Source organism: Agromyces sp. NPDC058110 (genome assembly GCF_042884735.1).
GTDB lineage: Bacteria > Actinomycetota > Actinomycetes > Actinomycetales > Microbacteriaceae > Agromyces.
The window spans coordinates 1-54,934 of sequence record NZ_JBHVTI010000005.1; the positions used below are offsets into that span (position 1 = coordinate 1).

At 72.3% G+C, this 54,934-nt stretch carries 54 protein-coding genes; 25 read left to right on the forward strand and 29 right to left on the reverse strand.

Annotation, left to right across the window (positions count from 1 at the left end; translation table 11 throughout):
* Positions 1–188 precede the first annotated feature (188 nt).
* Both ACFVS8_RS12800 and fdhD read right to left on the reverse strand, forming a co-directional pair.
* The gene (locus ACFVS8_RS12800; protein WP_387062626.1) at positions 189–2,492 is read right to left on the reverse strand and encodes an FdhF/YdeP family oxidoreductase; all 2,304 of its coding nucleotides are present in this window, start codon (positions 2,490–2,492) and stop codon (positions 189–191) included.
* Between the two features lies 1 nt (position 2,493).
* Positions 2,494–3,411, reverse strand: coding sequence for a formate dehydrogenase accessory sulfurtransferase FdhD (fdhD, locus tag ACFVS8_RS12805; protein WP_387062629.1), 918 nt, complete (start codon positions 3,409–3,411; stop codon positions 2,494–2,496).
* A 114-nt stretch (positions 3,412–3,525) separates the two neighbouring features.
* On the opposite strand from fdhD, the gene ACFVS8_RS12810 reads away from it, so the two are divergent.
* From ACFVS8_RS12810 to ACFVS8_RS12820, 3 genes are all read left to right on the forward strand, one after another.
* Complete coding sequence (locus ACFVS8_RS12810) at positions 3,526–4,521, forward strand: NAD-dependent epimerase/dehydratase family protein (RefSeq protein ID WP_387062632.1); 996 nt, start codon at positions 3,526–3,528, stop codon at positions 4,519–4,521.
* 74 nt (positions 4,522–4,595) lie between these two features.
* Positions 4,596–5,555: an arginase family protein gene (locus ACFVS8_RS12815; protein WP_387062635.1), complete on the forward strand. Its 960-nt coding sequence runs from the start codon at positions 4,596–4,598 to the stop codon at positions 5,553–5,555.
* Positions 5,556–5,617: 62 nt separating this feature from the next.
* Positions 5,618–6,109, forward strand: a complete 492-nt coding sequence (locus tag ACFVS8_RS12820) for a SixA phosphatase family protein (protein ID WP_387062637.1) — start codon at positions 5,618–5,620, stop codon at positions 6,107–6,109.
* A 29-nt stretch (positions 6,110–6,138) separates the two neighbouring features.
* Here ACFVS8_RS12820 and ACFVS8_RS12825 read toward each other — a convergent pair whose 3' ends face one another.
* Genes ACFVS8_RS12825 through ACFVS8_RS12840 form a run of 4 tightly spaced genes read right to left on the reverse strand, consistent with a single transcriptional unit; the run spans position 6,139 to position 8,991 of the window.
* Positions 6,139–6,924, reverse strand: coding sequence for an ABC transporter ATP-binding protein (locus tag ACFVS8_RS12825; RefSeq protein ID WP_387062640.1), 786 nt, complete (start codon positions 6,922–6,924; stop codon positions 6,139–6,141).
* Entirely contained in the window at positions 6,921–7,739 is an 819-nt protein-coding gene (locus tag ACFVS8_RS12830; RefSeq protein WP_387062642.1) for an ABC transporter permease, read from the reverse strand. Before ACFVS8_RS12830 ends, ACFVS8_RS12825 begins: the two co-directional genes overlap by 4 nt.
* Positions 7,739–8,578: a molybdate ABC transporter substrate-binding protein gene (modA, locus tag ACFVS8_RS12835; RefSeq protein ID WP_387062645.1), complete on the reverse strand. Its 840-nt coding sequence runs from the start codon at positions 8,576–8,578 to the stop codon at positions 7,739–7,741. The genes ACFVS8_RS12830 and modA overlap by 1 nt, the downstream gene beginning before the upstream one ends.
* Positions 8,575–8,991: a molybdopterin-binding protein gene (locus tag ACFVS8_RS12840; RefSeq protein ID WP_387062648.1), complete on the reverse strand. Its 417-nt coding sequence runs from the start codon at positions 8,989–8,991 to the stop codon at positions 8,575–8,577. The genes modA and ACFVS8_RS12840 overlap by 4 nt, the downstream gene beginning before the upstream one ends.
* Positions 8,992–9,190: 199 nt before the next feature.
* Here ACFVS8_RS12840 and glp (ACFVS8_RS12845) point away from each other — a divergent pair, with 199 nt between their 5' ends.
* Positions 9,191–10,402 (forward strand): gephyrin-like molybdotransferase Glp, encoded by a 1,212-nt coding sequence (gene glp / locus ACFVS8_RS12845; RefSeq protein WP_387062650.1) that lies wholly within the window; start codon positions 9,191–9,193, stop codon positions 10,400–10,402.
* A gap of 117 nt (positions 10,403–10,519) precedes the next feature.
* Here the strand turns inward: glp (ACFVS8_RS12845) and ACFVS8_RS12850 are convergent, their stop codons facing one another.
* The gene (locus ACFVS8_RS12850) at positions 10,520–11,173 is read right to left on the reverse strand and encodes a TetR/AcrR family transcriptional regulator (RefSeq protein ID WP_387062653.1); all 654 of its coding nucleotides are present in this window, start codon (positions 11,171–11,173) and stop codon (positions 10,520–10,522) included.
* A 134-nt stretch (positions 11,174–11,307) separates the two neighbouring features.
* Between ACFVS8_RS12850 and ACFVS8_RS12855 the strand changes: the two genes are divergently transcribed.
* The 4 genes from ACFVS8_RS12855 (at position 11,308) to ACFVS8_RS12870 (ending at position 17,819) form a co-directional block, all read left to right on the forward strand.
* On the forward strand, positions 11,308–14,172 hold the full coding sequence (locus tag ACFVS8_RS12855) for an MMPL family transporter (protein WP_387062656.1): 2,865 nt from the start codon (positions 11,308–11,310) through the stop codon (positions 14,170–14,172).
* Entirely contained in the window at positions 14,169–16,163 is a 1,995-nt protein-coding gene (locus tag ACFVS8_RS12860) for a YhgE/Pip domain-containing protein (RefSeq protein WP_387062659.1), read from the forward strand. Before ACFVS8_RS12855 ends, ACFVS8_RS12860 begins: the two co-directional genes overlap by 4 nt.
* A gap of 104 nt (positions 16,164–16,267) precedes the next feature.
* Entirely contained in the window at positions 16,268–17,377 is a 1,110-nt protein-coding gene (gene moaCB / locus ACFVS8_RS12865) for a bifunctional molybdenum cofactor biosynthesis protein MoaC/MoaB (protein ID WP_387062662.1), read from the forward strand.
* Positions 17,370–17,819, forward strand: coding sequence for a molybdenum cofactor biosynthesis protein MoaE (locus ACFVS8_RS12870; protein WP_387062665.1), 450 nt, complete (start codon positions 17,370–17,372; stop codon positions 17,817–17,819). The genes moaCB and ACFVS8_RS12870 overlap by 8 nt, the downstream gene beginning before the upstream one ends.
* Before the next feature lie 26 nt (positions 17,820–17,845).
* On the opposite strand, the gene ACFVS8_RS12875 is transcribed toward ACFVS8_RS12870, so the two are convergent.
* The 4 genes from ACFVS8_RS12875 to glp (ACFVS8_RS12890) form a co-directional block, all read right to left on the reverse strand.
* The gene (locus ACFVS8_RS12875; RefSeq protein ID WP_387062668.1) at positions 17,846–18,301 is read right to left on the reverse strand and encodes a hypothetical protein; all 456 of its coding nucleotides are present in this window, start codon (positions 18,299–18,301) and stop codon (positions 17,846–17,848) included.
* Positions 18,302–18,657: 356 nt separating this feature from the next.
* Positions 18,658–18,924, reverse strand: coding sequence for a DUF6457 domain-containing protein (locus ACFVS8_RS12880; RefSeq protein ID WP_387062670.1), 267 nt, complete (start codon positions 18,922–18,924; stop codon positions 18,658–18,660).
* Positions 18,921–19,751, reverse strand: coding sequence for a molybdenum cofactor guanylyltransferase (locus ACFVS8_RS12885; RefSeq protein ID WP_387062673.1), 831 nt, complete (start codon positions 19,749–19,751; stop codon positions 18,921–18,923). The genes ACFVS8_RS12880 and ACFVS8_RS12885 overlap by 4 nt, the downstream gene beginning before the upstream one ends.
* The gene (gene glp, locus ACFVS8_RS12890; protein ID WP_387062676.1) at positions 19,748–21,091 is read right to left on the reverse strand and encodes a gephyrin-like molybdotransferase Glp; all 1,344 of its coding nucleotides are present in this window, start codon (positions 21,089–21,091) and stop codon (positions 19,748–19,750) included. The genes ACFVS8_RS12885 and glp (ACFVS8_RS12890) overlap by 4 nt, the downstream gene beginning before the upstream one ends.
* Positions 21,092–21,179: 88 nt before the next feature.
* On the opposite strand from glp (ACFVS8_RS12890), the gene ACFVS8_RS12895 reads away from it, so the two are divergent.
* From ACFVS8_RS12895 to ACFVS8_RS12905, 3 genes are read left to right on the forward strand one after another with little or no spacing between them, the layout of a single operon-like run.
* Complete coding sequence (locus ACFVS8_RS12895; RefSeq protein WP_387062678.1) at positions 21,180–21,770, forward strand: sulfite oxidase-like oxidoreductase; 591 nt, start codon at positions 21,180–21,182, stop codon at positions 21,768–21,770.
* Positions 21,746–22,654 (forward strand): FAD-binding oxidoreductase, encoded by a 909-nt coding sequence (locus ACFVS8_RS12900; protein ID WP_387062681.1) that lies wholly within the window; start codon positions 21,746–21,748, stop codon positions 22,652–22,654. The genes ACFVS8_RS12895 and ACFVS8_RS12900 overlap by 25 nt, the downstream gene beginning before the upstream one ends.
* Positions 22,654–22,911, forward strand: a complete 258-nt coding sequence (locus tag ACFVS8_RS12905; protein WP_387062683.1) for a DUF6510 family protein — start codon at positions 22,654–22,656, stop codon at positions 22,909–22,911. Before ACFVS8_RS12900 ends, ACFVS8_RS12905 begins: the two co-directional genes overlap by 1 nt.
* A gap of 6 nt (positions 22,912–22,917) precedes the next feature.
* Here the strand turns inward: ACFVS8_RS12905 and hutI are convergent, their stop codons facing one another.
* The 4 genes from hutI to hutH all read right to left on the reverse strand — a co-directional run bounded on the left by hutI (position 22,918) and on the right by hutH (position 29,515).
* A complete protein-coding gene (gene hutI, locus ACFVS8_RS12910) occupies positions 22,918–24,240 on the reverse strand; it encodes an imidazolonepropionase (protein WP_387062686.1) in 1,323 nt (440 codons plus the stop codon).
* Positions 24,237–25,931, reverse strand: coding sequence for a urocanate hydratase (gene hutU, locus ACFVS8_RS12915; RefSeq protein WP_387062688.1), 1,695 nt, complete (start codon positions 25,929–25,931; stop codon positions 24,237–24,239). The genes hutI and hutU overlap by 4 nt, the downstream gene beginning before the upstream one ends.
* Positions 25,932–26,072: 141 nt before the next feature.
* Complete coding sequence (locus ACFVS8_RS12920; protein ID WP_387062691.1) at positions 26,073–27,542, reverse strand: M23 family metallopeptidase; 1,470 nt, start codon at positions 27,540–27,542, stop codon at positions 26,073–26,075.
* 263 nt (positions 27,543–27,805) lie between these two features.
* Positions 27,806–29,515, reverse strand: a complete 1,710-nt coding sequence (hutH, locus tag ACFVS8_RS12925) for a histidine ammonia-lyase (protein ID WP_387062694.1) — start codon at positions 29,513–29,515, stop codon at positions 27,806–27,808.
* Between the two features lie 181 nt (positions 29,516–29,696).
* Here hutH and ACFVS8_RS12930 point away from each other — a divergent pair, with 181 nt between their 5' ends.
* Both ACFVS8_RS12930 and ACFVS8_RS12935 read left to right on the forward strand, forming a co-directional pair.
* Positions 29,697–30,467, forward strand: coding sequence for an IclR family transcriptional regulator (locus tag ACFVS8_RS12930; RefSeq protein ID WP_387062697.1), 771 nt, complete (start codon positions 29,697–29,699; stop codon positions 30,465–30,467).
* A 192-nt stretch (positions 30,468–30,659) separates the two neighbouring features.
* Positions 30,660–30,932: a hypothetical protein gene (locus tag ACFVS8_RS12935; protein WP_387062700.1), complete on the forward strand. Its 273-nt coding sequence runs from the start codon at positions 30,660–30,662 to the stop codon at positions 30,930–30,932.
* Between the two features lie 92 nt (positions 30,933–31,024).
* On the opposite strand, the gene ACFVS8_RS12940 is transcribed toward ACFVS8_RS12935, so the two are convergent.
* Positions 31,025–31,396 carry an HNH endonuclease gene (locus ACFVS8_RS12940; protein WP_387062703.1) on the reverse strand — a complete coding sequence of 124 codons (372 nt, stop codon included), beginning with the start codon at positions 31,394–31,396 and terminating at the stop codon, positions 31,025–31,027.
* A gap of 169 nt (positions 31,397–31,565) precedes the next feature.
* Between ACFVS8_RS12940 and ACFVS8_RS12945 the strand changes: the two genes are divergently transcribed.
* On the forward strand, positions 31,566–32,264 hold the full coding sequence (locus ACFVS8_RS12945) for a DedA family protein (RefSeq protein WP_387062706.1): 699 nt from the start codon (positions 31,566–31,568) through the stop codon (positions 32,262–32,264).
* A gap of 33 nt (positions 32,265–32,297) precedes the next feature.
* On the opposite strand, the gene ACFVS8_RS12950 is transcribed toward ACFVS8_RS12945, so the two are convergent.
* Positions 32,298–32,915, reverse strand: coding sequence for an antibiotic biosynthesis monooxygenase (locus ACFVS8_RS12950; RefSeq protein ID WP_387062709.1), 618 nt, complete (start codon positions 32,913–32,915; stop codon positions 32,298–32,300).
* A gap of 151 nt (positions 32,916–33,066) precedes the next feature.
* On the opposite strand from ACFVS8_RS12950, the gene ACFVS8_RS12955 reads away from it, so the two are divergent.
* Entirely contained in the window at positions 33,067–33,495 is a 429-nt protein-coding gene (locus ACFVS8_RS12955; RefSeq protein ID WP_387062712.1) for a cupin domain-containing protein, read from the forward strand.
* A 23-nt stretch (positions 33,496–33,518) separates the two neighbouring features.
* Here the strand turns inward: ACFVS8_RS12955 and ACFVS8_RS12960 are convergent, their stop codons facing one another.
* The 4 genes from ACFVS8_RS12960 to ACFVS8_RS12975 all read right to left on the reverse strand — a co-directional run bounded on the left by ACFVS8_RS12960 (position 33,519) and on the right by ACFVS8_RS12975 (position 37,557).
* Positions 33,519–34,202, reverse strand: a complete 684-nt coding sequence (locus tag ACFVS8_RS12960) for a response regulator (RefSeq protein WP_387062715.1) — start codon at positions 34,200–34,202, stop codon at positions 33,519–33,521.
* The gene (locus ACFVS8_RS12965) at positions 34,199–35,446 is read right to left on the reverse strand and encodes a sensor histidine kinase (protein ID WP_387062719.1); all 1,248 of its coding nucleotides are present in this window, start codon (positions 35,444–35,446) and stop codon (positions 34,199–34,201) included. The genes ACFVS8_RS12960 and ACFVS8_RS12965 overlap by 4 nt, the downstream gene beginning before the upstream one ends.
* 87 nt (positions 35,447–35,533) lie before the next feature.
* Entirely contained in the window at positions 35,534–36,841 is a 1,308-nt protein-coding gene (locus ACFVS8_RS12970; protein ID WP_387062722.1) for an ABC transporter permease, read from the reverse strand.
* Positions 36,838–37,557, reverse strand: a complete 720-nt coding sequence (locus tag ACFVS8_RS12975; RefSeq protein WP_387062724.1) for an ABC transporter ATP-binding protein — start codon at positions 37,555–37,557, stop codon at positions 36,838–36,840. The genes ACFVS8_RS12970 and ACFVS8_RS12975 overlap by 4 nt, the downstream gene beginning before the upstream one ends.
* Before the next feature lie 338 nt (positions 37,558–37,895).
* Here ACFVS8_RS12975 and ACFVS8_RS12980 point away from each other — a divergent pair, with 338 nt between their 5' ends.
* On the forward strand, positions 37,896–38,240 hold the full coding sequence (locus ACFVS8_RS12980; RefSeq protein WP_387062726.1) for a hypothetical protein: 345 nt from the start codon (positions 37,896–37,898) through the stop codon (positions 38,238–38,240).
* On the opposite strand, the gene ACFVS8_RS12985 is transcribed toward ACFVS8_RS12980, so the two are convergent.
* From ACFVS8_RS12985 to sigK, 4 genes are all read right to left on the reverse strand, one after another.
* A protein-coding gene (locus ACFVS8_RS12985) for an IS5 family transposase (RefSeq protein ID WP_387062729.1) occupies positions 38,237–39,134 on the reverse strand; the annotation gives its coding sequence in 2 pieces (ribosomal slippage) (positions 38,237–38,776 and positions 38,778–39,134; 897 coding nt in all). The two genes, ACFVS8_RS12980 and ACFVS8_RS12985, sit on opposite strands and share 4 nt — an antisense overlap.
* A gap of 44 nt (positions 39,135–39,178) precedes the next feature.
* A complete protein-coding gene (locus tag ACFVS8_RS12990; protein WP_387062731.1) occupies positions 39,179–40,807 on the reverse strand; it encodes an MFS transporter in 1,629 nt (542 codons plus the stop codon).
* 186 nt (positions 40,808–40,993) lie between these two features.
* Positions 40,994–41,797 carry an anti-sigma factor domain-containing protein gene (locus tag ACFVS8_RS12995; RefSeq protein ID WP_387062734.1) on the reverse strand — a complete coding sequence of 268 codons (804 nt, stop codon included), beginning with the start codon at positions 41,795–41,797 and terminating at the stop codon, positions 40,994–40,996.
* Positions 41,794–42,384 (reverse strand): ECF RNA polymerase sigma factor SigK, encoded by a 591-nt coding sequence (sigK, locus tag ACFVS8_RS13000; RefSeq protein ID WP_387062737.1) that lies wholly within the window; start codon positions 42,382–42,384, stop codon positions 41,794–41,796. The genes ACFVS8_RS12995 and sigK overlap by 4 nt, the downstream gene beginning before the upstream one ends.
* A gap of 271 nt (positions 42,385–42,655) precedes the next feature.
* Here sigK and ACFVS8_RS13005 point away from each other — a divergent pair, with 271 nt between their 5' ends.
* Both ACFVS8_RS13005 and ACFVS8_RS13010 read left to right on the forward strand, forming a co-directional pair.
* A complete protein-coding gene (locus ACFVS8_RS13005; RefSeq protein ID WP_387062740.1) occupies positions 42,656–43,339 on the forward strand; it encodes a DUF3105 domain-containing protein in 684 nt (227 codons plus the stop codon).
* The gene (locus tag ACFVS8_RS13010) at positions 43,336–43,992 is read left to right on the forward strand and encodes a DUF305 domain-containing protein (protein WP_387062743.1); all 657 of its coding nucleotides are present in this window, start codon (positions 43,336–43,338) and stop codon (positions 43,990–43,992) included. The genes ACFVS8_RS13005 and ACFVS8_RS13010 overlap by 4 nt, the downstream gene beginning before the upstream one ends.
* 70 nt (positions 43,993–44,062) lie before the next feature.
* Here ACFVS8_RS13010 and ACFVS8_RS13015 read toward each other — a convergent pair whose 3' ends face one another.
* From ACFVS8_RS13015 to ACFVS8_RS13030, 4 genes are all read right to left on the reverse strand, one after another.
* Complete coding sequence (locus ACFVS8_RS13015) at positions 44,063–44,692, reverse strand: response regulator (RefSeq protein WP_387062746.1); 630 nt, start codon at positions 44,690–44,692, stop codon at positions 44,063–44,065.
* A complete protein-coding gene (locus ACFVS8_RS13020; RefSeq protein ID WP_387062748.1) occupies positions 44,685–45,941 on the reverse strand; it encodes a histidine kinase in 1,257 nt (418 codons plus the stop codon). The genes ACFVS8_RS13015 and ACFVS8_RS13020 overlap by 8 nt, the downstream gene beginning before the upstream one ends.
* Complete coding sequence (locus ACFVS8_RS13025; RefSeq protein ID WP_387062751.1) at positions 45,938–46,642, reverse strand: ABC transporter permease; 705 nt, start codon at positions 46,640–46,642, stop codon at positions 45,938–45,940. Before ACFVS8_RS13025 ends, ACFVS8_RS13020 begins: the two co-directional genes overlap by 4 nt.
* Positions 46,643–46,714: 72 nt before the next feature.
* Positions 46,715–47,632 (reverse strand): ABC transporter ATP-binding protein, encoded by a 918-nt coding sequence (locus ACFVS8_RS13030; protein WP_387062754.1) that lies wholly within the window; start codon positions 47,630–47,632, stop codon positions 46,715–46,717.
* Between the two features lie 227 nt (positions 47,633–47,859).
* Between ACFVS8_RS13030 and ACFVS8_RS13035 the strand changes: the two genes are divergently transcribed.
* From ACFVS8_RS13035 to ACFVS8_RS13065, 7 genes are all read left to right on the forward strand, one after another.
* Positions 47,860–48,537: a fasciclin domain-containing protein gene (locus tag ACFVS8_RS13035; protein WP_387062757.1), complete on the forward strand. Its 678-nt coding sequence runs from the start codon at positions 47,860–47,862 to the stop codon at positions 48,535–48,537.
* 98 nt (positions 48,538–48,635) lie between these two features.
* Positions 48,636–49,052 (forward strand): DUF4383 domain-containing protein, encoded by a 417-nt coding sequence (locus ACFVS8_RS13040; RefSeq protein ID WP_387062760.1) that lies wholly within the window; start codon positions 48,636–48,638, stop codon positions 49,050–49,052.
* Between the two features lie 10 nt (positions 49,053–49,062).
* A complete protein-coding gene (locus tag ACFVS8_RS13045) occupies positions 49,063–49,668 on the forward strand; it encodes a hypothetical protein (RefSeq protein ID WP_387062763.1) in 606 nt (201 codons plus the stop codon).
* Between the two features lie 334 nt (positions 49,669–50,002).
* On the forward strand, positions 50,003–51,328 hold the full coding sequence (locus ACFVS8_RS13050) for an extracellular solute-binding protein (protein ID WP_387062765.1): 1,326 nt from the start codon (positions 50,003–50,005) through the stop codon (positions 51,326–51,328).
* A 44-nt stretch (positions 51,329–51,372) separates the two neighbouring features.
* Positions 51,373–52,353, forward strand: coding sequence for a carbohydrate ABC transporter permease (locus ACFVS8_RS13055; protein WP_387062768.1), 981 nt, complete (start codon positions 51,373–51,375; stop codon positions 52,351–52,353).
* A complete protein-coding gene (locus tag ACFVS8_RS13060; RefSeq protein WP_387062771.1) occupies positions 52,350–53,258 on the forward strand; it encodes a carbohydrate ABC transporter permease in 909 nt (302 codons plus the stop codon). The genes ACFVS8_RS13055 and ACFVS8_RS13060 overlap by 4 nt, the downstream gene beginning before the upstream one ends.
* A 5-nt stretch (positions 53,259–53,263) precedes the next feature.
* Complete coding sequence (locus ACFVS8_RS13065) at positions 53,264–54,925, forward strand: beta-N-acetylhexosaminidase (RefSeq protein ID WP_387062774.1); 1,662 nt, start codon at positions 53,264–53,266, stop codon at positions 54,923–54,925.
* Positions 54,926–54,934: the final 9 nt, after the last annotated feature.

Consider the following 54,934-nt stretch of genomic DNA (forward strand, 5'->3'; position numbering starts at 1 on the left):
GGACCCTGTGGGAGAGTAGGACACCGCCGGACAACCATTCCCGAAGAGCCGCCCACCACGTGGGCGGCTCTTCGCATTTAACACACCAACCGCACGATGAACGTGCCGGTCGCGATCGACCAGAAGGGCCGCCCCGCAGGGGCGGCCCTTCTGTCGTTGACGTCGGCCCGTCTGTCGTGAACGGCGGCTCACGCCCGCTCCGTGGGCCGCTCCAGTCGCACGATCACGGCTTTCGAGACGGGAGTGTTCGACTCCTCCGCCGCACTCTCGAGCGGGATCAGCACGTTCGCCTCGGGATAGTAGGCGGCGGCGCAGCCGCGTGCGGTCGGGTACGCCACGACGCGCTGGTTCGCCAGCGTCCGATCGGGCTGTCCGGGCCACTCGCTCACGACATCGACCCGATCGCCGTCGTCGAGTCCGAGTTCCGCGAGGTCGTCGGGGTGCACGAACACCACGTCGCGCCCCTTCCTGATGCCGCGGTACCGGTCGTTCAACCCGTAGATGGTGGTGTTGAACTGGTCGTGCGACCTGAGGGTCTGCAGGATCAGCCGCCCCGCCGGCCGCTCGAGGTGCTCGAGCTCGTTGACGGTCAGCATCGCCCTGCCGGTGGGAGTGTCGAAGCGGCGCTCGTCGCGCGGGCCGTTCGGGAGGACGAAGCCGCCTTCGCGCCGGACGTCGGTGTTGTAGTCGGAGAATCCGGGCACCACGCGCGAGATGCGGTCGCGGATGAGGTCGTAGTCGCCTGCGAACGCCGACCAGGGAATGCCGTACCGGTCGCCGAGGGTCGCGGAGGCGAGCGCGCAGACGATCGCCACCTCGGACCGCAGTCCTTCGGCGACGGGCGGGATCGCTCCGTGACTCGCGTGCACCGCGCAGACGCTGTCCTCGACGGAGACGAACTGCGGTCCGGTCGCCTGCAGGTCGACCTCGGTGCGTCCGAGGGTGGGCAGGATGAGCGCCTCCTCCCCCGTGACCACGTGCGACCGGTTGAGCTTGGTCGAGACCTGCACGGTCAGCTTCGCCCCGCGCATGGCGGCTTCGGCTGCGGCGGTATCGGAGATCGCGCCGACGAAGTTGCCGCCGAGCGCCACGAACACGTCGAGGTCGCCGTCGCGGAGGCCGTGCACCGTCTGCAGCGCGTCGTACCCGTGCTTGCGGGGCGCGCTGAAGCCGAACTCCCGGTCGAGTCCCGCGAGGAACGGCTCGGGCATGCGCTCCCAGATGCCCATCGTGCGGTCGCCCTGCACATTGCTGTGCCCGCGGATCGGCGAAGCTCCTGCGCCGGGCTTGCCGATGTTGCCCCTGAGCAGCAGCAGGTTGACGATCTCCTTGATCGTCGCCACGGCCTTCCTGTGCTGGGTGAGGCCCATCGCCCAGGTGATGATGACCCGGTCGGCGGCGAGGTAGTCGGCGGCCAGTGCATCGATCTCGCCGACGTCGAGGCCCGTGGCCGCGGCGACATCCGCTTCATCGAGGTGCGCGAGATGCGCGCGCAACGCGTCGAGGCCGCTCGTGCGGTCGGCGAGGAAGGCGTGGTCGAGCACCGTGCCCGGTGCGGCGTCTTCGGCGTCGAGCACCCGCTTCGACAGGGCCTGGAGCAGGGCCATGTCGCCGCCCGAGCGGATCTGCAGGAACCGGTCGGCGATGACCGTGCCCTTGCCGAGCAGGCCGCGCACCTTCTGCGGGTTCTTGTAGCGGACGAGGCCGGCCTCTGGCAGCACGTTGACCGAGACGACGCGCCCGCCGTTGCGCTTGGTCTCCTCGAGTGCTGTGAGCATGCGCGGATGGTTGGTGCCGGGGTTCTGGCCCATGACGATCACGAGATCGGCCTTGCCGAAGTCGTCGTAGGCGACGGTCGACTTGCCGATGCCGATCGTCGCGTTCAACGCAGTGCCGGTCGACTCGTGGCACATGTTCGAGCAGTCGGGCAGGTTGTTCGTGCCGAGCGCGCGCACGAAGAGCTGGTACAGGAAGGCGGCCTCGTTCGATGCGCGGCCGCTCGTGTAGAACGCCGCCCGATCGGGCGAGTCCAGGGCGTTCAGGCGACGCGCCACGAGCGCGAAGGCGTCGTCCCACGAGATCGGCTCGTAGTGGTCGGAGCCCGCGGGCTTGTGCACCGGCTCCGTCAGGCGGCCCTGCTGGCCGAGCCAGTACTCGCTCCGGTCGAGCAGCGACGTGAGCGAGTGCTCCGCCCAGAAGGAGCGCGGCACCGTGATCGGCGTCGCCTCCCAGGTGGTGGCCTTCATGCCGTTCTCGCAGAACTCGAGCGTGTTGCGATGACCTGGGTCGGGCCAGGCGCAGCTCATGCAGTCGAAGCCGTCCTTCTGGTTGATCGCGAGGGCGAGACGCGCCGTGCGGGACAGGCCCATGTGCGCGAGTGCGGGTTCCATGGAGTGCAGGATGCCGGGGGCGCCGACCGCCCACGTCTTGTTGTGCCCGACCTCGAGGTCGGGATAGGGGCCGTCGGCGGCCGTGGCGCGGGGGTCGGCCATGTCAGCCCGCCGTCGCGGGTCGGGAGGCCTGTGCGGCGAGGTGCTCGGCTCCGTGCGCAGCGGGGCGGGCGGCTGCTCGCTCGGCCTCGATCGGCTGCTCGACGATCCGCTCGGCGCCCGCGTAGACGACCATCGAGTCGCCGCGCATGAAGCCGACGAGGGTGATGCCGGCGTGCTTCGCGTGCTCGACGGCGAGCGACGACGGCGCCGACACCGCGGCGAGCATCGGGATGCCGGCCATCGAGGCCTTCTGGGTGAGCTCGAAGCTCGCCCGGCCCGACACCTGCAGCACCATCCCGCGCAGGGGGAGCAGCCCCTCGCGGGCGGCCCAGCCGATGACCTTGTCGACGGCGTTGTGCCGCCCCACGTCTTCGCGGAGCACGAGCATCTCGCCGGTGCGGCCGTCGAAGAGCGCTGCCGCGTGCAGGCCGCCGGTCTTCTCGAAGACCTCCTGCCCGGCGCGGAGTCGATCCGGGAACCGCACGAGCAGCTCGGCGGGCACGCGGAGGTCGGCATCGGCGACCGGATGCGACGTGCGCGTGTGCACGGCGTCGATGCTCGCCTTGCCGCAGACGCCGCACGAGCTGGAGACGTACGTCGCGCGCTGCGCCGCGGCATCCGGAACCTGGACGCCGGGCGCGAGGGTGAGGTCGAGCACGTTGTAGGTGTTCTCGCCGTCGTCGCCGGCGCAGTGGATCGCCGCGGTCACCTGGTCGCCGCGGGACACGACGCCCTCGGAGACGAGGAAGCCGACCGCGAGGTCGATGTCATGACCGGGAGTGCGCATCGTGACGGCCAGCGGCGCCCGCCCGACGCGGATCTCGAGCGGTTCCTCGACCGCGAGGAGGTCGTCGCGACGGCTCGTGCGGCCGCCGACCGTGATTCTGGTGACCCGCGTCCGCGCGGTGATCCTGCCCATGCTCCCTGCCTATCACGGACTGCCGGGCGCGCGATGGGATCGCGCTGGATTCCCGAGGTTCGCGGAGCGTGAACACGGGTGCCGCCGGCATGCGGCCTGTGGTGGGATGACGGCATGGACCTGCTCGTTCTCGGCGGCACGCAATGGCTCGGACGCACGCTCTCGGCGGAGGCGGTCGCACGCGGCCACCGGGTGACGTGCCTGGCGCGCGGGGAGGCCGGCGGCGTCGCCGAAGGAGCCGCCCTCGTGCGGGCGGACCGCTCCGAACCGGGCGCCTACGCGGAGGTGGCCGGGCGATCGTGGGACGCGATGATCGACGTGACCCGTCAGCCCGGTTACGCCCGTCGGGCGGCGGCCGACCTCGCCGGTTCGGTCGGGCACGCGACCTTCATCTCGTCGTGCAACGTCTATGCCGCCCAGGATGAACCGGGCGCCGACGAACGCGCCGCACTGCTGGCGCCCCTCGACGCCGACGAGTCGACGCCCGAGACCTACGGCGAGGCGAAGTCCGCGATCGAGCAGGCGTACCGCGAGGCGTTCGACGGGCGGTTCCTCGCCGTGCGGCCGGGCCTCATCGCCGGACCGGGCGATGCCTCGGGGCGCAGCGGCTACTGGGTCGCGCGGGCCGCACAGGCGGCGCGCGACGGCGGGCCGGTGCTCGTGCCCGACGTGCTCGACGACGCCGCGCAGGCCGTGCACGTCGACGACCTCGTGCGGTTCGTCGTGGACGCCGTGGAGCGCAGGGCCACCGGCGAGTTCAACGTGGTCGGCGATCGCGGAACGTTCGGCGACTGGCTCGCGGCGGCGACCGCCGTGGCCGGGTACGACGGAGAGGTCGTCGCGGCCTCGCCAGAGTGGCTCGCCGAGCAGGGGGTCGCCGAGTGGTCGGGGCCCGAATCGCTGCCGCTCTGGATCCGCGACCCCGAATGGCGGGCGTTCCAGGATCGATCCAACGCGGCCGCGAAACGTGCCGGGCTCACGGTCAGGCCGCTCGAGCAGCTGCTCCGGCAGACCCTCGAATGGGAGCGGGCGCAGGGGCTCGATCGCGAGCGCAGGGCCGGACTGTCGGCCGCGCGCGAGCGCGAGCTGCTCGCACAGCTGCGGGGGTGAGGCGTCCGGGATCGCAGACGCGAACCTCGGCGGGGGCGGCGCAGGCTCCCCGGCACGATCGGTAGCGTGCTGCCATGTCCACGCTCTCGCACGATCCGAGCTGGCCGCGGGCCGGCGGTTGGCCCGCCCTCGACGAGACGGATGCCGCGGCATCCGTCGATCTCGCACTGCTCGGCGTACCGGCGTGGCGCACCTCGTTGTCAACCACGAACGCCCACGCGACGCCGGCCGCGATCCGCGACGCGTTGCGACGGTACAGCCCGGCGGTGATGCCGGACCGGGCCGCTGACGGCGTCGTGCGCGACCTCGGCGGAGCGGGCGAGGGGGGACTCGTGATCGTCGACGCCGGCGATGTCGAGGAGCCCGACGGGCCGGAGGGCGAGGCGCGCACGCGCGCCGCGGTGGGCTCGGCACTGGAGCGCGCGCGCAGCCTCATGGCGCTCGGCGGCGACAATTCGGTGACGGTCGCGACCGCGCTCGGAGCTTGGGGCGACGACCTCGGTCGAGCCGGGCTCGTCACGATCGACGCGCACTACGACCTGCGCGACGGCGTCTCGAACGGCTCGCCGGTGCGTCGTCTCGTCGAGGCCGGGCTCCACCCCGCGCGCATCGTGCAGATCGGCATCGCCGACTTCGCCAACTCCGCGGAGTACGCCCGCCGGGCGCAGGACCTCGGCATCACGGTGATCCATCGCGACGAGCTGCACCACCGCTCGCCGGCCGACGTCATGGCGGAGGCGCTCGCCGTCGCCGGAGCGGCGGGCGGCCCCGTGCACCTCGACGTCGACGTCGACGTGTGCGATCGGGCGGTCGCGCCGGCCTGCCCGGCCTCGGTGCCCGGCGGCATCGCCGCGTGGGAGCTGCGCGCGCTCGTGCGGGCGGCGGCCTCCGACGACCGCGTGCGCAGCGCCGACCTCGTCGAGATCGACGCGACGACGGATGCCGCCGACCAGCGCACCGTGCGGCTCGCGGCGCTCTGCGTGCTCGAGTTCGCGGCCGGGCTCGCGATGCGGGGGCGGCCCGCGGCGGAGTGAGCTGCGTGCCCGCTGCCGGTGCTGCCGGTGCGGCGGCGGGCACGCGGTGGCAGACTCGGCGCATGAAGACGCTCATGCTCGTGCGCCACGCCAAGTCCGACTGGGGACAGCCGGGACTCTCCGACCACGATCGGCCGCTCAACGAGCGAGGGCTGCGCGACGCCCCGGCGATGGGCGCGCGGTTGCGCGATCGAGGCTCGATCCCCGACGCGATCGTCTCGAGCACGGCGCTGCGGGCGCGCACCACGGCGGGCCTCATGGCCGAGGCCCTCGGCGTGGGCGAGGCATCCGTCGAATTCGACGAACGCCTGTACGGATCGTCGCCGCAGACGATCCTGCGCGTGGTCGGCGATCTCGCCTCCGACGTGCAGCGCGCCATGATCGTGGCGCACAACCCCGGCATGGCCGACCTCGCCTTCGACCTCACCGGCTCGATCGGCGAGATGCCGACGTGCGCGGTGCTCGAGCTCGACTTCGACATCGAGGAATGGGCCGAGGTCGAGTTCGAGCCGCCGACGGAGACGCGGTTCGACACGCCTCGGTCGGCCGACTAGGCGGTTCGACGGCCGGGACGGGCCGATGGTCAGCCGTCGGATGCCGCGAGCATGCGCCGGACGTACGGCGTCGCCGGGTCGGCGCGGATCGCGTCGAGCGTGCCCCGCTGGGTGACCCGCCCGGACTCGAGCACGAGCACGGAGTCCGCGAGCGCGGCGGCATCGGCCGGGCTGTGCGTGACGAGCACGGTCGCGCCGCCGAACTCGCGCACGTGGGTGGCGAGCTCGGCGCGCATGTCGGCACGCACCTCGACGTCGAGCGCCGACATCGGCTCGTCGAGCAGGAGCACGTCGGGCTCGGCCGCCAGCGCGCGCGCGAGGGCCGCGCGCTGGCGCTGCCCGCCCGAGAGCTCGGCCGGCAGGCGATCGGCGAGCGCGACGAGGTCGTAGCGCTCGAGCCACGGCTGGGCCGCCGCACGCGCGGCCGACCGCGATCCGCGCATGCGCGCCGCGAAGGCGACGTTGTCGCGCACGTTCAGGTGCGGGAACAGCACGTAGTCCTGGAAGACGACGCCGACGCGTCGTCGCTCCGGCGGCAGCGCGTCGATGCGACGGGCGCCGATCGAGATGCTGCCGGCCTCGAGCGGCACGAGCCCCGCGATCGCCGACAGCAGGCTCGACTTTCCGGCGCCGTTCGGGCCGATGATCGCGAGCGGATGCCCCGCCCGCACGTCGAACGTCGCCGCGATGCGCGTGGCACCGAGGCTCAGCTCGACGTCGACCTCGAGCCCGGGGCGGTCGCCCGCGGCATCCGAGGACCGAAGCCGGTCGCGGCTCGGACCACCCTGTCCGGGCACGTGGCGCTCGCCGCTCATGCCGTCGCCCCCGGAAGCCAGCGGTCACGGAGCGTGAGCAGCACGACGATCGACACCGCGAGCAGCAGCAGGGCCAGCGCGACGGCCTCGTCTGGGTCGGTCTGCATGGCGAGGTAGCTCGCGATCGGCAGGGTGCGGGTCGTGCCGGGCAGCGAACCTGCGAAGGTGATCGTCGCACCGAACTCGCCGAGGGCGCGCGTGAAGCAGAGCACGCCGCCCGCGGCGACGCCGGGTGCGACGAGCGGCAGCGTGACGTGGCGGAACACCTGCCAGCGCGATGCGCCGAGCGTCGCAGCCGCGAGTTCGGTGCGGCGGTCGGAGGAGCGCAGGGCGCCCTCGACCGCGAACACGAGGAACGGCAGCGCGACGAACACCTGGGCGATCACGACCGCGCCCGTCGTGAACGGGATCGTGATGCCGAAGGCCTCGTCGAGCCACTGCCCGAGGAGCCCGCGCCGACCCAGCAGCATGAGCAGGGCGATGCCGCCGACCACCGGCGGCAGCACGAGCGGCACGGTGACCGCGGCCCGCAGCAGGCGTCGCGGCAGCACCGGCCACGACTCGGCGTGCGCGACGAGGGCCGCGAGCGGGATGCCGAGCACGAGGCAGATCGCGGTGGCCAGCAGGGCCGTCGTGAACGAGAGCACGAGCGCGTCGAGCACCGCGCTGCTCGCGAGCAGTTCGGGCAGCTCGGCCCACGGTGCCCGCGCCACGAGGGCGACGAGCGGCAGCACGAGCACGGCGAGCGCCACGACGGCGATCGCCGTGACCGGCCAGGCGAGTCGCCCGGTGGTACGTGCTGCCGCTCGCGCCACTACGGGGTTCCGAAGCCGTAGGAGTCGAGCGTCTCGCGACCCGGGTCGCCCGTGACGAACTCGACGAACGCGGCGGCTGCCGCGGCCTGCGCCTCGTCGGCCTCGGCGGCGGTGATCGCGGCGATCGGGTAGCGGTTGACCACGTCGGCGGCGGCCTCGACCTCGATGCCCTCGACGTCGTCTCCGGCGGCCTGCACGTCGGTGCGGTAGACGAGCGCCGCGTCGACCTCGCCGAGCGAGACCTTCGTGAGCACGGCCTTGACGTCGGACTCGAGCGTGTCGGGTGCGGCCGTGATGCCCTCGTTCGCGAGGAGCTTCGCCGAGGCCGCGCCGCACGGCACCGACTCGTCGCAGAGCGCGATGCGCAGGTCGGCGTTCGCCAGGTCGTCGAGCCCGGTGACTCCAGCCGGGTTGCCGGCCGGCACCACGAGCTCCAGCGTGTTCGTGGCGAAGACGACGGGGTCTTCGGCCAGGCCGGCATCGACGACCTGCTGCATGGGCGGTTCGGCCGCAGAGGCGAACACATCGGCCGGGGCTCCCTCGATGATCTGCGTCGCGAGCGCACCGCTGCCGCCGTAGCTCACGGTGACCTCGACGCTCGGGTTCGCCGCCTCGAACTGGGTGGCGAGATCATCGAAGGCCTCGGTGAGGGATGCCGCGGCGAGCACGGTGACCTCGGCTGCGGCCAGATCGGGGCTCGCCGATATCTCGGCCGGAGCGCTCGGATCTGCGTCGCCGCCCGAGCCGGTCGTCGCGCACCCGGCGAGGGCGAGCGCGGTGAGCGCTGCCGCGGCAAGGCCGGAGGCGGTGCGCAGGGTCGTGCGGGTGGATCGGGTCATGACGTGGCTCCTCTGGGAAGTTCGATGGTGACGACGGTGGCTTTGGCGCTCGCCGCGGCGAGCACGCCCGGCTCGAGTCCGAGTTCGTCTGCGGCTTCGCGGCTCATGAGCGAGACGATCCGGAACGGCCCGGCCTGCAGCTCGACCTGCGCCATGACGCCGTCGCGCTGCACGGCGGTGACGAGGCCGATGAAGTGATTCCGGGCCGACGTGCGTGCGAGGGGGAACGCGTCGGCGAGCGCGCTGCCGCCCGCGTGCTCGGTCATGAGCCCGACGAGCTCGGAGCCTTCGACGACCTGCATGCCGTTCGCGCCGCGGGTGAGGGCGATGCGGCCCTGGTCGGCCCAGCGGCGGACGGTGTCGTCGCTCACCCCGAGGAGCGCGGCCGCCTCGCTGATGCGGAACTGATTCATGGTTTCTCCCGTATTCGCGGAACTGTCACGTTACTCTACTCACACAACGGAAATGTTCTTCCACGATATGAGATCACTGTGATGTGTTCGTGATGTGCTCGCGCGCGATGCCTGCGAGAATCGGGGGCATGATCCGCAACGCCGCCGCACCGGCCGAAGACCGCCGGCCGGCCGAACACTGCCAGACGGAGACCGAGCGATGAGCGCACGGGTGGGCGTCGAGGAGCACGCCGCGTTCGTGCGCTCCCTGCTCTCCGGACTCGGTGCCCGGCCGACCGAGCGTGTGGCGGTGGCCGACGCACTCGGCCGCATCACGGCATCGCCCGTCGAGTCGCCGATCGCCCTGCCGCCGTTCCGCAACTCGCAGATGGACGGCTTCGCCGTGCGAGCCGCGGATGTCGCGGCGGCCGCCGATGGGCCGGTCGTCCTGCCCATCTCAGGAGAGGTCGCGGCGGCGCCGGGCCTGCCCGAGCCGCTCGCGCCCGGGACCGCCGTGCGGATCATGACCGGAGCGCAGGTGCCCGAAGGCGCCGACGCCGTCGTGCCCGTCGAGGACACCGAAGCCGTGGTCGGCGACTCCGACTCCGTGCGCGTCCTCGCGCCGCGCGCGCCCGGTGCGTTCGTGCGCGACGCCGGCTCCGACCTCGCTGCCGGCGACGACGTGCTGCCGCCCGGACTCAAGCTCGGCTCGCGGCACCTTGCGGCGGCGGCGGCCTCCGGGCTGACCGAGCTGCTCGTGCGCGAGCGCGTGCGCGTCGCCGTCGTGAGCACCGGCAGCGAACTCGTCTCCCCGGGGGCCGAGCTCGGGGCCGGCGAGATCCCCGACGCGAACGGCGTCGCCCTCGCGTCGGCGGTGCGTGCCGCGGGCGCCGTGGTCGTGTTCGAGGCGCGCGTGCGCGACGACGTCGACCGGCTGCGGGCCGAACTCGACGCGGCGCGCGACGCCGGCGCCGAGCTCGTCGTCACGAGCGGCGGCATCTCGAAGGGCGCTTACGAGGTCGTGCGCGAACTGCTCGAGCCGCTCGGCGCCTGGGTCGGCTCGGTCGCGATGCAGCCCGGAGGCCCCCAGGCCGCGGCGGCCTACCGGGGCATGCCCGTGATCGGGTTCCCCGGCAACCCCGTGAGCGCGCAGCTCTCGTTCGAGCTCTTCGTCGCGCCGACGCTGCGCGCCATCGCCGGGCTGCCCGCGGCATCCGTCGACCGCCTCGAGCTCGCCGAGCCGCTCGTCTCGGTCGCCGGCCGACGGCAGTACCTGCGCGGCCGCCGCGACGAGGCGGGCCGGGCGGTCGTGGTCGGCGGACCGGGGTCGCACCTCGTGGCGGCGCTCGCCGCATCCGACCTGCTCCTCGTCGTGCCTGAAGACGTCACGGCACTCGGAGCCGGCGAGCTCGTCGACGTGGTCGCGCTCTGAAGCGCCGAGTCGCTGAAGCGCCGAGTCTCTGAAGCGCCGAGTCGCTGAAGCGCTGAGTCTCTGAAGCGCCGAGGTGCTGGGGCATTGCGGGCGTTGAGGCGCTGACGCGCCCGCCCGTCAGGCCTGCGTCGGCCCGTCGATGATGAGCTCGGCCACGAGCGCGAGCTCGGAGCTCGTGTCGCGGTGGATGAGTTCGGCGTTCTCGCCGGCGATGGCCGCGCGCACGGCGCTGCCCTCCCAGACGAGCAGCATGAGGCGGGCCGCCTCGATCGCCGGGATGCGGAACGAGATGCCCTTCGCTCGGCCGATGTCGGCGACGATCTGGGCGACGTTGCGCCGCATCTCGGCCTCTTGGGCGAGGTAGGCGGCGGCCATCTCGGGGTTTCGCAGCGCGTGGATGCGGATCTCGCTCATGAGCAGCACGCCCAGGCGGTCGTCGGCCGACACCTCGAGCACCTGATCGAGGATCTCGAAGACGTCGACGTGGCTCTCGTCGAGCGTGCCGTCGCACTCGAGCTCGGCGACGCGTGCGGTGACGGCCTCGACGCGACGGTTCGCGACCTGGCCGGCGAGTTCGAGGAACAGTTCGTCCTTCGACGCGAAGTTCGAGTAGAAGGCGCCGCGCGTGAATCCGGCGCGGTCGCAGACGGCCTCGACGGATGCCGCGGCGAGCCCCACCTCGGCGAACACCTGCGCCGCGGCGTCGAGGAGCTTGCGTCGCGTGTTCTCACGACTGCGCGTCGTCGTCGCCGTGCTGCTCGGTTCGGCCATGACTGCCATTCAACCCCCGTATTCACATGAAGGCCACAGGTTTGCGAGCCCTCACCCCTCTACGATACAACTACGTATCGGATACAGCGCTGTATCGAACTCCCGCACCTGACATCCGGCCCGGAGGCGCTGCCTTGTCCACACTGCTCTATTCGCTCGGCCGCTGGTCGTACCGTCACCCGTGGCGTGTGCTCGTCTCGTGGCTGCTGCTGCTCGTCATCGCGGGCGGTGCATTCGCGATGTTCGGCAAGGGCACGAGCAACAGCTTCTCGATCCCCGGCACCGAGGCGCAGGCCGGCCTCGAGCAGCTGAACCGGTCGTTCCCCCAGGCGAGCGGCACGAGTGCGCAGTTCATCGTGGTCGCCGCCGACGGCGACAGCGTCGAAGACGCCCCGTACACGACCGACATCGAGCAGACGATCGGCGACATCGAAGACCTCGACGGCGTGCTCGCGGTGACCGACCCCTACGACGAGATGGTCACCGGCCTCGTCTCCGACGACGGGAGCGCGGCCCTCGTGCGCCTGCAGTTCGACGGCGAGGCCACCGACGTGCCCGAGTCGACGAAGGAGCACCTGCACGAGATCACCGACGAGCTCGCCGCCGAGTTGCCCGACGGTTCGCAGGTCGCCCTCGGCGGCGACCTCTTCGCGGTCTCGGTTCCGGGCATCACCCTGACCGAGGGCGTCGGCGTGCTCATCGCGCTGTTCGTACTCATCGTCGTCTTCCGCTCGTTCGCCGTCGGCGCGCTGCCCCTCGCCTCCGCGGTGATCGGCGTCGGCCTCTCGCTGTCGCTCATCATGCTGTCGACGGCGTTCGCCGACATCTCGTCGACGACCCCGCTGCTCGCGCTCATGCTCGGCCTCGCGGTCGGCATCGACTACGCGCTGTTCATCATGGCCCGACATCAAGACCAGGTGAGGGCGGGCGAAGACCCCGAGGAGTCGGCCGCGCGTGCGACCGGCACCGCCGGTTCCGCCGTCGTGTTCGCCGGCATCACGGTGCTCATCGCGCTCATCGGCCTCGGCTTCGCGAACATCCCCTTCCTCACGGTCATGGGCATCGCCGCAGCCGTCGCGGTCGCGATCGCCGTGCTGGTCGCCGTCACGCTGACCCCCGCGTTCCTCGGGTTCGTGAAGGGCCGCGTCGTCGGCTGGAAGCGCCGCGAACCCCGCGGCCGTCGCCGGGCACGACAGCAGCGAGCGGATGCCGCAGCCGGGCGTCAGGCCGTCGACGGCGAGCCCGCGGCACCCGGCGCCCAGACCGAGGCGGTCGCCCGTCGCGGGTTCGCCGCGCGCTGGGTCGGCCTCGTGACGCGGCACCCCGTCGTCACGACCGTCGCGATCGTGCTCGGACTCGGCATCGTCGCGATCCCCGCCGGAAGCCTCGCCCTCGCCCTGCCGAACGCCGGCATGCTGCCGAAGGACGACCCGGCGCGTGTCTCGTACGACCTCGTCGCCGAGCACTTCGGCCCGGGCTTCAACGGCCCGCTCGTGCTCACCGGCACCATCGTGACGTCGACCGACCCGCTCGGCCTCATGGAAGACCTGGGCGACGAGATCGCCGAGCTGCCCGGCGTCGAGACCGTCGCCCTCGCGACGCCGAACGAGACCGCCGACACCGGCATCGTGCAGGTCATCCCGACCACCGCGCCCGACGACCCGGCCACCGCCGACCTCGTGCGCGAGCTCCGCGGGCTGCACGACCACTTCCTCGACGAGTACGGCGTCGACCTCAAGGTCACCGGCTTCACGGCCGTCGCGATCGACATCTCCGACCGGCTCGGTGCGGCGCTCGTGCCGTTCGGCGTCTTCGTGGTCGGGCTCTCCCTCATCCTGCTCGCGATCGTGTTCCGCTCGATCTGGGTGCCGATCACCGCCGCCGCCGGGTACCTGCTCTCGGTCGTGGCCGCCTTCGGCGTCGTGGCCGCCGTCTTCGAATGGGGCTGGGGCGCCGACCTGCTCCACGTCACGAAGGTCGGGCCGATCATCAGCTTCATGCCGATCGTCGCGATGGGCGTGCTGTTCGGCCTCGCGATGGACTACCAGGTGTTCCTCGTCAGCCGCATGCGCGAGGACTACGTGCACGCCCGCCGAGCGCTCGACGGCCACTCGAGCCGCCAGCCCCGCGACATCGCGCTCGGCGCGGTGCGCTCCGGCTTCACCGCCTCGGCGCGCGTCGTGACGGCCGCGGCCGTCATCATGTTCGCCGTGTTCGCCGCCTTCGTGCCCGAGGGCGACTCGTCGCTCAAGCCCATCGCGCTCGGCCTCGCCGTCGGCATCGCGATCGACGCCTTCATCGTGCGCATGACGCTCGTGCCGGCCGTCATGGCCCTGCTCGGCGACAAGGCCTGGTGGCTGCCCAAGTGGCTCGATCGCCTCCTGCCGCACTTCGACATCGAGGGCGAGGCCGTCGAACGCGAGCGCGCGCTCGCCGACTGGCCCGAGCCCGACACGACGGCGGCGATCGTGGCATCCGACCTCTCGCTCGTCGAACGTGAGGTCACCGTGTTCGAGGGCGTCGGCGTGCGCGTCGAACCCGGCAGGGCGGTCGTGGTCGCCGGGCCCGACGAACTCGCCACGCGCGCGCTGCTGCTGGCGCTCGCCGGACGCATCGACACCACCGGCGGCCGCCTGCGCGTCGCCGGGCACCTGCTGCCCGGGCGTTCGGCATGGGTGCGCGCGCACGTCGGCGTCGCACTGCTCGCCGAGGCCGAAGACCCGGTCGTCGAGCTGCGCAAGGCCCTGCGCGGTCGCACGGCCATCGTCGTCGTCGACGGCATCGACCACGTCACCGACCCGGCGACCCGCGACCGACTCGCCGCCCTGCTCTGGGACGCCTCGCTCGAGGCATCCGTCACCGTCGTGATGTCGGCGCTCGACGCCGACGGCGCGCGCGCCGTGCTCACCGCAGCAGGCCACCCCGACGCCCCCGCCATCGAACTCGCCGCGGCCGACGCCGCGACGCCTGAACTCTCCACCACCGAGGTGAACGCATGACCCTCCCAATCGAGCGGGCGCGCACCAAGCGCCCCGTCACCTGGCTCACGATCGTCGGCGTGCTCATGCTGCCCGTCGTGATCGGCGGCATCCTCGTCGCGGCCCTCTACAACCCCACCGAACGGCTCGGCGAGCTCAACGCGGCGATCGTGAACAACGACGAGCCCGTGACCATCGACGACCAGCTCGTGCCGCTCGGGCGCCAGCTCACGGCAGGCCTGGTCGAGGGCACCGGCGGCGACGACGAGAACCTCACGTGGACCATCTCGAACGCCGAGGACGCGAAGTCCGGCCTCGCCGACGGCACCTACGCCGCCGTCATCACGATCCCCGAGAACTTCTCGGCCGCCGCGACCTCGACCGCGCCCGGCGGCACGCCCGAGCAGGCGACGATCGAGGTGTCGACCCCGCCCGACAGCCTGGTCGTCGACGACGCCATCACGGCACAGGTCGCGTCGACCGCGACCGCGGTGCTCGGAGAACAGCTCTCGAGCACGTACCTCGAGAACGTGTTCCTCGGCTTCACCGACCTCGGCACGCAGCTCGGCACGGCGGCCGACGGCGCCGCGCAGCTCGCCGACGGTGCGCAGCAGGCCGCCGACGGAGCCGCCGCCCTGCCCGACGGCGCGACGCAGCTCGCGACCGGGGCGACCGGCATCGCCGACGGCGCGACGCAGCTGGGCAGCGGGCTCGACGAGATCGCCGGAGGCACGAGCGCATCGGCCGACGGTGCGAGCCAGCTCGCCGGCGGCCTCCGCGATGCGGCGGCCAAGGTGAACAACCAGGAGCTCGTCGGCGCGGCGCAGCAGAGCGCCACGAACGCCTCGGATGCCGCATCGAAGACCCTCGGCGTCGCCATGGCGGCCGGCGAACTCGCGCAGTCCCTCGGCGCACTCGTCGCGCAGTGCGTGCCGCCGACCCCCGGGAGCACCTTCTGTGCCGACCTCGCGGCGGCGGCCGGATCGGCGGGCGTTGTCGCGACCGATGCAGGCGCTGCGGCCAAGGCCGCCGGCACCGCGAGCGGCTACGCCCAGCCCACCGCAGACGGCATCGCCCAGCTCACGACGGGCACGAGTGCGGGCCTCACCGAGGCGGCCGGCAAGACCGACGAGCTCGCGGCCGGCCTCACCCAGCTCGCCGACGGCACCGCGCAGTCCGCCGACGGCGCGCGCGCACTCGGCGACGGGGCGACCCAGCTGGGCTCGGGCGCCGACCAGCTCGCGACCGGCGCCGGAACGCTCGCGACCGGCGTGCAGTCGCTCGCCGACGGCACCGACGAGCTCGCGACCGGGCTCCGCACCGCATCGACCTCGGTGCCGTCGTACACCGAATCCGAGGCGCAGAGCCTCGCATCGGTCGTGGCAGACCCGGTCGAGGCCGACGGCACGGGCAGCTCGCTGTTCGGGGCATCCGCGATCCCGCTGCTCGCGACCCTCGCGCTCTGGTTCGGCGGCCTTGCGACGTTCGTGGTGCTGCAGGCCGTGTCGCGGCGTGCGCTGACCTCGCGGGCGCCCTCGGCACTGCTCGCCCTGCGCGGCTTCGCGCCGGCGGCCGCGCTCGGCGCCCTGCAGGGCGTGCTCGTCGCGGGAGTGGTGCAGATCGCCGCGTCGTACGATCTCGGCGAGTGGCTCGTGTTCGCCTCGATCTGCCTGGCCGCCGGTGTCGCGTTCGCCGCCGTCAACCAGGGACTCGTGGCGGTCTTCGGCGGCGCCGGCCGGTGGATCTCCGCGCTGGTCGGCGTGCTCGCGGTCGCGACCGGCGTCGTCTCGACGGTGCCCGGGCCCATCGCCGACATCGCCGCGCTCATGCCGACGACCCCCGCCTACAACGGCATGGTCTCGGCCCTCACCTCGACGAGCGGGGTCGGCGCGGCGTTCGTCGGACTGGTGATCTGGGCCGTGCTCGCGTTCGGCGCGACGACGATCGCCGTCGCGAGGCGCCGCACCACCTCGGTGCGCGCGCTCCTGCGGGCAGCGCCCACGGGGGCGTAGCCACCGGCCCACGCCTTCCGACGAGCGGGTCGCGAACACCGACTGCGGTGCTCGCGACCCGCCGTGCGGTTCACGGCTCGCTCGATGGTCGCTAGCGTGAGGGTATGCATTCGCTGACCCATCTCGACGACGACGGCCGCGCCCGCATGGTCGACGTCGGCGGCAAGCCCGTCACGCGTCGCGTGGCGATCGCCGAAGGTCGCCTCGACACGACTGCCGAGGTCGTCGCACTCGTGCAGGGTGACGCGCTGAAGAAGGCCGACGTGCTGCCGACCGCGCGCATCGCGGGCATCCAGGCCGCCAAGCGCACGAGCGACCTCATCCCGCTCGCGCACATCGTGCCGCTCGACGCCGTGTCGATCGACTTCGGGTTCGAGCAGGCCGCCGTCACGATCCGTGCGACCGTGTCGACCACCGCGCGCACGGGCATCGAGATGGAGGCGCTCACGGCCGTCGCCGTCGCAGCGCTCACCCTGCACGACATGGTCAAGGCCATCGACCCGGCGGCGCAGACGGGCGGCATCCGCCTGGTCGAGAAGCGCGGCGGCAAGCGCGGGGTCTGGCGAGCGGGTGCCGCGGGCGAGCCCGGTTCGGCCGAGCACGGTGCGGCCGAGCACGGAGTGGGCGGATCGCCGATCTCCGAGCCCGAGCAGGACGCCGCGGGCGCACGCAGCGCGATCGTGCTCGTCTCCTCGACGCGTGCCGCCGCCGGCGAGGCGCCCGACACGACGGGCCCCATGATCGTGGACTGGCTCAGCACGCACGGGTTCGAGGTGCCCGCGCCCGTCGTGGTCGCCGACGCCGACATCGCCGATGCGGTGCGCGGTGCCGTCGCCGGCTCGCCGACCGTGCTCATCACGACCGGGGGCACCGGCGTGAACCCGGGCGACCGCACGCCCGAGGCGACGCTGGCCGTGCTCGACCAGGAACTGCCGGGCGTCGCGGAGGCCATCCGTGCGGCCGGTCGTGCGGCGACGCCCACCGCAGCGCTCAGCCGAGCGCGCGCCGGCATCGCCGGGCGAACGGTCGTCGTCAACCTGCCCGGATCGCGCGGCGGGGTCTCCGACGGGCTCGCGGTGCTCGACGACCTGCTGCCGCACCTCGTCGACCAGGTCGCGGGCGGCGACCACCCGGCATCCGCTCGGCGCGGAGCACCGGAAGCGATCGTGCCGCCGCGCCCGACCACCCGTACCGAAGGAACCCACCATGCCTGAGCACGAGACGTTCGAACGCCCCGCGACCGAACCCGAGGTCTACGCCCGGGTCACGACGGAGGTGCTCGACCGCGACGCGATCGAGGCGTTCGTGCGCTCGGCCGAGAACGGCGCGCTCGTGACGTTCGAAGGCGTGATCCGCGACCACGATCACGGCGAGGCGGTCACGGCGCTCGACTACGAGGCGCATCCGGCCGCCGAGCAGTTCCTGCGCGAGACGCTCGAGCAGGTCGCTCGCGAGACCGGGCTGCGCCTCGCCGCCGCCCACCGCATCGGCTCCCTCGCGATCGGCGACGTGGCGCTCGTCGCCTCGGTCGCCGCACCGCATCGAGCTCAGGCGTTCTCGGTGTGCGGGTACCTCGTCGACCGCATCAAGGAACACACCCCGATCTGGAAGCGCCAGCACCTCGACGGCGGCACGACCGAGTGGGTGAACCTCTGAGCTGAGGCGAGCGCGCCGGTCTCGCCTCAGAGCGGCGTCGACTCGGCGCGAAGCAGTTCGAGACGCTCGGGATGGAAGAGCGCGACCGCGGTCGCGGAAGTGACCTCGACCGGTGTCGCGAGGATCTCGCGCGCCGCGCGGGCGAGTACGTCCACCGCCTCGCCTCCCATCATGAGGTCGGTCTCGGCGAGGATCTCCACTAGCTCGACGTCCTCGCCGCTCGCGAATGGACCGATGAGCCGGACATCGGATGCCCCGCTCCGTTCGAACGCCCGGATCAGCTCATCCCGCCGCAGGGCGAGGCGCTGGCGAACGGGCAGGTCGGTGAACGGCCGACGTTCGCGGACAGCGGGCAATCGCGGGGCGGCGTATTGGGCGACGGCCTCGGCGATGACATGCTTCTTCGTCTCGCCGAGGAGGTAGGCGAGATCGCTCACCAATCGGTGGGTCTCGCCATCCGCTTTCAGCGAGTAGTCGCGCATCTCTCTCCTCGTGCAGGTTGCTGATTGCTGGTCGCGGGGTTCTCGCGCAGAATCCGGTGCCGGAGTGCCGGAGTGCCGGAGTGCCGGAGTGCCGGGGTGCCGGGGTGCCGGGGTGCCGGGGTGCCGGAGTGCCGGAGGTTCTGGGGGCATACTCCTCTCGGATCGCGACATGAGGGACGCATTCGGACATGCACGTGCATCGGGGTGCGGTCGGCGCGCCCTGTGGAGGAGCAGGGTGGGATGAGTCCCTCGTGGGCGTGGGCGTGGGCGTGGGCGTGGGCGTGGGCGTGGGCGCGGGCGCGGGCGTGGGCACCTGGCCGCCGGATGCGGCGGAGGTTTCGTGGTTGCAGTGGAGCTCAGCCGTCGGCGCGCGTGCCGATGCGCTCCGCGACCTCGATCGCGGTGCCCGGCGCGGTGCCGCGCCCGACCGCGAGTCCGATCATGAACGCCGTGACCGGGCCGGCCGGGCGTGCGATCCCATGTGCGACGCGTCGCGTGAGGTCGAGGATCTCGCCGATGGGCACGTCGGCCGGGTCGAGGCCGAGCGTGGGGGCGATCTCGGCGACCCACGCGTCGAGGTCGGCGGGAGCAGGCTGATCGGGGTGCTCGGTTCCGGTGGTCATGCACGCTCCTCGGTGTCGGTGTCGGTGTCGGTGTCGGTGCCTGTGTCGGTGTCGGTGCCTGTGTCGGTGTTGGTATCGGTGTCGCTGCGGCTGTCGGTGCCGCCGCGACCGGCGGTGCGAGTGCCGCCGTCAGCGCCGGGCGCAGGACCACGGCGTGGGCGCTCCCGTGCGCGCTCCCGTGCGCGTTCGAGGTCGGGCCAGGTGTCGACGTCGGCGCCGGTGCCGCCGTCGGCGACCTCGACGAGGTCGAGCCCGCCCACGAGGTGACGCATCGCGGCGCCGTCGGGCCCGCCGTCGAGCGCCCCGAGCGCGGTGTCGAGCGCGGCACGGGCGTAGATCGCGGTGAGCCATTGCGTGCGCCCGTCGACGTCGACGAGGCAGACCCCGTCGGCCGCGATGTGCCGGGCACGGCCGGCGAGCACGCGGTCGACCGCGTCGGGCGCCTGCGGCAGGTCGCACGCGAGCACGAGCACGTCGGAGGGTGCATCCGACCTCGCCGGGTCGAGGGCCGCGAGCCCAGCCGCGATGGCGGCCACGGGCCCGCCGAACGGCGGTTCCTCGCGCACGACGAGGCAGCCGGGAGCGCTGAGCGCGGGCGGGCCCACCACGACGACGGTTCGGGCACCGGCGCGCCGGGCGGCGTCGATCGCGAGGCTGAGGAGCGTGCGTCCGCCCACCTCGAGCTCGGGCTTGCTCGCACCGTCGAGCCGCGACGCCCGCCCGCCCGCCAGGAGCACGGCGTCGAGCGGCCGCGCCGCGGCATCCGTCGGCCGTGCTTCGGCCAGGGCCGTCGGCCCGGTCGGCTCATCGGCGAGGTCGTCGCTCACGGCGTCACCAGCACGTCGACCTCGTCGCCGGCCTCGACGCGTTCGACCTGCTCGGGCACGACGGCGAATCCGGATGCCGCGGCGAGCCCGCCCGACAGGTGCGAGCCCGCGCCGCCCCGCGTCGCGGGCCGCACGCGGAGTCCGTCGAACGCCGCACCCGCGTCGTCGGGCATCGTCGCGTCGCACCGCGTCTCGACGAAGGCGACCGGCATGACCTGCAGCCGCCCGACCGGCGAGTCCCAGCCGGTCGTCGCGACGGCACGCACGCGGCGTCGCTGGACCGAGGCCAGACCCTGCAGCGCGAGCAGGGCCGGGCGGACGAACACCTCGAACGAGACCGCCACGGCCACCGGGTTGCCGGGCAGGCCGAACACCGGCGTGCCGTCGGCCAGACGGCCGAAGGCCTGCGGCGAGCCGGGTTGCATCGCGACGCGCACGAAGTCGACCGTGCCGATCGCCGACAGCACGCGGCGCACCACGTCGTACGCGCCGACGCTCACGCCGCCGGAGAAGACCACCGCGTCGGCCGCCTCGCGCTCGTCGAGCCAGGCCCGCAGGAGCTGCTCGTCGTCGGGCATGCGCACGACCTCGGCGACCTCGCACCCGGCGTCGCGCACGAGCCCCGCGAGCAGGAGGGAGTTCGAGTCGGGGATGCGGCCCGGAAGCAGGGCTTCGCCCGGCTCGGTCAGCTCGCTTCCGGTCGCGACCACCGCGACCCGCGGACGGCGCACGACCTCGAGCGATGCGCATCCGGCCGTCGCTGCGGCCGCGACGTGGCGCGGACCCAGCAGCAGGCCGGCGTCGAGCAGCCGGTCGCCGACCGCCAGGTCTTCGCCAGCGCGACGGATGTGCCGGCCCCGGTCGGGAGCGCTGAACACCTGCACGAGGTGCGCCGCACCTTCGCCGGACGTGCCGCCGTCGGTGCGCTCGACCGGCACCACGGTGTCCGCCCCGGCGGGCAGCGGCGCTCCGGTCATGATGCGGGCGCACTCGCCCCGGCCGATCGACGGTGCGTCGAGCACTTCGGTCGACCCGGCCGCGTGATCGGCGACCACCTGCAGCGCGACCGGAGCTTCGGGCGTCGCGCCCGCGACATCCGCCCACCGCACGGCGAAGCCGTCCATGGCCGAGTTGTCGAAGGGCGGCGAGGCGATCACGGCGTCGACGGGGATCGCGAGCACGCGCCCCGCGGCATCTGCGAGCCGCACGGACTCGGTGCCCCCTGGGGCTGCGACCCGGGCGCGGGCGTCGACCCTCAGGGCCTCGAGCACCCGCTCGAGATGCCCCGCCACCGGGATCAGGGTGGCCGTCTCATGGAACGCGGCCCGCGTGCTCGGCATGCGTCTACGCTAGCGCCGACCTCTGGCCGCGGGCGCCTCGCATCGGTATCGTCAGCTGGAAACGGGATGGTCGATCGGGAGGCAGCGCATGTCATTCGTCACACGCGGATTCGGCGGCAGGTCGCGCGATCGCGACGAACGCCTGCCACCCGGCCAGACGCTCGTGCACGACTTCCCGGTGCTGTCGGCGGGCCCGACGCCCGAGGTCGACACCGCCGAGTGGGAGCTGCGCATCATCACCGAGGCCGGCACCCACCGATGGTCGTGGGACGAGTTCAACGCGCTGCCCGCCGAAGACGTCGTCACCGACATCCATTGCGTCACGCACTGGTCGAAGCTCGGCACGAACTGGCGGGGCGTCTCGCTCGACACGCTGTTCGAGAACGTCGAGTCGCAGTTCGACTACGTCATGGCGCACAGCTACGGGGGCTACACGACGAACGTGCCGCTCGACGAACTGCTCGACGGCCAGGCCTGGATCGTCACCGAGTTCGACGGCGAGCCGCTCGACCCCGAGCACGGCGGACCGGCGCGGCTCATCGTGCCGCACCTGTACTTCTGGAAGAGCGCGAAGTGGGTGCGCTCGCTCGTGATGATGCCCCGCGACGACCCGGGGTTCTGGGAGCAGAACGGCTACCACCTCCACGGAGACCCGTGGCAGGAGGAACGGTACTGGTGATCGGCCGCGCCTCGGTGCCGCGGTCGGGATGGCACACCGCCACGGTCGCCGCGAACACCCCCGAGACGACCTCCGCCGCGAGGCTTGAGCTCGACGTCGACGGCTGGCCCGGCAACGCCGCAGGCCAGCACCTCGACGTACGGCTCACCGCACCCGACGGGTACTCGGCCACCCGTTCGTACTCGATCGCCTCGTCGGGCCCGGCGACCGGCGACGCCACACGGGTCGTGCTCGCGGTCGACCGGGTTCCAGACGGCGAGGTGTCGCCGTTCCTCGTCGACGAGGTCCGCCCGGGCGACCGGTTCGAGGTGCACGGCCCGCTCGGCGCCTTCTTCGTGTGGCAGGCGGGGGCGGTGCGCGGTGCGGATGCCGCGGGCGGGCCGGGTGCGTCGGGCGGAGCGGATGCCGCGGGCGGGCCGGATGCGTCGGGCGGAGCGGATGCCGCGGCCGGGCCGGGCGCGTCGGGCGGAGCGGATGCCGCGGCCCGACCGGTGCAGCTCATCGCCGGAGGATCCGGCGTCGTGCCGCTCGTGGCCATGGCGCAGGCCCACGCCGACGCCGACGATCCCACGCCGTTCCGCCTGCTCTACTCGGTTCGCCGGCCGGCCGACGTGTTCTTCGCCGCCGAGCTCGAACGGCTCACCGCCGCATCCGCCCCGTTCCGGCTCGACCTCGTCTACACGCGCGAGGCGCCCGCGGGCTGGCCGACCCCGCCCGCCCGCATCACGCGCGAGGCGCTCGCCGCGGCGGTGGTCCCGGCATCCGACGACCCGCTCGTCTACGTCTGCGGCTCGACGGGGTTCGTCGAGCGCGTCGCATCCTGGCTCATCGAACTCGGGCACGATGCCCGGGCCATTCGCACCGAACGATTCGGAGGCACCTGATGCAACATGTCGACGGCAACGCGCTCGCCGGAGCGCTGGCCGAGTTCTTCTCCTTCGACGTGACGACGGCCGTCGCCAGGTGCAACGGCTGCGGCGCGACCGACGAGTTCGCGCGGGCGCTCGTGTACACGAGCCCCGCCGGCACCGTCGTGCGCTGCGCGTCGTGCGACCACGTGCTCGCGACGCTCGTCGAGTCGGGCGACCGCGCCTGGCTCGGATTCAGCGGCGTGAGCGCGCTCGAGGTGCGCCGGGCCTGAACCCGGTCAGGCGACCTGCTCGCCCCCGGCCCACACCCGCCGCACGAGGGGAACGCCCGGCCGGTAGGCCAGGTGCACGTGGCTCGGGGCGTCGAGTTCGACGAGGTCGGCGCGTGCGCCCGGGCGGATCGCCCCGACATCCGTGCGGCGCAGGGCGAGCGCGCCGCCCGCCGTCGAGGCCCAGATCGCCTCCGCCGGGGTCATGCCCATGTCGCGCACGGCCACCGCGATGCAGAACGGCAGCGAACTCGTGAAGCTCGATCCGGGATTGCAGTCGCTCGCGAGGGCGACTTCGACCCCGGCATCGATGAGCCGCCGCGCGTCGGGGTAGGGCTGGCGGGTCGAGAACTCGACGCCGGGCAGCAGCGTCGCCACGGTGTCGGATGCCGCGAGCGCCGCGACGTCCGCGTCGTCGAGGTAGGTGCAGTGGTCGACGGATGCCGCGCCGAGCTCGACCGCGAGACGAACCCCGCCGCCCGGGCCGAGCTGGTTGCCGTGCACCCGGATGCCGAGCCCCGCGGCGGCGCCCGCCTCGAGCACGCGCCGCGACTGCTCGGGCGTGAACGCGCCGCGCTCGCAGAAGGCGTCGACCCACGTGGCGTACGGGGCGCAGGCGTCGAGCATCTCGCCGACGACGAGCTCGACGTACGCGTCGGCGGCGCGTTCAGCCGCCTGCGCCGCGGCCTCGGGGGCCGTGCCGTCGCCGAAGCGCGGATCCTCGCGGAACTCGAACGGCACGACGTGCGCGCCGAGGAAGGTGACCTCGTCGGTCACCTCTCGGGCGAGGCGCACCAGGCGCTCCTCGTCGGCGACGCTCAGGCCGTAGCCCGACTTGATCTCGAACGTGGTGGTGCCCTGCGCGTGCAGTTCGGCGACGAAGTCGGCCAGGCGCGCACGCAGCTCGTCGTCGGTCGCGGCGCGCGTCGCGGCGACGGTCGAGCGGATGCCGCCGGCCTCGTATGCCGCGCCGGACATGCGAGCCGCGAACTCCTCGGCCCGGTCGCCGCCGAACACGATATGCGTGTGGCTGTCGACGAAGCCCGGGATCACGGCGCTGCCCCCGACGTCGACGACCTCGACGTCGGCATCCCAGAGCGCGCGGTGCTCCTCGCCGTCGAGACGCTCGTCGCGCTCGTGCCGTCGTTCGCCGCCGTGCGAGGGCGCGTGCGCGGCCGGTCCGACCCAGACGATCCGCCCGTCGTCGACGAGCACGGCCGCGTCGCGGACGATGCCGAGCCGGCCGCCCTCACGGCCGGGGGCCGGGTCGTTGGTGACGAGCTCGCCGATGTCGGTCAGCAGCATCCGTCGGACCGCACCGCCGTCGCTCATGCTTCCATCATGGGCACGCAGAGACCGCGCTCGGCGGCGACCTCCCGGGCGCGCTCGTATCCGGCGTCGACGTGGCGCATGACCCCCGTGCCCGGGTCGTTCACGAGCACGCGCGCGATCTTCTCGGCCGCGAGGTCGGTGCCGTCGGCCACGATCACCTGGCCGGCGTGGATCGATCGGCCGATGCCGACGCCGCCGCCGTGGTGCAGCGACACCCAGGTCGCGCCCGAGGCGGTGTTGAGCAGGGCGTTCAGGAGCGGCCAGTCGGCGATCGCGTCGGAGCCGTCGGCCATGGCCTCGGTCTCGCGGTAGGGGCTCGCGACGCTGCCGGAGTCGAGGTGGTCGCGGCCGATCACGACGGGCGCGCTGAGCTCGCCCGAGGCGACCATCTCGTTGAACTTGAGGCCGGCCAGATGACGCTCCTGGTAGCCGAGCCAGCAGATGCGAGCGGGCAGCCCCTCGAAGTGCACCTTCTCGCCGGCCTGCGTGATCCAGCGGCGCAGGTGCTCGTCTTCGGGGAACAGCTCGAGGATCGCACGGTCGGTCGCGGCGATGTCGGCGGGGTCGCCCGAGAGCGCCGCCCACCGGAACGGGCCCTTGCCCTCGGCGAAGAGCGGGCGGATGTACGCGGGCACGAATCCCGGGAACGCGAACGCACGATCGTGCGGGAGCCCGCCGAGCTCGGCCTCTCGGCGGATCGAGTTGCCGTAGTCGAAGACCTCGGCCCCGGCCTCCTGGAACGCCGTCATCGCTTCGACCTGCTTCGCCATGCTCTCGCGGGCGCGCAGGGTGAACCCGTCGGGGTCGGATGCCGCGAGCGCGTGCCATTCGTCGACGCCCACCCCCTCGGGCAGGTAGCTGAGCGGGTCGTGCGCGCTGGTCTGGTCTGTGACGATGTCGATCGGCACGCCGCGGCGCAGCAGTTCGGGGAAGACGGATGCCGCGTTGCCCACGACTCCGACGCTGAGGGCCGTGCGCGCCTGCTTCGCGGCGAGCACCCGGGCGATCGCGTCGTCGAGGTCGGTGGTGTACTCATCGAGGTAGCCGTGCTCGACGCGGCGGGCGAGGCGGGTCTCGTCGACGTCGACGATGAGCACCGCCCCCTCGTTCATGGTGACCGCGAGCGGCTGGGCGCCGCCCATGCCGCCGCATCCGCCCGTGAGCGTGAGCGTGCCGGCGAGGCTGCCGCCGAACCGGGCACGGGCGATCGCGCCGAACGTCTCGTAGGTGCCCTGCAGGATGCCCTGGGTGCCGATGTAGATCCACGAACCCGCGGTCATCTGCCCGTACATGGTGAGGCCCTGCTGCTCGAGCCTGCGGAACTCGGGCCACGTCGCCCAGTCGCCCACGAGGTTCGAGTTGGCGATGAGCACGCGCGGCGCCCACTCGTGCGTGCGGAACACGCCGACCGGCTTGCCCGACTGCACCAGCAGCGTCTCGTCGGCCTCGAGGCCTTCGAGCGTGCGCACGATGGCGTCGAACGACTCCCAGTTGCGGGCGGCCTTGCCCGTGCCGCCGTAGACGACGAGGTCGTCGGGTCGCTCGGCGACCTCGGGGTCGAGGTTGTTCATGAGCATGCGCAGGGGCGCCTCGGTCTGCCAGCTCTTGGCGGTGAGGGCGGTGCCGCGGGCGGCGCGGACGGTGCGCGGGCCGGTCGTCGCCCGGCGCTCGGTCGTGGGTGCGTCGGTCATGCTCCGATGCTCGCTCACGTTATGGGGTGCGACAACGGATGCCGCGGCGCACCCGTCCGGGATCCCAGACGAGCAGGTTCACGGGGAGGTCGCCTGCTGGCCTCGGACGGCTCGGCTCGGCTCGGCTCGGCGCAGCTCGGCTCAGCCGACGAGGATGCCGCGCGCCGCCATGAACGGACGCGCGTCGACCGCGACGCCGTCGAGGCGCACCTCGAAGTGCAGGTGGCAACCGGTGGATGCGCCGGTGCTGCCCACCATGCCGATCAGCTGACCCGCCGTCACCGTGTCGCCGGCGTTCACGAGGATCCCGCCGTCGACGAGGTGCGCGTAGCCGGTCGAGACGCCCGAACCGTGGTCGAGCAGGATCCAGTTGCCGTAGCTGCCGTTGGCGCGCGCCTCGACGACCACGCCGCCGGTGGCCGCGAAGACGGGGGTGTTGCACGATGCCGCGACGTCGGTGCCGCGGTGGAACTCGTTCACACCGGCGACCGGTCGCACGGGCCGAGGTCCGAAGCCGTCGGTCAGGCGGCCCGCGACCGGCTGGGACCAGCCCTGCTCGCTGAGCTGACCGGAGTCGGACGGGAGCGTGGTGATCAGCGCGACGCTCTCGGCTGCGGCCTTCGCCTGCAGGCCGTCGAGCGAGGTGCGCGCCGCGGCGAGCACGGTCTCGGCGTCGGCGACGGCGGTCTCGCGCTGTTCGACGCCCGTCTCGTCGGCAGCGGCCCAGGCCTCGGCGGCCTTGGCCTCGGCTTCGTCGGCTGCGGCGTCGGCATCGGCGGCGATCTGCTCGAGTGCGGCCGTGTCGCCCGCGAGATCGGCGACCCTGGCCATGCCGGCGAGCCCGGCGAGCAGGTCTTTGCCGGAGCCGAATGCCGCGTCGAGCGAGCTGAGCGTGCTTCCGCCGCTGTTCTTCGCGGCTGCGAAGTACGTGCGGCCGGCCGCGTCGGCCTGGGTGCGGAGTTCTGCGGCCTCGTCGTCGGCCTGACGGGCGAGCGTGCGGGCGGTCTCGCGCGTCGACTTCGCGCCCGCGAGCGAGGTCTCGGCCTTGCGCAGGTCGGTCATCGCCCGGTCGATCGAGGTGCGAGCCGCGAGCAGCGAGGTCACGTCGCGGTTCGCGCCGGTGGTCACGCGGAGGTACGGGCCCTCGCCGCTGAACACGACGTCGGCGGAGAGCGGAGCCGGTGACGGTGCGACCGGGGTCGGAGTCGGGGTCGGCGTGGGTGTCGGAGTCGGTGTCGGAGTCGGCGTCGGCGTCGGAGTGGGGGTCGGCTCAGGTGTGGGAGTCGGTGTCGGCGTCGGGGTGGGCTCAGGCGTGGGCGTCGGAGTCGGCTCGGGTGTGGGCTCAGGCGTCGGCGACGGCGTTGGCGTCTCGCTCGGCGCCTCGGTCGCAGGGTCGGTGGGCGTCTCGGTCGCATCGCCCGTCGTGTCGCCGGTCTCGGTCGCGACGGCGGGAGGCGTCGCGGGCGGCGTCTCCTCGGCGTACGAGGGACTCGAGCCGACGACGCCGATGAGGGCGACGAGGGCGAGTGCTGAGACCGTCGTCGCGGCACGACGCCCGCCTCGCGCGGCGTTCGCGCGGGGTGGATCGGGCTGAGTTCGATGCTGCGTCATTGGGTCCATTCGAGCTGCCGGCGCGACGCCGACTCCGTTCAGTCTGGCACCGGCGTTTGAGCCGCACAACAGTTGAAACGCCGCCTGTGACCTGTTAAGGGGGTCCTCTGAGGAACGTCTGCGCGAAGGTGCAGCGGACCCGTGCGGATCGTGCGACGGGGTCGCCGAGGGTGCCGATCGCACCGGCATCCGTCGACGACCGCCGCATCTCGGCGGGCGGGAACTCGCAACGGATCCCGACGGCTCGGAGGGCCGACGCCGGGTCAGGCGAGCGGGGCGCCGACCGCCGAAGCGGCCCGGTCGCGCACCTCGCCCGCGGCCACCATCGCGGTGATCGCCTCGATCTCTGGGGAAAGGAACCGGTCGGGACCGGGTACCGCCCCGACGCCCGCGACGAGCGACACGACGGCGTCGCTCGCGGCGCCGGGCTCGAGCGGCGCGCGCAGCGCGAGCCCGCGGGCGGCGGTCATGACCTCGATCGCGAGCACGCGGGTGAGGCCGTCGACCGCCCGGCGCAGCTTGCGCCCGGCCGCCCAGCCCATCGACACGTGGTCCTCCTGCATGGCCGACGACGGGATCGAGTCGACCGATGCCGGCACGGCGAGCCGCTTCAGCTCCGACACGATGCCGGCGGCGGTGTACTGGGCGATCATGAGGCCCGAGTCCACGCCGACCTCGTGTGCGAGGAACGGCGGCAGCCCCTGGTTGCGGGCCCGGTCGAGGAACCGGTCGGTGCGACGCTCGCTCATCGACGCGACATCCGCCACCGCGATCGCGAGGAAGTCGAGCACGTACGCGACCGGCGCCCCGTGGAAGTTGCCGTTCGACTCGACGCGGCCGTCGGGCGTGAGCACGGGGTTGTCGATGGCGCTCGCGAGCTCGGCCTCGGCGACGGATGCCGCGTGGGCGAGCGTGTCGCGGGCGGCGCCGTGCACCTGCGGGGCGCAGCGCAGCGAGTAGGCGTCCTGCACGCGCGTGCACTCGGGGCCCTTGTGGCTGGCGACGATGGGGGAGCCGGCGAGCACGGCGCGCAGGTTCGCGGCCGAGACGGCCTGTCCTCGCTGTGGGCGCAGGGCGTGCAGGTCGGCCGCGAACACGGCGTCGGTGGCCATGAGGCCCTCGACGCTCATGGCCGCGGCGACGTCGGCGGTGGCGAGCAGCATCCGCAGGTCGTCGATCGCGAGCGCGAGCATGCCGAGCATGCCGTCGGTGCCGTTGATGAGCGCGAGGCCCTCCTTCTCGCCGAGGCGGAGCGGCGCGATGCCGGCGGCGGCGAGGGCAGCGCCCGCCGGCATGAGGACGGTTGCGGGCGGGGCCTGCGTTTCGAGGTCTTCCGCGGTACGCGGCTCGGAGCTGCGCTCCTCACGCGCTACGGCTGCCGCCTTTCGAGGTGCGCTAGAGCGCACCTCGCCCTCGCCCATGGCCACCAGCGCGCAGTGCGAGAGCGGCGCGAGGTCGCCCGAGCAGCCGAGCGAGCCGTACTCGCGCACGACCGGCGTGATGCCCGCGTTCAGGATCGCGGCATAGGTCTCGGCGGTCTGGCGGCGCACGCCCGTGCGGCCGGTCATGAGCGTCGACAGGCGCAGCAGCATGAGCGCGCGCACGACCTCGGCCTCGACCTCGGCGCCCGACCCGGCGGCGTGCGAGCGCACGAGGCTCGCCTGCAGCTGCGCACGGCGGTCCTCGGCGATGAAGGTCGTGGCGAGCGCGCCGAAGCCCGTCGAGATGCCGTAGTGCGGCTCGGGGTCGGCGGCCAGGGCCTCGATGATCTCGCGGCTGGCGGCGACGCCGTCGAGTGCTGCGGGGTCGAGCACGACGGATGCCCCGTGCCTGGCGACGGCGACGACCTCGGCGATGCTCAGCGGCCCCGCGCCGACGACGACCTCGGCGAGGTCGGCTCCGCGAGCGGCGGGGCGTGCGGAGACGGATGCCGCGGACGACGAGGACGCGGATGCAGGCGCAGTGGTGCTCATGCCCTCCATTCCAGCCTGCGTCCACGCGCGCGGGAACGCCTGCTCGGAGGCATCCGTCCGGGATCCCGGACACGCGGGTAGGCTGGCCGCCAGGTGCTGCGACGAAAGGGCGATCTTGGCTGAAACCGCGCGATCGAACGACCAGGATCGCCCACTCGCGACTGCGCGAGGCGGGGCGAAGGTGCCCGCCGCCGACCAGACGCTCGCGATCCTCAGCCACCTCGCCGCGCAGCGCGGCCCGGTGCCCGCCGCGACGATCGCGCAGTCGCTCGGCCTGCCGCGATCGACGGTCTACCACCTGCTCGCGGTGATGGCCGACCGCGGCTTCGTCGTGCACCTGCCCGAGGAACGCCGATACGGCCTCGGCGTCGCCGCGTTCGAGCTCTCGAGCGGGTTCAGCCGCCAGCAGCCGCTCGCCCGCCTCGGCCGCCCGCTCGTCGCGAACCTCGTCGACCGCCTGGGCGAGAGCGGGCACCTCGCGGTGCTGCACGGCCGGGACGTGCTCTACCTCGTCGAGGAGCGCGCGCCGCGGCGCCCGTCGCTCGTGACCGACGTGGGAGTGCGGTTGCCCGCCCACCTCACGGCCACCGGCCGCGCGATGCTCGCCGAACTGCCGCCGGCGCAGCTGCGCGCGCTCTACCCCGATCGCGCGGCGTTCGCCACGCGGCATCCGTCGACCGGCGCCGGAGCGGATGCCGCGGACTGGACCTACGGGCGCCTGAAGCGCGTGCTCGCCGAGGTGCGCCAGCGCGGCTGGGCCGCCGAGGACGGCGAGGTGACGCCGGGCCTCGCCTCGGTCGGCGCGCCCGTCGTCGACCACCTCGCCTGGCCGGCTGCGGCGATCGCCGTGACCTACTCGAACGAGTCGCCCGAGGCGACGGCGGATGCAGCGGCCACCGGCGTGCTCGACGCCGCCGCCGAGCTCTCGCGGCGCATCCGCGGGGTGCGCTGAGCCGTAGCGCTCCAGATGCTCGCGCACCGGCCGGGGACGATTCCGGCCGCTTCTCGGCGAGCCCGGAGTCCGGGGCCGGACGTAGACTTCTTCAACACCCCGTGGACGATGCCGACGAGCGTCAACGGCGCCCGCATCTCCATGGTCTCGATGACGATCGGTGCGCCCGGTCGGTTACAGGTGGGAGTGGACATGAGCGGCGAGTGGCATCGCAAGCACCTCGGAGACGACGTGCCGGAGCAGGCGCCCGGTGAAGAGACGCTGTTGGGCTCCGCGGGCGACGAGGTTCCGCCCGGCGGAGTCGTCGCGGGCTCCTTCAGCCAGGAGTTCCCCGGTGCCGACCCGTACGCGGGCATCCCGGCCGACCAGGTCGGCCTCCCGCCGCTCAGCGAGGCCGAGCAGGAGGCCGTGGAGCGCGAGGCCGACCGGCTCGCAGACGACCCGGACGCGCGCCGCGACCTCTGAGATCGGTCGGCGCCGGCGATCTCGGTGGGGCTCCCGGCTTTCGCCGGCGGGGGCGGCGTTGATCGTCCGCTCACCGCCCGGCAGTCGGAACGTCACTCGACTGCGACATCCGGAACCGCGAAGCGCGCCAGCAGGAGCACGCGGACCTCGTACTGCTGGAGCAGGAACGCGCGCTCGTCGAGCTTCTTGCGGCGAAGCCACGAGGTGACCTCGTCGTTGGACTTGCTCGCGTTGCACGGTCCGCACGCCGGCACGACATTGTCGAGCGTGTACCGGCCACCGCGCGAGATCGGCTGGACGCAATCCTTCTGCAGAGGCCGGTCCTTCGCGCCGCAGTAGGCGCAGGCACCCCATTCGGCCACCAGCGCCTCCCACTGCTCCGGGCTGAGGTCATGGGTGTGCTGCGCCATGCGGCGCTTCCGCCGACGGGCGTACACCGCGGCGCGACTCCGACTGACGGCCATGCCGACAGGCTAGATCCGGAACGCTCCCGACCGGCGGAGGCCGCTGGGCCGGCCGCGGCATCCGTCGTCGTGCGCGGCGCGCCGCGATGCTCAGGCGGCGTTCACCCATGCCAGCTAGCGTGGTCACGCCGACGGGCACCCCTCACCGACCGCCGACCATCGGAGCCGCATGACTCCCCTGACGACCCTCACGACCGCCGCCGAGGCGGCCGACCACGGCTTCACCGGACTCACCGGCTTCGCCGCCGACATCCTGAACGCCATGGGCGATGCCGGTGTCGGCGTGCTCGTGTTCCTCGAGGTGCTGATCCCGCCGATCCCGAGCGAGGTGATCCTGCCGTTCGCGGGCTACCTCAGCCAGTCGGGCGACCTGCACCTCGGGTGGCTCATCGCCTGGTCGACGCTCGCGTCGGTGCTCGGCGCCCTGCTGCTCTACGCGCTGGGCGCAGCGATCGGCATCGACCGCGCCATCGCCTGGATCGCGTGGACCCGCCTCGTCAGCCGCACCGACCTCGAGCGCGGCGCCGAGTGGTTCCACCGGCACGGGCGATGGTCGGTGCTGTTCGGCCGCATGATCCCGGGCGTGCGCAGCCTCATCTCGCTGCCGGCGGGCGCAGATCGGATGCCGCTGCACACCTTCGTGGCCTTCACCGCGCTCGGCTCGCTCGCGTGGAACTCGCTGCTCATCGGCGTGGGTGCCGCGCTCGGAACCCAGCACCAGGCGATCGACCATTGGCTGCAGTACCTCGACTACCTCGTCTACGGGGCGATCGCGGTCGCGCTCGTCGTGCTCGTGGTGCGCCGCATCCGCGAGTCGCGCACCGCGAGCGGGCGGGCGCCCGACGACGGCGAGGCCGCCGAGGGGTGAGCGGTGCCGCGGGCGGCCGCCCGCGGCATCCGCTCAGCTCGTGCGAGGAGCGAGCCAGCGCCGCAATGACCGGGTCACGAACGGCAGCACCCAGTAGGTCATGATCGGCGTGAGCACGAGCGTGGTCACGAGCACGCGGAGCCAGATCGGCAGCCCGTTCCAGCCCGGCACGGGCGACATGAGGTACGTGAAGACCAGGTTGACCGGGAAGAAGCCGAGCCAGATCGTGACCGCCTGCTTCCAGCGCGGCGGTGCAGGAGGCAGTTCGTCGGCGTCGGATGCCGGGGTCGGGTCGATGACCGGGATGGAGCCGGTCGGCGGCTCGTCGAACCAGCCCTCGATGCCGGTGCGTCGGCGCGATCGCTCGGACCGCACGAAGCCCTCGCCCTCGGCGAGCCACGCGCCGCGCTCGGCGGAGTGCTCCCACGCCTCGAGGGTCTGCTCGTTCGAGAAGCGGTAGAGCATGTGCCAGACGTCGGAGTCCTCTGCGGCACGCACCCAACCCGACCCGAGGAAGCCCGGGTACCGGTTGGCGAGGTTCACCCCCGACTGCACCCAGGCGGTGGTCTCGGGGATGCGGTCGGGGTCGACCTCTCGGCGGATCGAGACGGTGACGGGTTGGCTCGCGGCGCTCGCCGGATTCGCGGTCATGGGTCGTGGCCTCTCGTTGCCCGCGGGGGTGGTACGGGGATCGGAGCGAAGGAACGCCGCGAGGGCCCTCGGTGTTCCGTGGGCCCCCTCGGCCTGCACCAGTGTAGGCATCCCGCGTTACCCGAGTGTTTCAGGTCGGTAGGCTGCGCGGGTGAGCGACTTTCAGGTGCTGGACATCGGCGGACTCGACGCGTGGCGATCGCACTTCGGCGGATTCCGCCCAGACAGCTCGCGCGACGGGCGTCGCGTGATCGACCACGAACTGACGACGCAGTTCATCGGCATGACCGCCAACGCGCTGGCGCCGGGTGAAGAGGCCGGCTACTGGCACCGGCATGCGAAGGTCGAGGAGCTCTACGTGTTCCTCGAGGGGCGGGGCCAGATGGGCCTCGACGACGAGGTGGTCGACGTCGGAGCCGGATCCGTGGTGCGCGTCGGGCAGGGCGTCTGGCGTACGTGGCGCTGCGCCCCCGACGGCGAGGGCGAGCTGCGCTGGCTCTGCATCCGCGCGGGCGGCACCGAGCTGCCGCACTTCCCCGACGATTCCGAGCGGGGCCCGGAGCGGCCGATGCCCTGGTAGCGGTCCCTCCCGGCCGGCTACGACTAGTGGTCCCCTGCCCGAACCAGCCCCGCCTCGTACGCGGCGATCACGAGCTGCGCACGGTCGTGCGCACCGAGCTTTGTCATGACCCGGTTCACGTGCGTCTTCGCCGTGTGCGGCGAGATCACGAGGTGCACGGCGATCTCGGCGTTCGACAGGCCGGTCGCCACGAGCACGAGCACCTCCCGCTCGCGCTCGGTGAGCGTCGCGAGGGCCGCACCGAGGGGCGAGGATGCCTCGGGCGCCGGGACAGCGCCACCGCGGACGTAGCGCTCGATGAGCACTCGCGTCGCCTGCGGCGAGAGCAGCGCTTCGCCCGCGTGGATGGTGCGCACGGCGTCCACGAGAGCGTCGGGGTCGGTGCCCTTGCCGATGAACCCCGACGCGCCGGCCTGCAGTGCGCGCGCGACGTTCTCGTCGTCCTCGAACGTCGTGAGGATGAGCACGCGCACGTTCGCGAGCGCCGGATCGTCGGCGATGCGCCGGGTGGCGCGGATGCCGTCGAGCCCGGGCATCCGGATGTCCATGAGCACGACGTCGGGCCGCAGGTCGGACGTCATCGCGACGGCTTCCTCACCGTCGGCGGCCTCCCCCACGACATCGAGGTCGGGTTCGCCCGCGACGAGAGCGGCGACCGCCTGCCGGATGAGCGGTTGGTCGTCGACGATGAGGATGCGGGCGTTCATACACCACCTCCGGCGTTCCGCGTGCCATCCCGACCGAGCGGCAGCTCCGCGCGTACCCGGAAGACGCCGCCGGCCGTGCCGGCTTCGACCGTGCCGCGGACGGCGAGGACGCGTTCGCGCAGGCCGACGAGGCCGTGACCGCCGAGGCCGTGCCCGGTCGTCGGCGCCGGCGTCCGCGTCTCGTCGGTGTCGACCGGGTTCGTCACGGTGATCGCCAACCGGGCGGCATCCTGTTCGACCAGCACGTGCGCGTGTCCGCCCGAGCCGTGCTTGTGCGCGTTCGTGAACGCCTCGCGCAGCACCTGGTACGCGGTCCGGTCCACCGCGTCGGGGAGCAGCTCGGCGGAGCCTTCCCGGCGAACGGTGACGGCGAGGCCGGATGCTGCGAACTCCTCGACGAGCGCATCGAGCTGGGCGAGGCCCGCCTGCGGGACGAGCTCCGGTTCCTGCACGCCTTCGTCTTCGGCGCGGAGGGCCGACAGCAGGTCGCCGATCTCGCCGAGCACGTCGCCGGCCGCCCGGCGCACCACCGCGATGGACTCGCGAGCGGTCGCGAGGTCGGGTTCGCGGCCTTCAGCGAGTGCACGTTGGGCGACGCCGGACTGAAGGTTCACGACCGCGATGCGGTGGGCGACGGCGTCGTGGAGGTCGCGGGCGATTCGCAACCGTTCCTCGGCGACGCGGCGTCGGGCCTCCGAGTCGCGCGTCGCTTCGGCGCGCTCGGCCCGGTCGGCGAGCTCGAGGATGTACGCGTGACGCGACTTGGTCGCGTCGCCGAGCGCGGCGGCGGCTGCCATGACGGCTGGCCCCGCGATCACGGAGCCGTCGAAGCCGACGAACCCGGCCCGGATCAGCTCGAGCCCGACGACGACCACGATCGCCGCGATGATCGCGAACCCGCCGGTGCGCCGGGTCGCACGACGGCCGACCCCGTACGCGGCGATGATCATCGGCATCACGAACGGCGCACCGTTGCCGAAGGCGATCTGCCCGAGTCCGAACAGCACGACCGTCGCCGCGAACGCGCCGATGGGGCGACGCCGTCGGAACAGTAGCGCCACCACCTCGGCCGCCACGATGAGGAGCGCCCATGGCTGGCTCAGCACGAGGGAGGGCTCCATGAGCCCCCGCGGCTTCCCGGTCGGGGCGAAGGCGACCAGGAGGCACCAGACGACGACGATCGCGTCCCACGCCCGGTCGGGCATGCGACGGCGCCGTGGGAACCCCGTTGCCGGTTGGCTCATGGTTCGATCCTCCCCTACCCCGACCTGGTGCGGGCGACCCGCACGCGGTGTCGCGCGTCCGGGTCGCCCGTCTCGTCCATCCAGCCGCTACTCGTAGCGCAGCGACTCGATGGGGTCCTGCCGCGCCGCACGCGCGGCGGGGATGGTGCCGGCGGCGAAGGCGATCGCGACGATGAGCAGCACGATCGACAACACCCCGGTCGGGTCGTAGGCGAACAGCATCAGGCCGGGCAGGTCGGCGAACAGGCTGCCCGCGAGCGCGTTGCCGAGGCCGAGACCCACGGCCATGCCGCTGCCGATGCCTACCGCGGCGCCGAGCAGTCCGATGAACGCCGCCTCGGTCGAGAACAGGCCGAACACCTTGCCGGAGCCCATGCCCATGGCCTTCATGAGGCCGATCTCGCGGGTGCGCTCCTGCACGCTCATGAGCAGCGTGTTGACGATGCCGAATCCGGCGGCGATGAGCGCGATCACGGCGAACGCGTTGAGCACGAGCACGATGGCATCGATCACGGTCTTGAACGCGCCGATCTGGTCCTCGACGGTCGTCGCCGTGAACCCGGCGTCGGCGAGGTCGTCCTTCAGCGCCTGCGTCGCGTCGTCGCCCGCGGTCGCGTCGAACCGCACGATCGCGGAACCGTAGCGCTCGGACTGGCCGGCCGGGGCGCCGGTCTGCGCGGCGTCGTACAGCGCGTCCGTGAAGGCGGTGTTCGGTGACGCACCGGAGGTGCCCGCGAGTCCCGCCTCCGAGACGCCGACGATCTCGGCGGTCACGGTGTGCGAGCCGCCCACCGCGTCGGTCAGGCCGAACTCGACGGTCGCGCCCACGGCATCCGCGTCGGATGCGAACCCGAGCGGTTCGACGTAGTCGACCGGGATGACGACCTGGTTCGACGATGCGGCCGGGTCCGGCTGCTCACCCGCGGCGAGCTGCATCTCCATGCCCGGGATGAACGAGCCGACCGAGATCGTGTATGGAGTCCCGTCACCGGCCTGCACGAAGTCGACCGAGACCTGCTTGGTCGGCTCGACGGACTCCACGCCGTCGATCGCGGCGATGTCGTCGAGGTCGTCGGTGGTGATCGGGTCGACGGCTGCGGCCGCCCCCGGTGCTCCGGGAGGGCCCGCCGCACCGGACGCGACCGCGTTCGGGTCGTACTCGGTCGGCCCGGAGTCGAGGCCGATGTCCTCGCTCGTGTGCGTCACCGTCATGACGTCCTCCGCGCCGATCGACGCGACGGTCTGGTCGATGTAGCGGTTGATGCCCGTGCCGAGGCCCGAGGTGATCGTGAGCGTGAACCCGCCGACGAAGATCGCGAGGATCGTGAGGAGCGTCCGGGTCTTCGAACGGAAGGTGTTGCCGACGGCCGTGCCGACGACGTCTGCGGTCTTCACGCGGCCACCGCCTCGGCTTCGGTCGCCGACGGTTCGTCAGCGTCGACGAGCAGCCCGTCGCGCACGGTGATCCGTCGATCGCATCGGGCCGCGAGATCCTCGTCGTGGGTGACGACGACCAGCGTGATGCCCCGCTCGCGGTTGAGTGTGAACAGGATGTCCTCCACGGCCGCTCCCGTCGCGGAGTCGAGGTTGCCCGTCGGCTCGTCGGCGAAGATGAGCGCCGGATCGTTCACGAGGGCGCGCGCGATGACCACGCGCTGCTTCTGCCCGCCCGAGAGGTCGGACGCGCGGTTCTTCGCCTTGTCGGCGAGGCCGAGCTGCTCGAGCGCCGCCAGGCCGCGACGCTTGCGCTCGGCGCGGCCGACGCCCGCGATCTTCAACGGCAGGATGACGTTCTCGAGCACGGTCTGGTTCGGCGTCAGGAAGAACTGCTGGAAGACGAACCCGAAGGTCTTGTTGCGTGCGCGGTTCAGCTCAGCCCCTTTGAGGCGTTCGGCCGGCTCGCCGTGCAGGAGCACCCGACCCTCGGTGGGCCGGTCGAGCAGGGCGAGCAGGTGCATGAGGGTCGACTTGCCCGAACCGGACTTGCCGACGATCGCGAGCGACTCGCCCTGGCGCACCTCGAAGCTCACCCCCTTGAGGGCGTCGAAGCGCGTCGCGCCCCGACCGTAGGACTTGCGCAGATCCTCGACCTGCAGCACGGGCGTGCTCATCTGGGTTTCCTTCCACGGCCCCGGCCGACGATCGGCCCCGGGGAGGTGTTCAAGTCAACGCCGAGACGCGATCGGGGTCGTCCCCCGGGAGGATGCACTCCGCGTACCGCAGGTGCGGTACGCGCACCGACCGGAAGCACAGGATTCGCTGCGATCGACGCTCGAATCGTACGGCGTGCTCTTCATCGATGAGGGCTCCGCCGGCGGATACGGCGTCCGGCGCGAGTTCACCGATGCGAAGTCCCGACGCCTCCAGACGTAGGAAGACGAGCGCGGGCCGGTCGCCGACGACCACATCTAGGGCGTGTCTCCTAATACGCCTGCGGCATGATGTGGGTGTGGAGCGCCTCGTAGACCTGGACGTCCTCGCGCAGCGGTTGTCGCCTGTGGTGAAGGAATGGCAGCGCTTGGCCTGGGTTGGGCCTTTCACTTGGCGGGACCAGATGGCGCGTTGGCCTCAGCCGATCACGTCGGATCGCGAGAGCGTCCAACTGCCCGACTCGCTCGGAATTCGAGTTCGCCGGGACGCTGACAGCGAGTTCGAGATTGTCGTTTGGGCCGGCGGATGGGCAGATGTCGAGTTCCTGCGTGACGGCGAGGTCTATTGCTTCTGCCCAGAGTTCAGCGATATCGGCGGCGCCTTCTCCTCCGTGGTCAAGGAGATCGAGGACTTCCTCGCTTAGCGAGTCTCGCTCATGCGGCTTGCCCAGAGCGTGACGGCCCGGAGGACGGCCCCGACACGGGAGGTGAGCGCGAGTTTGTCGTATCTGCTGGCCAGCCCGCGCCACTGCTTTGTGTCGTTGAAGCCGCGCTCGATCACATTCCGGCCGCGGTAGTCTTCGGCGTCGTACCGGACGGGGCGGCCGCCGCTGCTGCCCCGCCGCTTCTGGTGACCGGCCTGATCTGACGGCTCCGGAATCACCGCGACGATGCCACGCTGTCGAAGGTGTGCACGGATCGCGCGAGATGAGTACGCCTTGTCGCCGCGGACCCGGTCCGGCTTGGATCTTGGTCGGCCGGGACCGCTGCGGGCGACCCCAAGGTGGCCCATCAGAATCGGGAACATTGGGGCGTCGCCGGCCTGCCCGGGCCCGACCAGGACGACCAACGGCAGCCCATGACCGTCGACGAGCTGGTGGATCTTCGTACTCAGGCCGCCGCGCGAACGGCCGATCCCGTGATCAGCGGGCTCGGGCAGCAGTTTCTTGTAGTTCGACAAGTCCCCCTGTGACCCGCGGAAGAGTCGTCGCGTGCTGGTGCGCGCGGTTGATCGTGGAGTCCACGCTGACTGCCCAATTGATCTCTCCGGCAGCGTCGGCATCCGCGAGGAGCTCAGCGAGGATGTGATCCCAGGTCCCGTCGCCCGAATAACGGCGGTGCCGCTTCCAGAGCGTTTGCCAAGGCCCGAACGACTCGGGAACGTCACGCCAGGGCGAACCGACCCGGTATCGCCAGATGATGGCCTCGATCACCCGGCGGTCTTGCCGGAACGGGCGACCACGCTTGCCAATCGGCGATGGCAACAGCGGACGGATTCGGTCCCATTGAGCATCCGTCAATTCAGCAGCGCGAGGCACCCGAGTATCATCCCGCGCGCCACCCACCTATTAGGAGACACGCCCTAGGCGGCCTTCGACGGGTCGGGGATCTCCTGCGGCCGGTACTTCGGCAGGCGCGAGGCGGGGATCGCCGCGGCCGCGCTGAGGCCCGCGAGGATCAGGAACCCGAGCTTGAGCGTGTGCAGGCGCTCCTCCTCGTTGAGCGTCACGGCGGCATCGACCTGTTCGGGCGTCGCGGACGTCTGCTCGAGCGTGACGCGGAGGTCGTCGTTGCTGATGAAGTTCACCTGGTCGAGGTCGACCTGGGCGAGGAGTTCGTCGGGCAGGTCGGGATGCTCGGCGGCTGCGCCGGCCACGTTCAGCGTGAGCATGGTGACGAGCAGCGCGCCCATCACGGCGGTGCCGACCGCCGAGGCGAGGTTCTGCGTGGTGCCACGGATCGAGCCGACGTCGCCCGCGAGCTCCTTCGGCGCCGCCGTGACGAGCACGTTGAACACGAGGGTCACGAGTGCGCCCTGGCCGATGCCGAAGACCACGAGCCCGAGGATGGTCGGCAGCGTCTCCCAGTTGTTCGTGACGACGAACGAGAGCCAGAGGAGCGCCGCGGTCGTCAGCGCGAACGAGAACAGCGCGATCGTGCGGGGACTGTATCGGCGGTAGAACCGCACGATCAGCGTCGCCGTGATGAACACCGTCAGGTTGAACGGCATCATCGCGAGCGAGGTGTCGAAGGGCGTGCGACCCTGCACGATCTGGATGTAGGTCGGCACGGTGAAGTTCACCGCGGCCTCCATCGAGACGATGATGAACATCGCGTAGACCGCCGAACGCTCGCGCGCGTGCCCCAGCACGCTGAGGTTCACGAGCGGTTCCTGCCCTCGGCGCATGCGTCGCCTCGTCCAGAGGAAGAACGCCTGTCCGAGGATGAGCCCGACGACCACGAAGATCGGCGCCGGCGAGAGGCCCAGCACGTCGAACGGCGCGCCGTCGTCGGCCAGCAGGATGCCCCACGAGTTCAGGTTGTTGAATCCGAGCGTGAGCAGCACGATCGCCGAGCCGATGAGCAGCGAGGCGACGAGGTCGATGCGCACCGAGCGGTCGCCGCGGTCGGAGCGGAGGCCGAAGCTCAGCGCGAAGACGGCGATCGCGAGGGCGAGCGTGATGAAGAAGATCGGGCGCCACCCGACGAAGGTGCCGAGCGTGCCGCCGATGAGGAAGGCGCTGATGCCCGAGAACGCCCGAGCCGAGCCGAGCGAGCCGACGGCGGTCGCCTGCTGCGTTCCCCGGTAGTTCTCGGCGATGAGGGCCACCAGCGAGGGCACGATGATCGCGGCGGCTGCGCCCGCGAGCACCTGGCCCGCGATCGCCCACCCGATCGTGGGCGCGAGGATCATGATCAGCGAGGATGCCGCGAACACCACGAGCACGCATCGGAAGATGAGCACCCAGCCGATGCGCTGGCCGAGTTTCGCGCCCGTCATCACCAGCGCGGCGACCGCGAGGCCGTAGACGACGATGGTCGTGCTCGCGACGGTCGGAGGCACGCCGAAGTCCTCGACCATGCCGCCGAGCGAGATCGGCAGCGCGGCGACGTTGAACGACATGAGCACCTGGGCGAGGAAGAGGCCCACCATCGGAGCCCACGAGCGGCGCTCCTCGGTGGGGGTCGTCTCGGGTGCGTGTGCGGTCATGGTGCGGATCCCCTCGCTCCGGTGCCCCTTCGGGCCCGGTGCCAGCATGGCGCACGGCGGCGCGGCAGCGCGACACCCGCGCCGGTTCGCGTCGCGTCGGGTCCGGACTCGTCGGGTCTGGCCTCGTCGAGTGGGGCCGGCCCCGTCGGGTCTGGCCGCGGGCCATGGGCGGCGCGTGCCCGCCCGTCAGGTCTGGATGACGGCGACCGGCTCGGTCGTCGGCTGCGGCGAGCCGCCCGCGGGCTCGACCGTGATGCCGACCGCCACACCGGGAGCGAAGTCGCCCTCGAGGATGCGCCAGGTCTCTCCGGCGGCGGCCACGTCGAACGTGCCGGCCGAGATCGCGCCGGCTTCGTCGATGTACCAGAGCTCGTAGGTGTGCTCGTCGCCGAGTGCGTCGAGGCCGTCGGCGAGGATCGCGCTGCGGCCCTGCTCGGCCGACGAGACGAGCGTCACCTCGCCGCCGCCGGTCACCTGCGCGGTCGTCTGCTGCGCGTCGGATGCCGCGGTCAGCGACGCCATCTCGCGCTGCGCGCCCCAGCCGTTCGGGCCGAACCAGCTCGCACCGATGAAGACGCCGGCGACGAGCAGCACGACGGCCGCGGCCGACGACCAGGCGATCGCCATGCGGCGGCGCGCCCGGTGCGCGGCGAGGTCGGCGACGGGAGCAGTTGCGGGGCCCGCGTCGGACACCTGCAGGTCGGGAGCGACGGATGCCGCGGCATCCGCTCGTCGTTCCTGGGGTGCGGAGTCGAGCCGGTCGAACAGGCCGGCCTTGAGCGATGCGGGAGGAGCCACGGGCTCGATCGCGTCGCCGAGGCCGGAGGCGATCGCGCGGAACGCGTCGACCTCGGCCTGCAGCTCGGGGGAGTCGGCGAGGGCGAGCTCGAACCGGGCGCGATCGGGCTCGTCGAGCGCGTCGAGCGCGTACGCGGCCGCGAGGTCGCGGAGGTCGCCGGCGTCGTTCGCCGCGTCGTCAGGTCGGTTCATGTCGTCACCCCCAATACGTCTCGCAATCGGATCATGCCATCCCGCAGCCGGGTCTTCACCGTGCCCAACGGCACTTCGAGTCTCGCCGCGATCTCGGACTGCGTGCAGCCCCCGTAGTAGGCGAGCGAGATGCACTCGCGCTGCGCCGGACTCAGCGACGTGAGCGCCTCGGCGACCTTCTCGTGCTCGACCGCGATCTCGGCCGCCTCGGCGACCTCGTCGACCGGCACCTCGAGATCGCGGATGCCGGTCTTCAGGTCGCGGTCGCGGGACGCCTGCGACGCCCGCACGCGATCGACCGCGCGCCGATGGGCGAGCGTGAGCAGCCACGCGACGGCCGCGCCGCGCTCGGGGTCGAACCGGGCCGCCGTCTGCCATGCCTCGAGGAACACGTCCTGCGTCACCTCCTCGGCCTGCGCGGCGTCGACCAGCACGCGCCGGACGAGGCCGAACACGCGGGCGGACGTCGCGTCGTAGAGGAGCCCGAAGGCTTCGCGGTCGCCCGTCGCCGTCGCGACGAGGAGGTCTTCGAGCGCGCGCGGGTGCTCCCCGGCAAGCTCAGCGACGTCGACCACGGTTCCAAGCATGTCAGAGCGCCGCGGCGTCGTCGGCACCTTGCGCTGCGGCGCGGTTCGTGAGAGGAGGGCATGGCTCATCCGTCGGGCTCGGAGGGGGTCGGATGCCGGTCGGTGCCCGAACCGGCACGGGGGCGGGGAGCGGTGGTCACCGGGGCACCTCGTTTCGCGTGTCACCGGGTGTTCGGAACCGACCGCGGATCCGATTGGATGCGGCACCGGCGTTCTCCCAGAGTTCTGCGGTCGGATGGAAGTCCCGCCGCCCGACGAGAGAGGCCCCCGCGTGAGCGCGACCCCGCCCGTTCCCCCGAAGATCAAGCAGGCTGCACGCCTCAAGCAGGAGCGGGCGGAGGAACGCGCCAGGAAGCTCGAGGAGCACCGGCGGCGCGAGGCCCGTGCGAAGCGCAACCGCCTGATCGGCATCTGGTCGGCCGTCGCGGGCGGAGTCGTGGTCGTCGCCCTCGTCATCACGGCGGTCGTGCTGACCCCGCAGCCGCGGGCCTACTCGGCCGGAGGCGACGGCGCCGCGATCGAGGGCGTCGCGACCTTCGAGAACGAGGCGGCGCACGTCGACGGCCGCGTGGTCTACGAGCAGACCCCGCCGGTCGGCGGCCCGCACAACCCGGCCTGGCTGAACTGCGGCGTCTACACCGAGCAGGTCCCGAGCGAGAACGCCGTGCACTCGCTCGAGCACGGAGCGCTCTGGATCACGTACGACCGGTCGCTCTCCGAGGCGGACGTCGCCGCGCTGCGGGCGAAGCTGCCCTCGACCTACGTGATCCTCTCGCCGTTCGCCGGCCTGCCCTCGCCGATCGTGCTGAGCGGATGGAACACGCAGCTCGCCGTCGACGACGTCGACGATCCCCGCATGGAGGCGTTCATCGAGGAGTACTGGCAGAGCGGTGACGTGCCGGAGCCGGGCGCGCCGTGCACCGGCGCCGTGGACGCACCCGGCAAGGTCGCATGACGCGTCGGAGCGGCGCCGTCGCACGGATGTCGGTCGTCATCGCGGCATCCGTCGCCCTGGTCGTGGTCGCGGTCGTCGCCTTCTCGATCGGTCGGCTCAGCACGCTCGCGGATCCCGCCCCGACGGACTCCAGCGCCGAGGCGGGCTTCGCGCGCGACATGCAGGTCCACCACCTCCAGGGCACCGAGCTCGCGATGATCGTGCGCGACGAGACCGACGATCCCGACATCAGGCTCCTGGCGTACGACATCGCCCGCACGCAGTCGCAGCAGGCCGGGCAGCTGTACGGCTGGCTGCGGTCGTGGGGGCTCCCGCAGGCGGCGCCCGAACCGTCGATGACCTGGATGACCCGGGCACCGCTGGGCTCCGCCGCGCACGACGGCCACGAGGGTGCGGCCCACGAACCCGGCGGGCCGATGCCCGGACTCGCGACCCCGCAGCAGATCGCCGAACTGCAGGCCGCCACCGGGGTCGACGCCGAGCGGATCTTCCTCGAGCTGATGATCGCGCATCACCTCGGAGCGGTCGAGATGGCCGAGGCGGTCCTCGACCGATCGACGAACCCGCTCGTCACGCCGTTCGCGACCTCCGTCGTGACGAGCCAGAACGCGGAGATCGACCTCATGGAGGGCCTGCTCGCCGAGCGAGCCTGACGCCGCTGACGCCGCTGACGCCGCTGACGCCGCCGGCGCCGCAGATGCGGCCGACGCGGTTCCGCGACCGCTAGTCGAGCAGCCCGCGCTGGAACCCCACGGCGACCGCGGCTGCGCGATCGTTGACGTCGAGCTTGGCGTACACGTGCAGCAGGTGGGTCTTCACGGTCGCCTCGCTGATGAAGAGCGCCCCTGCGACGTCGCGGTTCGTCGCACCGGTCGCGATCAGCCGCAGCACCTCGCGCTCACGGGTGCTCAGCGGCGACTCGGGCCGGCGCACCCGCCCCATCAGGCGCATCGCCACCGTCGGCGACAGCACCGCCTCCCCGCGGGCGGCCGCCTCGACCGCGCTCATGAGCTGGTCGCTCGCGGCGTCCTTCAGCAGGTATCCCGTGGCGCCCGCCTCGATCGCCGGGAGCACCTCGCTGTCGGTGTCGTACGTGGTGAGCACGAGCACCCGCGTCGCGAGGCCGAGCTCGGCGAGCCGCTTGATCGCCGTCACGCCGTCCATCCGAGGCATCCGCAGGTCCATGAGGACGACGGCGGGTTCGAGCGCCCGGGCGAGGGCGACGGCCTCGGCGCCGTCGGCGGCCTCGCCCACCACCTCGAAGCGGGCGTCGCCCATGAACATGCCCCGCAGGCCGTCTCTCACGATGGGGTGATCGTCGGCGATGAGGATCCGGATGGCCGTCTCAGTCATGCGTGCTCCTCGGTCGGGTCGGGTTCTCCTGCGGCGGCACCGGCACGCTCGCCGACACCGCGGTGCCCGCAGCGGGTTCGGACTCGAGCGCGAACACCCCGCCGATGCGTTCTACCCGTTGGCGCATCGACGTCAGGCCGAACCCGCCGCCGCCGGCTGCGCGCGCCGGGTCGAAGCCGGTTCCGTCGTCGCGGATGTCGAGCGACACCAGGTCGTCCATGTACGAGAGCGTGAGGCCCACCCGGGTCGGCGCGGCGTGCTTGCCCGTGTTCGCGAGCGCCTCCTGCGCGACACGGAGGAGGGCCACCTCGACCTCGGGATGCAGGGGGCGCACGTCGCCGGTCGTGACGACCTCGACCTCGACGTCGTGCAGGCTCGCCCACTCGGCGGCGACCGCCGCGATCGCCTCGGGCAGCCGGTCGTCGTCGAGCTGCGACGGAGCGATGGCGTGCACCGACCGCCGCGCCTCGGCGAGGCTGTCGCGGGCGAGCCCTGCGGCGTTGTCGAGATGGCGACGCCGGAGGACGTCGTCGCCGAGGTCGGCCGCGCGGTCGGCCGCCTGCAGCTGGGTGATGATGCCGGCGAGCCCCTGCGCGATCGTGTCGTGGATCTCGCGGGCGAGGCGCTGCCGCTCGTCGAGCACCCCGGCCTCGCGGGCCTGCACGAGCAGCTGGGCATGCAGCCCGGCATTCTCGCGGATCGTCTCCTCGAGCTGCGTCACCATGCGCTTGCGCTCGGCGCTGTGCGCGCTCGTGGTGTCGCCGATGCTGCTGAACAGGCCGACGACGGCCACGATGGCGCCGATGAAGAGGAGGTAGGTGAGCACGGCGACGGGGGTCGGGTCGGGGAGGCCGCCCATGAACGTGGTGATGCTGATCGCGGCCGTCGCGGTCAGCCCGACGAAACGCCAGCCGTTGCGGAGGTATTGCCACGAGTGCAGGTATCCGACGAAGCCGAAGAACCCGGCGAACCACATGTCGCGCGTGCACAGCGCGGCGAGGAGCAGCACGAGCCCGATGACGTAGACCGCGCCCGGGGTCCGGCGGCGTCTCATGAACCACATCCAGGCCGCCGTCAGCAGCACGAGCCACAGGGTGATGAGCCGATCGGCCCAGGTGTGCGCACCGGTGAGCAGCGCGAGGGCCGCCGAGGTGGCGAGGAGCAGGTACGGCGCGACGGCCATCAGCCGCAGCAGCCTCTGCTCGCGCAGCTCGAGCTGCCTCGCCGTCGTCCCCGAGATGGCGCTCACTCCCAACGGAAGAACTTGGCCGCCGCGAGGCCGACGACCACCGAGTAGGCGGCCATGACCCCGAGCAGCAGCGGGTCGGGCGCGGCTCCGGTCCAGACGTCGTGCAGGCTCTCGCGGAAGGCGCCGAGCGGGGTGAACTCCCCGATCCTGACCAAGATAGCGGGCATCTGCGGGGCCGGCTGCATGAGCCCCGCGAGATAGGCCATCGGGAAGTACAGGAGCACCCCGATGCCGTTGGCGGCGCGGCCGCTCGGAGCGAGCGCGGCGATGAGCAGGCCCACCGAGAACATCGAGGCCGTTCCGAGCAGGAACACGGCCGTGAAGCCCATGGCGCTCGCGGGAAGCCGGGCGCCGAGCAGCGCGGCGGCCACGGCGAGCAGTGCGCCGCAGCTCACGAGCACGAGCACGAACTGCAGCACGAGCTGCACGGCCAGGAGGCTCGCGGGTCGGACGGGGGTGGTGGACAGCCGGCGCAGGATCCCCTTCTCGCGGTAGGTCGCGAGCGCCGTGGGCATGAGGTACAGCCCGACGAGGCCGATGGCGATGGCGATCGCCATCGGCAGCAGCGTCGTGTCGTCGGGGGAGATCGAGCTGCCGAAGACGACGAGGATGAACAGCGGGATCAGCACGGTGAACAGCGAGCCGGGCTCTCGCACGAGCAGCTTCGTCTCGACGAGGGTGAGCTTGGCGGTGGCGGACATGGGGTCTCCAGACGATGGTCGGCGGATGCTTCGGGGTCGTTCGGTCGGTCGGTGGCGTCGGTCGGGTCGCGGTCAGAGCTCGAACGCGCGCCCGGTGAGGGCGACGAAAGCGTCGTCGAGGGTTCGCCGGTCGATGCGCAGGTCGGTGACGACCAGCCCCTCCCTGGCGAGCACCGAGGTGACGGCCGTGGCGAAGTCGCCCATGCCCGACACCGTGACGACGTCGCCGTCGCGGCGCACCGAGGCGACGTCAGGGAGGTCGCGGATCGCATCCAGGAGGCCGCTCGCCTCGCCGGAGCCCACCCTGAACCGCATCGAGCGCTCGGCGTCCACGCCGTCGATCAGGCGCGCCGGTGTGTCGATCGCGACGATGCGGCCCTGGTTGAGCACGGCGACCCGGTCGCACAGCTCCTCGACCTCGTCCATGAAGTGGCTGACGAGCACGACGGTGACCCCGGTGTCGCGGATCTGCTTGATGAGCTCCCACGTCGCGCGTCGCGCCTGCGGGTCGAGGCCGGTCGTCAGCTCGTCGAGGAACGCGACCTTCGGGTCGCCGACGAGCGCGAGCGCGATGATGAGGCGCTGTTTCTGGCCGCCCGAGAGCTTCGCGAACCGGACGTTCCGCAGCTCCTCGAGCCCCCATTCCTCGAGGAGCCGCCGCCAGTCGCGCGGGTGCCGGTAGAACGACGCGTAGAGGTCGAGCGCCTCCCAGACCTTGAGGTGGTCGGGCAGGTCCGTGTGCTGCAGCTGCACGCCGATGGATTCGTGCAGCCGGCGGGCATCGGCGACGGGATCGAGCCCGAGCACCCGGACCGAGCCCGAGTCCGCGGTGCGCAGCCCCTCGATGATCTCGACCATGGTGGTCTTGCCGGTGCCGTTCGGCCCGAGGATCCCGAAGATCTCTCCCTCCTCGACCGAGAAGGCGACCCGGTCGAGCACGGTGCGGCCGGCGTAGCTCTTGGACAGTTCGGTGACGTCGATGACTGGCATGGCTCAAGCCTCGCGATCGGCGGGCCGAAGCCCATCGACCGGCAGGGCGTCGTTCGGCCGGTGCGGGATGACCTCGGAATCCACCGTTCGGTCGATGCGGGCGCCGGCGCGCGGCATCCGACGATCTCCGTCCGCATCCGTCCGCATCCGTCCAATCCGATCGCCGGCCGCCTCCGAACCCCCGGTGTCGACCCGCTCAGGGCCGGCCCCTACGAAGGAGGAGATCCATGCGATCGACCCGCAGCACCCGTACCGCGCTCGCCGTGTTCTCGATCACGGCCGTCGCCATGCTCGGCCTGGCCGGCTGCAGCTCGGGCGGCACCGGTTCGTCGGAGTCCGACGAGCCCACCACTTCCGAGGAGTCGATGGCTCCCAGCGACGAGGCCATGGACGACGAGGCCATGGACCCGGCCGCAGACCTGGTCGGCCCCGGTTGCGCCGCCTACGCCGAAGCCGTGCCGGACGGCGCGGGCTCGGTCGCAGGAATGGCCGAGGACCCGGTCGCCGTCGCGGCATCCAACAACCCGATGCTGACCACGCTCACCGCGGCCGTGTCGGGCCAGCTGAACCCCGACGTGAACCTGGTCGACACGCTGAACGGTGACGAGTTCACCGTCTTCGCGCCCGTCGACGACGCGTTCGCGAAGATCGACCCCGCCACGATCGAGGGGCTCAAGACCGACTCCGAGACGCTGACGTCGATCCTGACCTACCACGTGGTGCCCGGTCAGCTCTCGCCCGATGAGGTCGTCGGAACTCAGACGACCGTGCAGGGCGGCACGGTCGAGGTGACCGGCTCCGGCGATGACCTGATGGTCAACGACGCCAAGGTCATCTGCGGCGGCGTGCACACGGCCAACGCGACCGTGTACCTCATCGACACGGTGCTGATGCCCGCGATGTAGCCCATCGACGCGGGGCGCCGTCCGGCCGACCGGGCCGCGCGGCGCCCCGCATCGCACGACCGAGTCGCGACGTCCGTCGCGCAACCTGAGGAGGAACCATGTTCAGCACCGTCAACCGCGCCGTCGCATCCGTCTTCGGCGCCGTCTACCTGCTCGTCGGCCTGCTCGGCTTCGCCGTCACCGGCGGTGTCGGCTTCATCGCGACCGAGGGCGGCCTGCTGCTCGGGCTGTTCGCCGTCAACCCGCTGCACAACATCGCGCACCTGCTCATCGGCGGCGCGCTGCTCGTCGCAGGCCTCGCGAACGTCAGGGCCGCGAAGACCGTCAACACCGTCGTGGGCGCCGCCTACCTGCTGCTCGGCATCGTGGGCTTCTTCCTCGTCGGCACCGCCGCGAACATCCTGGCGCTGAACACGGCCGACCACTTCCTGCACCTGGCGAGCGCGCTCGTGCTGCTGGGCGTCGGGCTCGGGGCCGACCGCACGGTGCCTGCGAACCGCACGGCGATGGCCTAGGGAGCCGGCCGTGTCGGCACTGACGCACCTCACGCGGACCTGGCCCGTGTTCGCCGCGCTCGGCGCGGGGCTCGTGCAGCTCGCGGTGGGTGCCGGTGCCCTGGGCGCCCAGGCCTGGGGGAACGCAGTCGGTGCACTCCTGATCGCGGGCGGCGCAGCCGCGCTCGGTTGGGCGGTCGCAGCGCTGCGGACCGGCCGGACGCCCGTGCCGGGCGCCGCGCTCGCCGCGGCCCTGGTGCTCATCGCGGCGTCCGGGGCGCTCGTCGCCTCGGGCGCCGCCTCGGCCATCGGCGTCGCGGTGCTCCCGCTTCTCGCCGCCGACGTGTTCCTGCTCGTCGTCGCGTTCGGAGCGACGGCGACGATCCGGGCCGCCCGGCGTGGCGCCGCGGTGTCCGGTGCCGGAGAGCGGGGAGCGGATGCCGCGGGCGACCGCGAGGCCGATGCATCCAGCAGCCGCGGCATCCGTCGCTCCGCGCTCTCCGTCACCGGCATGCTCGCCGGCGCCGCCCTGGTCGCCGCGCTCGCGACGCCGGCACTCGCCGGCACCCGGGCGGGCGACTCGGCCGTGCCGCACGGCGAGCTGCACCTGCCTGCGGATCAGGGCCACGCGCACTGACGAAGACCCCGTCTGGGCGGCGTGCCGGCGACGTGCGCGGCCCAGGCGGACCAGAGGCGGCCCCGGGACCCCAGACCCGGGGTCGTCTTCTATTCGAAGAGTGATTTCGTAACCACACCCATCCGATGCGTTCGTGCGCGTCGGATGGGTGTTTCGGCGTGCCCGGAATTCCCTCTTGACGAAGAGTTATGAAAAGGCTTTACTAAACTAACTCCAGACCGGACCGACGCGCAGCTGCGCCGATCCCCGTGAGCCGCACCACGTTCCTCCCGCTCCACGGCGTCATGCCGTCACACCCGCGGCGCCCCCGCCGCCCCCCACAGAGGAGATCCACATGCGAACCACTCGACTCGCGGCAGCAGGGGCCCTCGGCCTCGCCGCCGCGCTGACCTTCACAGCCTGCTCCGGCAATGCCGGCGCGACCGGCGCCGATTCCGGGCCGCAGGCCGTGCCCACGACCGACGGCTCGGGCGAGACCCTGACCGTCTGGGTCATGGAGGGCGACTACCAGGACGCGACGCTCGAGGCGATCAACGACGCGTTCACCGAGCAGACCGGTGCGGAGGTCGACCTGCAGATCCAGCAATGGGACGGCATCACCACGAAGATCAGCACCGCGCTCGCGACCGCGACCCCGCCCGACGTCATCGACATCGGCAACACCCAGGTGCCGGGCTACGCCGCCAACGGCGGACTGCTCGACCTCACCTCGTACGAGGACGACCTCATGCAGGGGGCGACCTGGCTCACGGGCCTCGAGGAGCCCGCCCGCATCGACGGCTCCCTCTACGCCGTGCCCGGCTTCGCAGGCACCCGCGCGGTCATCTACAACGCCAAGATGTGGGCGGATGCCGGCGTGACCGAGATCCCCAGCACCTATGACGAGCTGACCGCCGCACTCGACGCGGTCGCGGCCGCCCACTCCGAGGCCGACTTCTCGCCGTTCTACTTCCCGGGCCAGTACTGGCAGTCGAGCATGCAGTTCGTGTGGGACGCGGGCGCCGAGATCGCGACCTCCGACGACGGCACCTGGACCGGCGGGTTCTCGACCCCCGATGGCATCGCCGGGCTCGAGCAGTTCGCCGAGTTCCAGAGCACGTACTCGACCGGGGCCTCGGCCACGCTCGACAACATCACGCCCGACCAGAACCAGATCTTCGCCGACGGCAAGACCTCGGCGATCCTGAACACCGGCGGCGGCATCGCGGGCATCAAGAAGGCGAACCCCGAGATCACCGACGACATGCTCGGCACCTTCCCGCTGCCCGGTCTCTCGGGCGAGCAGCAGCCGGCCATGCTCGGCGGTTCGGTCTGGGGCATCGCCGCGAAGACCCAGAACCACGACCTCGCGCTCCAGTGGGCGAAGATCGCCGGCAGCCCCGAGATCCAGGAGGACTACGTCTACGGCGTCGACGGCTGGATCCCGAACAGCGTCGAGGGCATCGAAGCCGCGCAGGCCGACGGCCTCTCGCCGCTGCAGGCGGGCTTCTTCCAGGCCGCGCTCGTGTCGAAGGCGACCCCGGGCGCCGCGAACTGGCCGACCATCGAGGGCGACAAGTCCATCGCCGAGCTCTTCGGTGCGGTGGCCTCGGGCGCGAAGACGGCCGAGGAGGCCGCCGAGGAGTTCGACGCCCACCTCGCCGACGTGCTGAACGACTGAGCGGGCGAACGGATGAGCACGAGACACGACCCGAGGGCGGCGGCATGACCGTGACCGCCGAACCGCTCACGGTCGAACAGGGCGTCGCCGCGGTGGGGGATTCACCGCGGCGACGCCCGCCCCGGGGCATCCGTCGTCGCCCGACCACGGCGCCGATCTGGCTGCTCTCGCCCGCCGGGCTCGTGATGGCCGTCGTGACCCTCACGCCCATCGTGCTGCTCGTGCTCATCTCGTTCACCGACTACGACCAGCGCTCGCTCTTCACCGGCGAGTTCTCGTTCGTCGGCGTCGCCCAGTACGGGGCGATCTTCGCCGATGCGGACTTCTGGTGGTCGCTCCTGCGCACCGTCGGATTCACGGTCGCGATGGTGCTCGGCAGCGTGGTCATCGGCATGGGGGTCGCCCAGCTCATGACCCGCCTCGGAACGGTCATGCGCTACGTCGTGACCGTCGTGCTGATCTGCGCGTGGGCGATGCCGAACGTCGCCTCGTCGCTCGTGTGGAACTGGCTGTTCCAACCCGGCTACGGGGTCGTCAACTGGCTGCTCACGCAGGTCGGCGTCTTCGGCGACCTGACGGATGTCGCCTGGTCGCGGCATCCGGTGCTCGCGGCCGTGAGCATCTGGGCGCTCATCGTCTGGCAGGCCGTGCCGTTCATCGCGCTCACGCTCTACGCCGCGCAGGTGCAGGTGCCGCCCGAGTACTCCGAGGCCGCTCGCCTCGACGGGGCGGGCGAGTGGACGATCTACCGCTCGATCACGCTCGTGTTCCTGCGGCCGACGCTCGGACTCATCACCATCCTCTCGATCATCTGGGACTACAACGTGTTCAACCAGATCTGGCTCATCTCGCAGGGCGGGCCCGACGACCTCACCACCACGCTCGGCATATTCACCTACAAGACGGCGTTCGTCGGATTCGATCTCGGCGGTGGCGCCGCCGTCTCGGTCGTGACGACGCTCATCCTGCTCGGGCTGACCGCGGTCTACATCCGCAACCTGGTGCGAACGGGGGAGGAGCTGTGAGCGCGGCCGCCGGAACGACGGCGCACGACGGCACGGCCGCGGCCCGAGGCATCCGCTCGTCGACGTGGCGCGCGAGGCGGCCGAGGCGGCCCCGTTGGGCGAGCAACCTCATCGCGGTCGCCTTCTGCGCGGTGTGGATCTTCCCGGTCTACTGGATGGTGAACACGGCGTTCAAGCCGCGCGAGGAGATCCTCACCCCGACCCCGCTCTTCCTCCCCCGCAGGCCGTCGCTCGAGAACTTCGTCGTGGCGGTGACCCAGACCGGGTTCCTCACCGACCTCGGCAACAGCCTCATCGTCGTGACGGGCACGGTGCTCATGTCGATCGTGCTGGGCTTCTTCGCCGCGGCCGCCCTGTCGCGGTTCCGCTTCGGCGGACGGCGGGCGATCCTCGTCGTGATCCTCGCCGTGCAGATGCTGCCGGGCACGGCGCTGCTCATCCCGACGTTCCTGATGTTCAACTCGATCGGCCTCCTCGGCACGTTCCTCGGCCTCGTGCTCGCGTACGTCGCGGCCGTGCTGCCCTTCTCGATCTGGGTCATGCGCGGGTTCTTCGTCGCGATCCCCGACGAGATCGAGGAGGCCGCGCGCATGGACGGCGCGGGCACCTGGCGCGTGCTCGCGAGCATCTGGTTCCCGCTCGTCGGCCCGGGCGTCATCGCGACGAGCATCTTCGCGTTCATCGCCGCCTGGAACGACTACCTCGTCGCCTACACGTTCATGAAGGACCAGGCGATGTACACGCTGCCGGTCTGGCTCGCCTCGTTCACGACCCCGACCGCGGGCACCGACTTCGGCGGCCAGATGGCGGGATCGGTGCTGTTCTCGCTGCCCGTGATCGTGTTCTTCCTCATCATCCAACGCAACCTCGTCGCGGGCATGTCGGCCGGCGCCGTGAAGGGCTGACCCGTATGTTCCTCCCCCGTCCGCAGCACGTCTCGGCACCCGAACGACACGACGACGCAGAGCCCTTCGTGCTCGATCGGTCGACATCGATCGCCGTCCCGACCGCGCTCCGAGGCGTCGCCGAGTGGCTGGCCGCCGAGGTGCGCCCGGCGACCGGGCTGCCGATGCCGGTCGTCGAGATCGATGAGGCGACGGATGCCACCGCCTCCGGCGGCATCCGCCTCGCGCTCGACGCGGCGCTGGCCGAGGAGGCGTATCGGGTGCGCGTCGGGCGCGACCGCATCGACGTCGTAGGCGGCGGCCCCGCCGGCGTCTTCCGCGGTGCGACGACCCTGCTGCAGTCGTTTCCGCCCGAGATCCACCGCCGCGCCCGGGTGGGCCGCGCGGCGTGGACCCTGCCGGCCGTCGAGATCGCGGACGCGCCCCGGTTCGGCTGGCGCGGCACCATGCTCGACGTCGTGCGGCACTTCATGCCGAAGCGCGACGTCATGCGGTTCATCGACCTGATGGCCGTGCACAAGCTCAACGTGCTGCACCTGCACCTGACCGACGACCAGGGCTGGCGCATGCAGATCAACAAGTACCCGCGCCTCACCGAGGTCGGGGCGTGGCGGCACGAGAGCCAGGTGGGCGCCGACCCCGACGGCCCGGGCGACGGGCGGCCGCACGGCGGCTTCTACACGCAGGACGACCTGCGCGAGCTCGTCGCCTACGCGGCGGAGCGGTTCGTGACGATCGTGCCCGAGATCGAATCGCCCGGGCACGTGCAGGCGGCGCTCGCGGCGTACCCCGAGCTCGGCGTGCGCGACGTGGAGCCGGGGCCGCTCGACGTGTGGCCCCGCTGGGGCATCGACGAGAACGTGCTGAACGCCGAGGAATCGACGGTGCAGTTCTTCCTCGACGTGTTCGACGAGGTCATGGACGTCTTCCCGAGCACGATCCTCGGGGTCGGCGGCGACGAATGCCCGCGCGTCCAGTGGCGCGAGAGCCCGCGCGTGCAGGAGCGCATGCGCGAAGTCGGACTGGCCGACGAGGCCTCCGTGCAGTCGTGGTTCATCGGCCGCATCGCGGCGCACCTCGCCCGGCGCGGACGTCGGGTGTTCGGGTGGGAGGAACTGCTCGAGGGCGACCTCGTCGGCGACGCCGTCGTCGCCTCGTGGCGCGGGGCGGCGGCCGCGGCCATCGCGGCCCGACTCGGCTACGACGTGGTCGCATGCCCCGACGACGTGGTCTACCTCGACTACCGGCAGTCGGATGCCGCGGACGAGCCGATCCCGGTGTCGATCCCGGTCACGGTGCTCGACGCCTACCGGTTCGACCCCGTGCCGCCAGGGCTCGACGAGGAGGCGGCGGGCCACGTGATCGGCGGGCAGGCCAACATCTGGACGGAGTACATGGACTCGGCGCGGACGGTCGACTTCTTCGCGTTCCCCCGGCTCAGCGCGATCGCGGAGGTGCTCTGGTCGGGCCCCGGCGGAGACGAGGCCGAGTTCGTCGACCGGCTCGAACGACACCTCCGTCGACTGGACGCCCTGGGCGTCGAGTACCGCCGCACCACCGGACCCCAGCCGTGGCAGCGACGGCCCGGCATTCCCGGTCGACCGGAGACGCGCGCCGAACGGAGCCGACACGTCGCCGCGCTCCTGGCCGGACTTCCGAGCGCCTGAGCGGCCCGC

Bases quoted from the DNA above. Each gene is read 5' to 3' on its own strand.
- ACFVS8_RS12800 (WP_387062626.1), bottom strand. From the start codon at position 2,492: ATGGCCGACCCCCGCGCCACGGCCGCCGACGGCCCCTATCCCGACCTC.
- fdhD (WP_387062629.1), bottom strand. From the start codon at position 3,411: ATGGGCAGGATCACCGCGCGGACGCGGGTCACCAGAATCACGGTCGGC.
- ACFVS8_RS12810 (WP_387062632.1), top strand. From the start codon at position 3,526: ATGGACCTGCTCGTTCTCGGCGGCACGCAATGGCTCGGACGCACGCTC.
- ACFVS8_RS12815 (WP_387062635.1), top strand. From the start codon at position 4,596: ATGTCCACGCTCTCGCACGATCCGAGCTGGCCGCGGGCCGGCGGTTGG.
- ACFVS8_RS12820 (WP_387062637.1), top strand. From the start codon at position 5,618: ATGAAGACGCTCATGCTCGTGCGCCACGCCAAGTCCGACTGGGGACAG.
- ACFVS8_RS12825 (WP_387062640.1), bottom strand. From the start codon at position 6,924: ATGAGCGGCGAGCGCCACGTGCCCGGACAGGGTGGTCCGAGCCGCGAC.
- modA (WP_387062645.1), bottom strand. From the start codon at position 8,578: ATGACCCGATCCACCCGCACGACCCTGCGCACCGCCTCCGGCCTTGCC.
- ACFVS8_RS12840 (WP_387062648.1), bottom strand. From the start codon at position 8,991: ATGAATCAGTTCCGCATCAGCGAGGCGGCCGCGCTCCTCGGGGTGAGC.
- glp (WP_387062650.1), top strand. From the start codon at position 9,191: ATGAGCGCACGGGTGGGCGTCGAGGAGCACGCCGCGTTCGTGCGCTCC.
- ACFVS8_RS12850 (WP_387062653.1), bottom strand. From the start codon at position 11,173: ATGGCCGAACCGAGCAGCACGGCGACGACGACGCGCAGTCGTGAGAAC.
- ACFVS8_RS12860 (WP_387062659.1), top strand. From the start codon at position 14,169: ATGACCCTCCCAATCGAGCGGGCGCGCACCAAGCGCCCCGTCACCTGG.
- moaCB (WP_387062662.1), top strand. From the start codon at position 16,268: ATGCATTCGCTGACCCATCTCGACGACGACGGCCGCGCCCGCATGGTC.
- ACFVS8_RS12870 (WP_387062665.1), top strand. From the start codon at position 17,370: ATGCCTGAGCACGAGACGTTCGAACGCCCCGCGACCGAACCCGAGGTC.
- ACFVS8_RS12875 (WP_387062668.1), bottom strand. From the start codon at position 18,301: ATGCGCGACTACTCGCTGAAAGCGGATGGCGAGACCCACCGATTGGTG.
- ACFVS8_RS12880 (WP_387062670.1), bottom strand. From the start codon at position 18,924: ATGACCACCGGAACCGAGCACCCCGATCAGCCTGCTCCCGCCGACCTC.
- glp (WP_387062676.1), bottom strand. From the start codon at position 21,091: ATGCCGAGCACGCGGGCCGCGTTCCATGAGACGGCCACCCTGATCCCG.
- ACFVS8_RS12895 (WP_387062678.1), top strand. From the start codon at position 21,180: ATGTCATTCGTCACACGCGGATTCGGCGGCAGGTCGCGCGATCGCGAC.
- ACFVS8_RS12905 (WP_387062683.1), top strand. From the start codon at position 22,654: ATGCAACATGTCGACGGCAACGCGCTCGCCGGAGCGCTGGCCGAGTTC.
- hutI (WP_387062686.1), bottom strand. From the start codon at position 24,240: ATGAGCGACGGCGGTGCGGTCCGACGGATGCTGCTGACCGACATCGGC.
- hutU (WP_387062688.1), bottom strand. From the start codon at position 25,931: ATGACCGACGCACCCACGACCGAGCGCCGGGCGACGACCGGCCCGCGC.
- ACFVS8_RS12920 (WP_387062691.1), bottom strand. From the start codon at position 27,542: ATGACGCAGCATCGAACTCAGCCCGATCCACCCCGCGCGAACGCCGCG.
- hutH (WP_387062694.1), bottom strand. From the start codon at position 29,515: ATGAGCACCACTGCGCCTGCATCCGCGTCCTCGTCGTCCGCGGCATCC.
- ACFVS8_RS12935 (WP_387062700.1), top strand. From the start codon at position 30,660: ATGAGCGGCGAGTGGCATCGCAAGCACCTCGGAGACGACGTGCCGGAG.
- ACFVS8_RS12940 (WP_387062703.1), bottom strand. From the start codon at position 31,396: ATGGCCGTCAGTCGGAGTCGCGCCGCGGTGTACGCCCGTCGGCGGAAG.
- ACFVS8_RS12945 (WP_387062706.1), top strand. From the start codon at position 31,566: ATGACTCCCCTGACGACCCTCACGACCGCCGCCGAGGCGGCCGACCAC.
- ACFVS8_RS12950 (WP_387062709.1), bottom strand. From the start codon at position 32,915: ATGACCGCGAATCCGGCGAGCGCCGCGAGCCAACCCGTCACCGTCTCG.
- ACFVS8_RS12960 (WP_387062715.1), bottom strand. From the start codon at position 34,202: ATGAACGCCCGCATCCTCATCGTCGACGACCAACCGCTCATCCGGCAG.
- ACFVS8_RS12965 (WP_387062719.1), bottom strand. From the start codon at position 35,446: ATGAGCCAACCGGCAACGGGGTTCCCACGGCGCCGTCGCATGCCCGAC.
- ACFVS8_RS12975 (WP_387062724.1), bottom strand. From the start codon at position 37,557: ATGAGCACGCCCGTGCTGCAGGTCGAGGATCTGCGCAAGTCCTACGGT.
- ACFVS8_RS12990 (WP_387062731.1), bottom strand. From the start codon at position 40,807: ATGACCGCACACGCACCCGAGACGACCCCCACCGAGGAGCGCCGCTCG.
- ACFVS8_RS12995 (WP_387062734.1), bottom strand. From the start codon at position 41,797: ATGAACCGACCTGACGACGCGGCGAACGACGCCGGCGACCTCCGCGAC.
- sigK (WP_387062737.1), bottom strand. From the start codon at position 42,384: ATGCTTGGAACCGTGGTCGACGTCGCTGAGCTTGCCGGGGAGCACCCG.
- ACFVS8_RS13010 (WP_387062743.1), top strand. From the start codon at position 43,336: ATGACGCGTCGGAGCGGCGCCGTCGCACGGATGTCGGTCGTCATCGCG.
- ACFVS8_RS13015 (WP_387062746.1), bottom strand. From the start codon at position 44,692: ATGACTGAGACGGCCATCCGGATCCTCATCGCCGACGATCACCCCATC.
- ACFVS8_RS13025 (WP_387062751.1), bottom strand. From the start codon at position 46,642: ATGTCCGCCACCGCCAAGCTCACCCTCGTCGAGACGAAGCTGCTCGTG.
- ACFVS8_RS13030 (WP_387062754.1), bottom strand. From the start codon at position 47,632: ATGCCAGTCATCGACGTCACCGAACTGTCCAAGAGCTACGCCGGCCGC.
- ACFVS8_RS13035 (WP_387062757.1), top strand. From the start codon at position 47,860: ATGCGATCGACCCGCAGCACCCGTACCGCGCTCGCCGTGTTCTCGATC.
- ACFVS8_RS13040 (WP_387062760.1), top strand. From the start codon at position 48,636: ATGTTCAGCACCGTCAACCGCGCCGTCGCATCCGTCTTCGGCGCCGTC.
- ACFVS8_RS13050 (WP_387062765.1), top strand. From the start codon at position 50,003: ATGCGAACCACTCGACTCGCGGCAGCAGGGGCCCTCGGCCTCGCCGCC.
- ACFVS8_RS13055 (WP_387062768.1), top strand. From the start codon at position 51,373: ATGACCGTGACCGCCGAACCGCTCACGGTCGAACAGGGCGTCGCCGCG.
- ACFVS8_RS13065 (WP_387062774.1), top strand. From the start codon at position 53,264: ATGTTCCTCCCCCGTCCGCAGCACGTCTCGGCACCCGAACGACACGAC.